Annotated in this window: 53 protein-coding genes, 1 tRNA gene and 1 riboswitch (1 of these 55 running past the window's edge); of the genes, 40 read left to right on the top strand and 14 right to left on the bottom strand. The window is 71.5% G+C overall.

All coding sequences use genetic code 11. From position 1 onward, the window contains the following. The 21 genes from ACFV9W_RS32275 to ACFV9W_RS32175 form a co-directional block, all read left to right on the top strand. Positions 1-412: the 3' portion of a sugar phosphate nucleotidyltransferase gene (locus ACFV9W_RS32275; protein WP_385768178.1), read on the top strand. The gene continues 341 nt to the left of window position 1, outside the view; 412 of the gene's 753 nt are visible here — the last part of the coding sequence; the start codon falls outside the window, past its left edge; it ends in the stop codon at positions 410-412. Next, positions 400-1,467, top strand: a complete 1,068-nt coding sequence (locus ACFV9W_RS32270) for an iron-containing alcohol dehydrogenase family protein (protein WP_385768175.1) — start codon at positions 400-402, stop codon at positions 1,465-1,467. The genes ACFV9W_RS32275 and ACFV9W_RS32270 overlap by 13 nt, the downstream gene beginning before the upstream one ends. Then, positions 1,445-2,224, top strand: a complete 780-nt coding sequence (locus ACFV9W_RS32265) for a CDP-alcohol phosphatidyltransferase family protein (protein ID WP_385768172.1) — start codon at positions 1,445-1,447, stop codon at positions 2,222-2,224. Before ACFV9W_RS32270 ends, ACFV9W_RS32265 begins: the two co-directional genes overlap by 23 nt. 44 nt (positions 2,225-2,268) lie before the next feature. Then, on the top strand, positions 2,269-3,114 hold the full coding sequence (locus ACFV9W_RS32260; RefSeq protein WP_385768223.1) for a glycosyltransferase family 2 protein: 846 nt from the start codon (positions 2,269-2,271) through the stop codon (positions 3,112-3,114). Between the two features lie 51 nt (positions 3,115-3,165). Then, entirely contained in the window at positions 3,166-4,095 is a 930-nt protein-coding gene (locus ACFV9W_RS32255; RefSeq protein WP_385768169.1) for an ABC transporter permease, read from the top strand. After that, a complete protein-coding gene (locus ACFV9W_RS32250; RefSeq protein ID WP_385768166.1) occupies positions 4,088-4,873 on the top strand; it encodes an ABC transporter ATP-binding protein in 786 nt (261 codons plus the stop codon). The genes ACFV9W_RS32255 and ACFV9W_RS32250 overlap by 8 nt, the downstream gene beginning before the upstream one ends. Positions 4,874-5,307: 434 nt before the next feature. After that, positions 5,308-6,219, top strand: a complete 912-nt coding sequence (gene hpnC / locus ACFV9W_RS32245) for a squalene synthase HpnC (protein WP_385768220.1) — start codon at positions 5,308-5,310, stop codon at positions 6,217-6,219. Beyond that, a complete protein-coding gene (hpnD, locus tag ACFV9W_RS32240) occupies positions 6,216-7,178 on the top strand; it encodes a presqualene diphosphate synthase HpnD (RefSeq protein WP_385768163.1) in 963 nt (320 codons plus the stop codon). Before hpnC ends, hpnD begins: the two co-directional genes overlap by 4 nt. Beyond that, complete coding sequence (locus ACFV9W_RS32235; RefSeq protein ID WP_385768160.1) at positions 7,178-7,351, top strand: DUF6380 family protein; 174 nt, start codon at positions 7,178-7,180, stop codon at positions 7,349-7,351. Before hpnD ends, ACFV9W_RS32235 begins: the two co-directional genes overlap by 1 nt. Next, the gene (hpnE, locus tag ACFV9W_RS32230) at positions 7,348-8,802 is read left to right on the top strand and encodes a hydroxysqualene dehydroxylase HpnE (protein WP_385768157.1); all 1,455 of its coding nucleotides are present in this window, start codon (positions 7,348-7,350) and stop codon (positions 8,800-8,802) included. Before ACFV9W_RS32235 ends, hpnE begins: the two co-directional genes overlap by 4 nt. Positions 8,803-8,864: 62 nt before the next feature. Beyond that, positions 8,865-9,959, top strand: a complete 1,095-nt coding sequence (locus tag ACFV9W_RS32225; protein ID WP_385768154.1) for a polyprenyl synthetase family protein — start codon at positions 8,865-8,867, stop codon at positions 9,957-9,959. 100 nt (positions 9,960-10,059) lie between these two features. Further along, entirely contained in the window at positions 10,060-12,066 is a 2,007-nt protein-coding gene (shc, locus tag ACFV9W_RS32220) for a squalene--hopene cyclase (protein ID WP_385768151.1), read from the top strand. After that, positions 12,066-12,722 (top strand): 1-hydroxy-2-methyl-2-butenyl 4-diphosphate reductase, encoded by a 657-nt coding sequence (locus tag ACFV9W_RS32215; RefSeq protein WP_385768148.1) that lies wholly within the window; start codon positions 12,066-12,068, stop codon positions 12,720-12,722. Before shc ends, ACFV9W_RS32215 begins: the two co-directional genes overlap by 1 nt. A 6-nt stretch (positions 12,723-12,728) precedes the next feature. Then, positions 12,729-13,751, top strand: coding sequence for an adenosyl-hopene transferase HpnH (hpnH, locus tag ACFV9W_RS32210; protein ID WP_385768145.1), 1,023 nt, complete (start codon positions 12,729-12,731; stop codon positions 13,749-13,751). 7 nt (positions 13,752-13,758) lie between these two features. Next, on the top strand, positions 13,759-14,922 hold the full coding sequence (ispG, locus tag ACFV9W_RS32205) for a flavodoxin-dependent (E)-4-hydroxy-3-methylbut-2-enyl-diphosphate synthase (RefSeq protein ID WP_385768141.1): 1,164 nt from the start codon (positions 13,759-13,761) through the stop codon (positions 14,920-14,922). 37 nt (positions 14,923-14,959) lie between these two features. Further along, positions 14,960-16,918 (top strand): 1-deoxy-D-xylulose-5-phosphate synthase, encoded by a 1,959-nt coding sequence (gene dxs, locus ACFV9W_RS32200; protein WP_385768138.1) that lies wholly within the window; start codon positions 14,960-14,962, stop codon positions 16,916-16,918. Continuing rightward, complete coding sequence (locus ACFV9W_RS32195) at positions 16,915-18,300, top strand: aspartate aminotransferase family protein (RefSeq protein WP_385768135.1); 1,386 nt, start codon at positions 16,915-16,917, stop codon at positions 18,298-18,300. Before dxs ends, ACFV9W_RS32195 begins: the two co-directional genes overlap by 4 nt. An 82-nt stretch (positions 18,301-18,382) precedes the next feature. Beyond that, entirely contained in the window at positions 18,383-19,036 is a 654-nt protein-coding gene (locus ACFV9W_RS32190; protein WP_385768132.1) for a helix-turn-helix domain-containing protein, read from the top strand. Beyond that, positions 19,029-19,208: a DUF6126 family protein gene (locus ACFV9W_RS32185; protein ID WP_385768129.1), complete on the top strand. Its 180-nt coding sequence runs from the start codon at positions 19,029-19,031 to the stop codon at positions 19,206-19,208. The genes ACFV9W_RS32190 and ACFV9W_RS32185 overlap by 8 nt, the downstream gene beginning before the upstream one ends. Before the next feature lie 143 nt (positions 19,209-19,351). Then, on the top strand, positions 19,352-20,182 hold the full coding sequence (locus ACFV9W_RS32180) for an ABC transporter ATP-binding protein (RefSeq protein WP_385768125.1): 831 nt from the start codon (positions 19,352-19,354) through the stop codon (positions 20,180-20,182). Then, the gene (locus ACFV9W_RS32175; protein ID WP_385768122.1) at positions 20,179-22,698 is read left to right on the top strand and encodes an FtsX-like permease family protein; all 2,520 of its coding nucleotides are present in this window, start codon (positions 20,179-20,181) and stop codon (positions 22,696-22,698) included. Before ACFV9W_RS32180 ends, ACFV9W_RS32175 begins: the two co-directional genes overlap by 4 nt. A gap of 67 nt (positions 22,699-22,765) precedes the next feature. Here the strand turns inward: ACFV9W_RS32175 and ACFV9W_RS32170 are convergent, their stop codons facing one another. After that, entirely contained in the window at positions 22,766-23,563 is a 798-nt protein-coding gene (locus tag ACFV9W_RS32170; RefSeq protein WP_385768119.1) for a tyrosine-protein phosphatase, read from the bottom strand. Positions 23,564-23,946: 383 nt separating this feature from the next. After that, positions 23,947-24,119: riboswitch (cyclic di-AMP (ydaO/yuaA leader) on the top strand. Positions 24,120-24,122: 3 nt separating this feature from the next. On the opposite strand from ACFV9W_RS32170, the gene ACFV9W_RS32165 reads away from it, so the two are divergent. Both ACFV9W_RS32165 and ACFV9W_RS32160 read left to right on the top strand, forming a co-directional pair. Then, the gene (locus tag ACFV9W_RS32165) at positions 24,123-24,899 is read left to right on the top strand and encodes a M23 family metallopeptidase (protein WP_385768116.1); all 777 of its coding nucleotides are present in this window, start codon (positions 24,123-24,125) and stop codon (positions 24,897-24,899) included. Positions 24,900-25,121: 222 nt separating this feature from the next. After that, positions 25,122-25,904 carry an SGNH/GDSL hydrolase family protein gene (locus tag ACFV9W_RS32160; RefSeq protein WP_385768217.1) on the top strand — a complete coding sequence of 261 codons (783 nt, stop codon included), beginning with the start codon at positions 25,122-25,124 and terminating at the stop codon, positions 25,902-25,904. 42 nt (positions 25,905-25,946) lie between these two features. Here ACFV9W_RS32160 and ACFV9W_RS32155 read toward each other — a convergent pair whose 3' ends face one another. Next, on the bottom strand, positions 25,947-26,585 hold the full coding sequence (locus tag ACFV9W_RS32155) for a TetR/AcrR family transcriptional regulator (RefSeq protein ID WP_385768113.1): 639 nt from the start codon (positions 26,583-26,585) through the stop codon (positions 25,947-25,949). A gap of 205 nt (positions 26,586-26,790) precedes the next feature. Between ACFV9W_RS32155 and ACFV9W_RS32150 the strand changes: the two genes are divergently transcribed. Next, positions 26,791-28,353 (top strand): APC family permease, encoded by a 1,563-nt coding sequence (locus ACFV9W_RS32150; protein WP_385768110.1) that lies wholly within the window; start codon positions 26,791-26,793, stop codon positions 28,351-28,353. A gap of 60 nt (positions 28,354-28,413) precedes the next feature. Here ACFV9W_RS32150 and ACFV9W_RS32145 read toward each other — a convergent pair whose 3' ends face one another. From ACFV9W_RS32145 to ACFV9W_RS32130, 4 genes are read right to left on the bottom strand one after another with little or no spacing between them, the layout of a single operon-like run. Continuing rightward, positions 28,414-30,534: an acetate--CoA ligase family protein gene (locus ACFV9W_RS32145; RefSeq protein WP_385768107.1), complete on the bottom strand. Its 2,121-nt coding sequence runs from the start codon at positions 30,532-30,534 to the stop codon at positions 28,414-28,416. Then, positions 30,531-31,757, bottom strand: coding sequence for a Glu/Leu/Phe/Val dehydrogenase dimerization domain-containing protein (locus ACFV9W_RS32140; RefSeq protein ID WP_385768103.1), 1,227 nt, complete (start codon positions 31,755-31,757; stop codon positions 30,531-30,533). The genes ACFV9W_RS32145 and ACFV9W_RS32140 overlap by 4 nt, the downstream gene beginning before the upstream one ends. Beyond that, on the bottom strand, positions 31,754-33,448 hold the full coding sequence (locus ACFV9W_RS32135) for a thiamine pyrophosphate-dependent enzyme (protein WP_385768100.1): 1,695 nt from the start codon (positions 33,446-33,448) through the stop codon (positions 31,754-31,756). The genes ACFV9W_RS32140 and ACFV9W_RS32135 overlap by 4 nt, the downstream gene beginning before the upstream one ends. Further along, positions 33,445-34,602, bottom strand: coding sequence for an acyl-CoA dehydrogenase family protein (locus ACFV9W_RS32130; RefSeq protein WP_385768097.1), 1,158 nt, complete (start codon positions 34,600-34,602; stop codon positions 33,445-33,447). The genes ACFV9W_RS32135 and ACFV9W_RS32130 overlap by 4 nt, the downstream gene beginning before the upstream one ends. Positions 34,603-34,828: 226 nt before the next feature. On the opposite strand from ACFV9W_RS32130, the gene ACFV9W_RS32125 reads away from it, so the two are divergent. Beyond that, positions 34,829-36,013: an MBL fold metallo-hydrolase gene (locus ACFV9W_RS32125; RefSeq protein ID WP_385768095.1), complete on the top strand. Its 1,185-nt coding sequence runs from the start codon at positions 34,829-34,831 to the stop codon at positions 36,011-36,013. Between the two features lie 83 nt (positions 36,014-36,096). Here the strand turns inward: ACFV9W_RS32125 and ACFV9W_RS32120 are convergent, their stop codons facing one another. Next, positions 36,097-36,813 (bottom strand): class I SAM-dependent methyltransferase, encoded by a 717-nt coding sequence (locus ACFV9W_RS32120; protein WP_385768092.1) that lies wholly within the window; start codon positions 36,811-36,813, stop codon positions 36,097-36,099. 230 nt (positions 36,814-37,043) lie between these two features. On the opposite strand from ACFV9W_RS32120, the gene ACFV9W_RS32115 reads away from it, so the two are divergent. From ACFV9W_RS32115 to ACFV9W_RS32090, 6 genes are all read left to right on the top strand, one after another. After that, a complete protein-coding gene (locus ACFV9W_RS32115) occupies positions 37,044-37,313 on the top strand; it encodes a DUF1905 domain-containing protein (protein WP_385768089.1) in 270 nt (89 codons plus the stop codon). Positions 37,314-37,640: 327 nt separating this feature from the next. Continuing rightward, positions 37,641-39,644 carry an ATP-binding protein gene (locus tag ACFV9W_RS32110; RefSeq protein ID WP_385768087.1) on the top strand — a complete coding sequence of 668 codons (2,004 nt, stop codon included), beginning with the start codon at positions 37,641-37,643 and terminating at the stop codon, positions 39,642-39,644. A 171-nt stretch (positions 39,645-39,815) separates the two neighbouring features. Next, complete coding sequence (locus ACFV9W_RS32105; RefSeq protein ID WP_385768084.1) at positions 39,816-40,250, top strand: roadblock/LC7 domain-containing protein; 435 nt, start codon at positions 39,816-39,818, stop codon at positions 40,248-40,250. Between the two features lie 2 nt (positions 40,251-40,252). Next, positions 40,253-40,624 (top strand): DUF742 domain-containing protein, encoded by a 372-nt coding sequence (locus ACFV9W_RS32100; protein ID WP_326017958.1) that lies wholly within the window; start codon positions 40,253-40,255, stop codon positions 40,622-40,624. Further along, the gene (locus ACFV9W_RS32095) at positions 40,602-41,201 is read left to right on the top strand and encodes an ATP/GTP-binding protein (RefSeq protein ID WP_385768081.1); all 600 of its coding nucleotides are present in this window, start codon (positions 40,602-40,604) and stop codon (positions 41,199-41,201) included. The genes ACFV9W_RS32100 and ACFV9W_RS32095 overlap by 23 nt, the downstream gene beginning before the upstream one ends. Then, positions 41,198-41,794 (top strand): GAF domain-containing protein, encoded by a 597-nt coding sequence (locus ACFV9W_RS32090; protein WP_385768078.1) that lies wholly within the window; start codon positions 41,198-41,200, stop codon positions 41,792-41,794. Before ACFV9W_RS32095 ends, ACFV9W_RS32090 begins: the two co-directional genes overlap by 4 nt. Positions 41,795-41,824: 30 nt before the next feature. Here ACFV9W_RS32090 and ACFV9W_RS32085 read toward each other — a convergent pair whose 3' ends face one another. After that, on the bottom strand, positions 41,825-43,270 hold the full coding sequence (locus ACFV9W_RS32085) for an amino acid permease (RefSeq protein WP_385768075.1): 1,446 nt from the start codon (positions 43,268-43,270) through the stop codon (positions 41,825-41,827). A gap of 387 nt (positions 43,271-43,657) precedes the next feature. Here ACFV9W_RS32085 and tdh point away from each other — a divergent pair, with 387 nt between their 5' ends. The 3 genes from tdh (at position 43,658) to ACFV9W_RS32070 (ending at position 47,071) form a co-directional block, all read left to right on the top strand. Continuing rightward, the gene (tdh, locus tag ACFV9W_RS32080; RefSeq protein WP_385768072.1) at positions 43,658-44,686 is read left to right on the top strand and encodes an L-threonine 3-dehydrogenase; all 1,029 of its coding nucleotides are present in this window, start codon (positions 43,658-43,660) and stop codon (positions 44,684-44,686) included. 182 nt (positions 44,687-44,868) lie between these two features. After that, complete coding sequence (locus ACFV9W_RS32075) at positions 44,869-46,059, top strand: glycine C-acetyltransferase (protein ID WP_385768069.1); 1,191 nt, start codon at positions 44,869-44,871, stop codon at positions 46,057-46,059. Between the two features lie 109 nt (positions 46,060-46,168). Then, a complete protein-coding gene (locus ACFV9W_RS32070; RefSeq protein WP_385768066.1) occupies positions 46,169-47,071 on the top strand; it encodes a LysR substrate-binding domain-containing protein in 903 nt (300 codons plus the stop codon). Positions 47,072-47,143: 72 nt separating this feature from the next. Here ACFV9W_RS32070 and ACFV9W_RS32065 read toward each other — a convergent pair whose 3' ends face one another. Next, positions 47,144-47,878 (bottom strand): SDR family NAD(P)-dependent oxidoreductase, encoded by a 735-nt coding sequence (locus ACFV9W_RS32065; RefSeq protein WP_385768063.1) that lies wholly within the window; start codon positions 47,876-47,878, stop codon positions 47,144-47,146. Positions 47,879-48,029: 151 nt separating this feature from the next. Further along, positions 48,030-48,626 (bottom strand): TetR/AcrR family transcriptional regulator, encoded by a 597-nt coding sequence (locus ACFV9W_RS32060; protein WP_385768060.1) that lies wholly within the window; start codon positions 48,624-48,626, stop codon positions 48,030-48,032. 133 nt (positions 48,627-48,759) lie between these two features. Here ACFV9W_RS32060 and ACFV9W_RS32055 point away from each other — a divergent pair, with 133 nt between their 5' ends. The 5 genes from ACFV9W_RS32055 to ACFV9W_RS32035 all read left to right on the top strand — a co-directional run bounded on the left by ACFV9W_RS32055 (position 48,760) and on the right by ACFV9W_RS32035 (position 52,876). Continuing rightward, positions 48,760-49,365 (top strand): helix-turn-helix domain-containing protein, encoded by a 606-nt coding sequence (locus ACFV9W_RS32055; protein ID WP_385768057.1) that lies wholly within the window; start codon positions 48,760-48,762, stop codon positions 49,363-49,365. Positions 49,366-49,367: 2 nt separating this feature from the next. After that, the gene (locus ACFV9W_RS32050) at positions 49,368-49,955 is read left to right on the top strand and encodes a GNAT family N-acetyltransferase (protein WP_385768214.1); all 588 of its coding nucleotides are present in this window, start codon (positions 49,368-49,370) and stop codon (positions 49,953-49,955) included. A 103-nt stretch (positions 49,956-50,058) separates the two neighbouring features. Beyond that, complete coding sequence (locus ACFV9W_RS32045; protein ID WP_385768053.1) at positions 50,059-51,015, top strand: alpha/beta fold hydrolase; 957 nt, start codon at positions 50,059-50,061, stop codon at positions 51,013-51,015. A gap of 64 nt (positions 51,016-51,079) precedes the next feature. Further along, positions 51,080-51,439, top strand: a complete 360-nt coding sequence (locus tag ACFV9W_RS32040; RefSeq protein WP_385768050.1) for an MmcQ/YjbR family DNA-binding protein — start codon at positions 51,080-51,082, stop codon at positions 51,437-51,439. Between the two features lie 99 nt (positions 51,440-51,538). Beyond that, positions 51,539-52,876 carry an MFS transporter gene (locus ACFV9W_RS32035; RefSeq protein WP_385768047.1) on the top strand — a complete coding sequence of 446 codons (1,338 nt, stop codon included), beginning with the start codon at positions 51,539-51,541 and terminating at the stop codon, positions 52,874-52,876. Here the strand turns inward: ACFV9W_RS32035 and ACFV9W_RS32030 are convergent. Together ACFV9W_RS32030 and ACFV9W_RS32025 are read right to left on the bottom strand one after the other, a co-directional pair. Beyond that, positions 52,824-53,771, bottom strand: coding sequence for a transketolase family protein (locus ACFV9W_RS32030; RefSeq protein WP_385768044.1), 948 nt, complete (start codon positions 53,769-53,771; stop codon positions 52,824-52,826). The two genes, ACFV9W_RS32035 and ACFV9W_RS32030, sit on opposite strands and share 53 nt — an antisense overlap. Positions 53,772-53,813: 42 nt before the next feature. Next, positions 53,814-54,464, bottom strand: a complete 651-nt coding sequence (locus ACFV9W_RS32025; protein WP_385768211.1) for a thiamine pyrophosphate-dependent enzyme — start codon at positions 54,462-54,464, stop codon at positions 53,814-53,816. 253 nt (positions 54,465-54,717) lie between these two features. Between ACFV9W_RS32025 and ACFV9W_RS32020 the strand changes: the two genes are divergently transcribed. After that, positions 54,718-54,791 (top strand) — tRNA-Pro (locus tag ACFV9W_RS32020). A gap of 419 nt (positions 54,792-55,210) precedes the next feature. Here the strand turns inward: ACFV9W_RS32020 and ACFV9W_RS32015 are convergent. Continuing rightward, the gene (locus ACFV9W_RS32015; RefSeq protein ID WP_385768041.1) at positions 55,211-55,549 is read right to left on the bottom strand and encodes a tyrosine-type recombinase/integrase; all 339 of its coding nucleotides are present in this window, start codon (positions 55,547-55,549) and stop codon (positions 55,211-55,213) included. A 17-nt stretch (positions 55,550-55,566) separates the two neighbouring features. Next, entirely contained in the window at positions 55,567-56,163 is a 597-nt protein-coding gene (locus tag ACFV9W_RS32010) for a hypothetical protein (protein WP_385768038.1), read from the bottom strand. Positions 56,164-56,405 lie beyond the last annotated feature (242 nt).

The following is a 56,405-nucleotide window of genomic DNA, read 5'->3' as shown; positions in this document are numbered from 1 at the left end:
CGACACCGTGCACCCGGTCTCCGTCGAGAAGACGCTGCTGGCCGCCCGCGGCGACGGCAAGAAGATCATCCTCGCGCTCGACACGGTCAAGGACCTGGGCGACGAGGAGATGAAGGTCGTCGTCGACCCCGACAAGGGCGTCCAGAAGATCACGAAGCTGATGGACCCGTCCGAGGCCACCGGCGAGTACATCGGTGTCACCCTCATCGAGGGCGAGGCCGCCGACCAGCTGGCCGACGCCCTGAAGGCCACCTACGAGCGTGACCCGCAGCTGTACTACGAGGACGGCTACCAGGAGCTCGTGAACCGCGGCTTCCAGGTCGACGTGGCCCCGATCGGCGACGTCACGTGGGTCGAGATCGACAACCACGACGACCTCGCCAAGGCAAGGGAGATCGCGTGCCAGTACTGACGAGGCTCATTCCCTCGCCGGTCGTCGTCGACATTCGGCCGGGGGCGCTCGACGACCTGGCCAAGGTCCTCGCCGACCAGAGGATCTCGTCGTCCACGGGCCGCCTGGCCATCGCGATCAGCGGTGGTTCGGGCGCCGCCCTGCGGGCCCGCCTGGAGCCCTCGCTGCCCCGCGCCGACTGGTTCGAGGTCGGCGGCGGCACGCTGGACGACGCGATCAAGCTGGCGGACGACGTCAAGAAGTCGAACCGCTACGACGCGATCGTCGGCCTCGGCGGCGGCAAGATCATCGACTGCGCCAAGTTCGCGGCGTCCCGTGTGGGCGTGCCGCTGGTCGCCGTCGCGACGAACCTGTCGCACGACGGCCTGTGCTCGCCCGTCGCGACCCTCGACAACGACGCGGGCCGCGGCTCCTACGGTGTGCCGAACCCGATCGGCGTCGTGATCGACCTCGACATCATCCGCGAGGCCCCGGTCCGCTTCGTGCGCTCCGGCATCGGTGACGCCCTCTCCAACATCTCCGCGGTCGCGGACTGGGAGCTGGGCGCCCGCGAGCGCGGCGAGGACATCGACGGACTGGCCGCCGCCATGGCACGCCAGGCGGGCGAGGCGGTCCTGCGGCACCCGGGCGGCGTCGGCGACGACGACTTCCTGCAGGTGCTCGCGGAGGGCCTGGTCCTCACCGGTATCGCCATGTCGGTCTCCGGCGACTCGCGGCCCGCCTCCGGCGCCTGCCACGAGATCAACCACGCCTTCGACCTCCTCTTCCCCAAGCGCGCGGCCAGCCACGGCGAGCAGTGCGGCCTGGGCGCGGCGTTCGCGATGCACCTGCGCGGTGCCCACGACCAGTCCGCGTACATGGTCGAGGTGCTGCGCCGCCACGGGCTGCCCGTGACGCCCGAGGAGATCGGCTTCACCGTGGACGAGTTCGTGAAGGTGGTCGAGTTCGCGCCGCAGACCCGCCCGGGTCGCTTCACGATCCTCGAACACCTCGACCTCTCCACCGATCAGATCAGGGACGCTTACGCCGACTATGCAAAAGCCATCGGTAGCTGAACTCCGCCCGGTCGTTCACCCCGCCGGGGTGAAGGACCGCAGGAGCGGTGAGCACTGGATGGGCCGGCTCTACATGCGCGAGGTCTCGCTGCGTGTGGACCGCCACCTGGTGAACACCAAGGTCTCGCCCAACCAGCTGACCTACCTGATGACCGTCTGCGGCGTCCTCGCGGCCCCGGCGCTGATGGTGCCGGGCATCTGGGGCGCGGTCCTCGGCGTCGTCGCCGTGCAGCTGTACCTGCTGCTCGACTGCGTCGACGGCGAGATCGCGCGCTGGCGCAAGCAGTACTCGCTGACCGGTGTGTGGATGGACCGGGTCGGCGCGTACCTGACCGACGCCGCCGTCCTGGTCGGCTTCGGGCTGCGCGCCGCCGACCTGTTCGGCAGCGGGCGGATCGACTGGCTGTGGGCCTTCCTCGGCACGCTCGCCGCGCTCGGCGCCATCCTGATCAAGGCCGAGACCGACCTCGTGGGCCTGGCCCGCGCGGCCGGCGGCAAGGAGCAGGTCAAGGAGTCCGCGTCCGAGATGCGCTCCTCCGGCATGGCCCTGGCCCGCAAGGCCGCGGCCATGCTCAAGTTCCACCGGCTCATCCTGGGCATCGAGGCGACGCTCCTCATCCTGGTCCTCTCGGTCGTGGACCAGATCAGGGGAGACCTGTTCTTCTCGCGCCTCGGTGTGGCCGTCCTGGCGGGCATCGCGCTCCTCCAGACCCTGCTCCACCTCGTGTCCATCCTCGCTTCGAGCAGGCTCAAGTGAGCGGCGGCACACAGCAGTTGAAGGTCGGCGCGGTTGTCATCACCATGGGCAACCGGCCGGCCGAGCTGCGCGCGCTCCTCGACTCGGTCGCCAAGCAGGACGGCGACCCGGTCGAGGTGGTCGTGGTCGGCAACGGCTCGCCGGTCCCGGACGTCCCCGAGGGCGTACGCACCATCGAGCTGCCCGAGAACCTCGGTATCCCCGGCGGACGCAACGTAGGCATCGAGGCCTTCGGGCCGTCCGGCTCCGACGTCGACATCCTGATGTTCCTGGACGACGACGGGCTGCTGCCGCTGACGGACACGGCCGAGAAGTGCCGCGCGGCCTTCGACGCCGACCCGAAGCTCGGCATCGTCAGCTTCCGCATCGCGGACCCGGACACCGGCGAGACGCAGCGCCGGCACGTGCCGCGCCTGCGCGCCGCCGACCCGATGCGCTCCTCGCGCGTGACCACGTTCCTCGGCGGCGCCAACGCCGTGCGTACGCGGGTCATCGCCGAGGCCGGACCGCTGCCGGCGGAGTTCTTCTACGCCCACGAGGAGACCGACCTCGCCTGGCGTGCCCTCGACGCGGGCTGGATGATCGACTACCGCGCCGACATGGTGCTGCACCACCCCACCACGGCTCCCTCCAGGCACGCGGTCTACCACCGCATGGTGGCCCGCAACCGGGTCTGGCTGGCCCGCCGCAATCTGCCGGCGCCCCTGGTGCCCGTGTACCTCGGCGTCTGGCTGCTCCTGACCCTGGCCCGCCGGCCCTCGGGACCGGCACTGAAGGCCTGGCTCGGCGGCTTCAAGGAAGGCTGGACGACCCCCTGCGGGCCCAGGCGTCCCATGAAGTGGCGTACCGTGTGGCGGCTGACCCGACTGGGCCGACCCCCTGTCATCTGACAAGCTCGTGCCTGACGGCAGGCCGTGCATTTGAAGACGAAAGTTCCTCTTGTGAGTGAGACAACGCATGACGCCGGAGTCGCGGTGAGCGCGACCCCGTCGCCCGATGACGGGCTCTCCCGGCGCGAACTCGCCGCCAAGTACGGCTTGACCGTCAGCGGGGCCCGACCGGGCCTTTTCGAGTACGCACGGCAGCTGTGGGGCCGGCGCCACTTCATCCTCGCCTTCTCGCAGGCGAAGCTGACCGCGCAGTACAGCCAGGCCAAGCTCGGCCAGCTGTGGCAGGTCGTGACGCCGCTGCTGAACGCCCTCGTCTACTACTTGATCTTCGGCCTGATCCTGGGCGCGAACCGGGGCATGTCGCACGACGTGTACATCCCGTTCCTGGTGACGGGCGTGTTCGTCTTCCACTTCACGCAGAACTCGGTGATGTCGGGCGTCCGCGCGATCTCGGGCAACCTGGGCCTCGTGCGCGCGCTGCACTTCCCGCGCGCCTCGCTGCCCATCTCCTTCGCCCTCCAGCAGCTCCAGCAGCTGCTGTTCTCGATGATCGTGCTGTTCATCGTGGCGTGCGCCTTCGGCAGCTACCCGAGCCTGTCGTGGCTGCTGATCGTCCCGGCCCTCGCGCTGCAGTTCCTGTTCAACATGGGCCTCGCGCTCATCATGGCCAGGGCCGGCTCGAAGACCCCGGACCTCGCGCAGCTGATGCCGTTCGTCATGCGTACGTGGATGTACGCGTCCGGCGTCATGTTCTCCATCCCGATCATGCTGGAGGGCAAGCCGGCGTGGATCGCGGACGTGCTCCAGTGGAACCCGGCGGCGGTCTACATGGACCTGATGCGCTACGCGCTCATCGACGGCTACGGCGGCGAGAACCTGCCGCCGCACGTGTGGGCCCTGGCGCTGGGCTGGGCCGTGGTCGTCGCGGTGCTCGGCTTCGTCTACTTCTGGAAGGCAGAGGAGCGGTACGGCCGTGGCTGATCTCGACAACCCCACCGACGCGCACGTCCCGACGGTCATCGCCGACGAGCTGCACATCGTGTACCGCGTCAACGGCGCGAAGACCGGCAAGGGCAGCGCCACCTCCGCGCTGAGCCGGATCGTCAAGCGCGGCGACGAGCGCGGCGTGCGCAAGGTGCACGCCGTCAAGGGCGTCTCCTTCACCTCGTACCGCGGCGAGGCCATCGGCCTCATCGGGTCGAACGGCTCCGGCAAGTCGACCCTGCTGCGCGCCATCGCGGGCCTGCTGCCGGCCGAGAAGGGCAAGGTCTACACGAACGGCCAGCCCTCGCTGCTCGGCGTGAACGCGGCCCTGATGAACGACCTCACGGGCGAGCGCAACGTGATCCTCGGCGGTCTCGCCATGGGCATGTCCCGCGAGGAGATCAAGGAGCGCTACCAGGACATCGTCGACTTCTCCGGCATCAACGAGAAGGGCGACTTCATCACGCTGCCGATGCGGACGTACTCGTCCGGCATGGCCGCGCGCCTGCGCTTCTCGATCGCGGCCGCCAAGGACCACGACGTGCTGATGATCGACGAGGCGCTGGCCACCGGAGACCGCAAGTTCCAGAAGCGCTCCGAGGCCCGCATCCGCGAGCTGCGCAAGGAGGCCGGCACGGTCTTCCTGGTGAGTCACAACAACAAGTCCATTCGCGACACCTGCGAGCGCGTCCTGTGGCTCGAGCGCGGGGAACTGCGTATGGACGGTCCGACGGCAGAGGTACTCAAGGAGTACGAGAAGTTCACGGGCAAGTAACCGCCCGCCTCTGGACCACGTCATATGAGGCCCTACCGGCTTCCGTCCGGTGGGGCCTCCGATGTGCCTGTAAACACCAAGTAATTGGCGATCACGGTCAAGGGCGGGTCAACTTCCTTGCCCTGAAGGAATCTTGGCGTCAATCGGTGTGTTGTTGTGATGTGCAGAACACCCCGACGCGAGAGCGGGCGTTGTACAACGTAAGCTGTACCGGCCTCAATCGCGGCATGTGGGGCGATAAGGCGCGACATCCCGACCCCTGCGGGGCTGGGCGGCCGCGCGGACGGCCGGGCGGCGTGTCCGAAATGGGATGCATTGGGTCCGCAGTGTAGAACGGGAGTCGTGACGGCAATGGCTATGGAAACTCTCCAGCTCCGTGGGGCTTTCGCCGTCCTCGGGGAAGCGGGCCGCATCCGGTGAGCGCGCGCCCCCGAATGCGCCCCGAGAGCCCTGACGCAACAGTGAGCCCGGTGAGCGCCACCCTCGACAAGGCCGCCGAGGAGAACTTCCCGGTGGCCCCCTTCTTCCTGCCGCGCGCCTGGCGCGACGACCTGATGGCCGTGTACGGCTTCGCGCGCCTCGTCGACGACATCGGCGACGGCGACCTCGCCCCCGGCGGCGCGGACGCCCGCTTCCTCGGCGTGTCACCCGACCGGGCGCACGACCGCCTCGCGATGCTGGACGCCTTCGAGGCCGACCTGCGCCGCGTCTTCGGCGGCTCCGACGGCCCGCCGCACCACCCCCTCCTCAAGGCGCTGCAGCCCACCGTCCGGCACCGCTCGCTGACCCCCGAGCCCTTCCTCGGCCTCATCGCCGCGAACCGCCAGGATCAGCTGGTCACGCGCTACGAGACCTGGGACGACCTGCTGGCCTACTGCGAGCTGTCCGCCAACCCCGTCGGCCGCCTCGTCCTCGCGATCACCGGCACCGCGACCCCCGAGCGCATCCGCCTCTCGGACGCGGTCTGCACCGGGCTCCAGATCGTCGAGCACCTCCAGGACGTGGCCGAGGACCTGGGCCGCGACCGGATCTACCTGCCGTCCGAAGACCTGAAGAAGTTCCACGTCGACGAGGCCGATCTCGCCGCGCCGAGCGCGGGCGCATCGGTGCGCGCGCTGGTCGCGTACGAGGCCGAACGCGCCCGCACGCTGCTGAATGAAGGCACCCCCCTGGTGGGTAGCGTCCACGGCAGGCTGAAGCTGCTGCTGGCAGGGTTCGTCGCAGGGGGGAAGGCGGCGGTCCACGCGATCTCCGCCGTTTCGTACGACGTGCTTCCGGGACCACCCAAACCCACCAAAGCGCGGTTGCTGCGCGAGGTGGGAGCGACTCTGCGAGGAGAGGGGTGAGCAAGACCGTGGAGTCTGACCAGACCGTGTCGGCGCCGGTGCTCGCCGCATACAGCTACTGCGAGACCGTCACCGGGCAGCAGGCCCGCAACTTCGCCTACGGGATCCGGCTGCTGCCGACCGCGAAGCGGCGCGCCATGTCGGCCCTGTACGCGTTCTCGCGCCGCGTCGACGACATCGGCGACGGGGGCCTGGAGCCCGACATCAAGGCGCACCGGCTCGACGAGACCAGGGCGCTGCTCGGCCGCGTGCGCGACGGCAAGGTCGAGGAGGACGACACCGACCCGGTGGCCGTCGCCCTCGCCCACACGGCGGAACGCTTCCCGGTCCCGCTGGACGCGCTCGACGAGCTGATCGACGGTGTCCTGATGGACCTGCGCGGCGAGACCTACGAGACCTGGGACGACCTCAAGGTCTACTGCCGGTGCGTTGCGGGCGCCATCGGCCGGGTCTCGCTCGGCGTGTTCGGCACCGAGCCGGGGGCGCGCGGCGTCGAGCGGGCGCCGGAGCTCGCCGACACGCTCGGCCTCGCGCTGCAGCTCACCAACATCCTGCGCGACGTGCGCGAGGACGCCGGGGACGGGCGCACGTATCTGCCCGCCGACGACCTCGCGAAGTTCGGCTGCTCCGCCGGGTTCCATGGTTCCGTGCCGCCGGCCGGATCGGACTTCGCCGGGCTCGTGCACTTCGAGGTGCGCCGGGCCCGCGCCCTGTTCGCCGAGGGCTACCGCCTGCTCCCCATGCTCGACCGGCGCTCCGGCGCCTGCGTCGCCGCCATGGCCGGCATCTACCGCCGCCTCCTCGACCGCATCGAGCGCGACCCCGAGGCCGTGCTGCGCGGCCGCGTCTCGCTGCCCGGGCACGAGAAGGCGTACGTCGCCGTGCGCGGCCTGTCGGGCCTCGACACCCGCACCGTCGTGCGCGGCGCCCCCCGCAGCACCACCAGGAGGCGCGCCTGATGGACACCGCGGGCCAGGGTGACATGGCGAGAACCAAGCGGCGGGCAACCCTCCGCCGCGGCGCCGCGTCCCTGCATGCAACGGTCGGTCGCGTGTTCGCCACACCCGTAGAACCCGGCCCCACACAGGCCGTACGCACCACCGAAGGCACCACCCAGGGGGAGGGCGCATGAGCGACGGGACCACGCCGGACGGGGCGCCCGAGGCATCCGAGGCGGACGCCGCCGCGGACCGCGCCCGGCCCACCGCGGTGGTCGTCGGCGGTGGGCTCGCGGGCATCACGTCCGCGCTCGCCCTCGCCGACGGCGGCATGGACGTCACCCTCCTCGAAGGGCGGCCCCGGCTCGGCGGCCTCGCGTTCTCCTTCAAGCGCGGCGACCTCACCGTCGACAACGGCCAGCACGTGTACCTGCGCTGCTGCACCGCCTACCGCTGGTTCCTCGACCGCGTCGACGGAGCCGCGCTCGCGCCCCTGCAGGACCGGCTCGACGTGCCCGTGCTCGACGCCGACAGGAACCGCCTCGGCCGGCTGCGGCGCACCGCGCTGCCCGTGCCGCTGCACCTGGCCAAGAGCCTCGCCACGTACCCGCACCTGTCGCTCGCCGAGCGGGCCGCCGTCGGCCGCGCCGCGCTCGCCCTCAAGGGCCTGGACCCCGCGGACCCGGCGCTCGACGCCAAGGATTTCGGCTCCTGGCTGGCCGAGCACGGTCAGACACCGCGGGCCATCGAGGCGCTGTGGGATCTCGTAGGCGTCGCGACCCTGAACGCGGTGGCGGGCGAGTCCTCGCTGGGCCTCGCTGCCATGGTGTTCAAGACCGGGCTGCTGTCCGAGCCCGGGGCCGCCGACATCGGGTGGGCCAAGGTGCCCCTCGGTGAACTCCACGACACTCTCGCCCGCAAGGCGCTCGACTCCGCGGGCGTACGCACCGAACTCCGTACACGCGTCACCTCCATCTCCCGTACGGACAACGGACGTTGGGCCGTCGAGGTTCCCGAGAGCCCGGACGGCCGCGGCGAGGTGCTGACCGCCGACAGCGTCGTGCTCGCCGTGCCGCAGCGCGAGGCGCACGACCTGCTGCCCGCGGGCGCCCTCGACGACGCGGACCGGCTGCTCGACATCGGCACCGCGCCGATCCTCAACCTGCACGTCGTCTACGGCCGCAAGGTCCTCAAGCAGCCCTTCTTCACAGCGCTCGGCTCGCCCGTCCAGTGGGTCTTCGACCGCACCGACGCCTCCGGCCTCGCCCGTACGCTGCCCGGCGCCCAGTACCTCGCCGTCTCCCAGTCGGCCGCCCAGGACGAGATCGACGCGCCGGTCGCCGCGCTGCGCGAGCGCTACCTGCCCGAACTGGAGCGGCTGCTGCCCGCCGCGCGCGGCGCCACCGTCCACGACTTCTTCGTCACCCGCGAGCGGACGGCGACCTTCGCGCCGACCCCCGGCGTCGGCGCCCTGCGGCCCACCGCCCGCACCAATGCCCCCGGCCTGTACCTGGCCGGCGCGTGGACCGCCACCGGGTGGCCCGCGACCATGGAAGGCGCTGTCCGCAGCGGCACCAGCGCCGCCGACGCGGCGCTCGCCGCGCTCGGCCGCCCCCGCGGCCATCTGTACCGGGAGGCGGCGTGACAAGCGAACTTCCCACGGTGGAAACGCCGACAACGGTGAATCCGGTAAATCAAGGAGAGACTGTGCCACCTGTGCCCTCGGCCCCAGAGGCTGCCGACGCGGTGGACGTGACCGCGCTTTTGGAGCGCGGCCGAACCCTGGCCACCCCCGTGCTCAAGGCGGCGGTGGACCGCCTGGCACCCCCGATGGACACCGTCGCCGCCTACCACTTCGGCTGGATCGACGCCGAGGGCAACCCGGCCGACGGTGACGGCGGCAAGGCCGTGCGCCCCGCCCTGGCCGTACTGTCCGCGCAGGCCGCGGGCGCGGACCCCGAGGTCGGCGTGCCGGGCGCCGTCGCGGTCGAGCTCGTCCACAACTTCTCGCTGCTGCACGACGACCTGATGGACGGCGACGAGCAGCGCCGGCACCGCGACACGGTGTGGAAGGTGCACGGACCCGCCCAGGCGATCCTCGTCGGCGACGCCCTCTTCGCGCTCGCCAACGAGATCATCCTGGAGCTGGAGACCGTCGACGCGGGCCGCGCCACGCGCCGCCTCACCACCGCGAGCCGCGCCCTCATCGACGGCCAGGCGCAGGACATCGGCTTCGAGCACCGCGAGCGCGTCAGCGTCGTGGAGTGCCTGGAGATGGAGGGCAACAAGACGGGCGCCCTGCTCGCCTGCGCCTCCTCCATCGGCGCGGTCCTCGGCGGCGCCGACGACGCGACCGCCGACGCCCTGGAGAAGTACGGCTACCACCTGGGCCTCGCCTTCCAGGCCGTCGACGACCTGCTCGGCATCTGGGGCGACCCCGAGTCGACCGGCAAGCAGACCTGGAGCGACCTGCGCCAGCGCAAGAAGTCCCTCCCGGTCGTCGCCGCGCTCGGCGCCGGAGGACCGGCCTCCGAGCGGCTCGGCGAACTGCTCGCCGCGGACGCCAAGATTGATTTTGACGAGCGGACTCCGTCCGCGGGCGACTCCGACCCCTTCACCGAGGCGGACTTCGCCGCCCGCGCCGCCCTCATCGAGGAGGCCGGCGGGCGCGAGTGGACCGCCGAGGAAGCGCGGCGCCAGTACGACGTCGCCCTCGAAGCCCTGGACTCCGTCCAGATGCCAGCCTCGGTGCGCGCCCAGTTCGTGGCGCTCGCCGACTTCGTCGTCGTCCGAAAGAGATGATCACTATCGGCCGTATATGACTCGCGTCGCCGGCCGGTGCCTCGCCAGGGCATCGGCCGACGGTTACCCAGCATCAGAACCACTGCATGAAGGGATAGCCATGACAGCGACGACCGACGGAAGCTCCGGAGCCACTGCCCCGCAGCCGACCTCGGCCACCACTGCCCAACCGACCGACACGACCCCCGGGACGGCCGGGACCGAAGCCGCCGCCGGACGAGCCATACAGCGCGCCACGGACTTCCTGCTCGCGCGGCAGGACGACCGGGGCTGGTGGAAGGGCGACCTCGACACCAACGTGACGATGGACGCCGAAGACCTGCTGCTGCGCCAGTTCCTCGGCATCAGGGACCGGGCCACCACCGAAGCCGCCGCGCTGTTCATCCGCGGCGAGCAGCGCGAGGACGGCACCTGGGCCACCTTCCACGGCGGCCCCGGCGAACTGTCCACCACCATCGAGGCCTACGTCGCGCTGCGCCTGGCCGGTGACGCCCCGGACGACGCGCACATGGCCAGGGCCTCCGCGTGGATCCGCGAGCGCGGCGGCATCGCCGAGAGCCGCGTGTTCACCCGCATCTGGCTGGCCCTGTTCGGCTGGTGGAAGTGGGACGACCTCCCCGAACTCCCGCCGGAGCTCATCTACTTCCCCAAGTGGATGCCGCTCAACATCTACGACTTCGGCTGCTGGGCCCGACAGACCATCGTGCCGCTCACCGTGGTGTCCGCGAAGCGACCGGTGCGGCCCGCGCCGTTCCCGCTGGACGAGCTGCACACCGACCCGAGCGATCCGAACCCCGCCAAGCCCCTTGCCCCGGCGGCGAGTTGGGACGGCGCGTTCCAGCGCCTCGACAAGATCATGCACGGCTACCGCAAGGTGGCTCTGCGGAGTCTGCGCAAGGCCGCGATGAACTCCGCGGCCCGCTGGATCGTCGAGCGCCAGGAGAACGACGGCTGCTGGGGCGGCATCCAGCCACCCGCCGTCTACTCCGTCATCGCGCTCCATCTGCTCGGCTACGACCTCGAACACCCGGTCCTCAAGGCCGGGTTGGCGTCCCTGGACCGGTTCGCCGTGTGGCGCGAGGACGGCGCCCGGATGATCGAGGCCTGCCAGTCGCCGGTGTGGGACACGTGCCTGGCGACCATCGCGCTCGCCGACGCGGGTCTGCCCGCCGACCACCCGGCGCTCGTCAGGGCCGCCGAATGGATGATCGCCGAGCAGATCGACAGGCCGGGCGACTGGTCCGTGCGCAAGCCCCAACTGGAGCCGGGCGGCTGGGCGTTCGAGTTCGACAACGACAACTACCCCGACATCGACGACACCGCCGAGGTCGTGCTCGCGCTGCGCCGGGTGGACCACCCCGACAAGGCGCGCGTCGAGCGGGCCATCGAGCGCGGTGTGCGCTGGAACCTCGGGATGCAGTCAAAGAACGGCGCGTGGGGCGCCTTCGACGTCGACAACACCAGCCCGTTCCCCAACCGGCTGCCGTTCTGCGACTTCGGCGAGGTCATCGACCCGCCGTCCGCGGACGTCACCGGGCACGTCGTCGAGATGCTCGCCGTCGAGGGCCACACCCGCGACCCGCGCACCCGGCGCGGCATCGAGTGGCTGCTCGCCGAACAGGAGGTGAACGGAGCCTGGTTCGGCCGCTGGGGCGTCAACTACGTCTACGGAACCGGCTCTGTGGTGCCCGCCCTGACCGCCGCGGGCCTGCCCGCCTCGCACCCCGCGATCAGACGGGCCGTCACCTGGCTGGAGTCCGTGCAGAACGAGGACGGCGGCTGGGGCGAGGACCTGCGCTCGTACCGCTACGAGGACTGGAAAGGGCACGGCGCCTCGACCGCCTCGCAAACCGGCTGGGCGCTGCTCGCGCTGCTCGCGGCCGGAGAGCGGGACTCGAAGGCCGTCGAACGCGGCGTCACCTATCTCGCCGAGACCCAGACCGAGGACGGCACCTGGGACGAGCCGTACTTCACCGGCACCGGCTTCCCCTGGGACTTCTCGATCAACTACCACCTGTACCGGCAGGTGTTCCCGCTGACCGCGCTCGGCCGGTACGTCAACGGCGAGCCGTTCAGCGACAAGGGCGCCGCCACCAAGGGGAGCTGATGACCGCATCGCCGGTGGCCCGCCCACCGGAGACCGCGCCGCTGCTGATCGCCTGCGCGCTCGGCATCGAGCACTTCGCGCTGCGCAGCGGCAGCCGGGCCGGGGCCGCGAGCCCTGTGACCGTGCTGCGTACGGGCATGGGGCCCACGGCCGCCGAGCGCGCCGTGACCGAGGCCCTGGGCGAGCCCGTGCTGCGCGACGCCGCCGTGCTGGCCACCGGGTTCTGCGCCGGGCTCGCGCCCGGCATGCACCCCGGCGACCTGGTCGTCGCCGAGGAGACCCGCGACACGCACGGCGCCACGCCGTGCGCGGGCACGGACCTCCTCGTCAAGGAGCTGGTGCGGGCCGTGCCCGGCAGGACCGTGCACACCGGCCCGCTGACCGGCTCGGACCATGTGGTGCGCGGTCACGAGCGCGCCGATCTGCTCGCGACCGGCGCGATCGCCGTCGACATGGAGTCGGCCGCGACCCTGCGGGCGGCCGGGGGCGCCGGGAGGCGTCCGGTTGCCGCCGTCCGGGTGGTCGTGGACGCTCCAGAACATGAACTCGTCAGGATCGGCACGGTTCGCGGTGGACTATCGGCTTTCCGTGTCCTTCGTGCCGTCCTGCCCGCTTTTTTTGAATGGCACCGTTCTTTGCCGCTCCCTCGGAGGTGAGCCCAGATGGCCATGCCGCTTCGTCAATCCATCAAGGTCGCGACCTATCTCGCTGAACAGAAGATCCGCCGGCGGGACAAGTTTCCGCTCATCGTCGAATTGGAGCCGCTCTTCGCCTGCAACCTGAAGTGCGAGGGCTGCGGAAAGATCCAGCACCCGGCCGGGGTGCTCAAGCAGCGCATGCCGGTCGCCCAGGCCGTCGGCGCCGTCCTCGAATCGGGCGCCCCGATGGTGTCCATCGCGGGCGGCGAACCACTGATGCACCCTCAGATCGATGAGATCGTGCGGCAGTTGGTGGCCAAGAAGAAGTACGTCTTCCTGTGCACCAACGCGATGCTGCTGCGCAAGAAGATGGACAAGTTCACGCCCTCGCCGTACTTCGCCTTCACGGTGCACATCGACGGCATGCGCGAGCGGCACGACGAGTCCGTCGCCAAGGAAGGTGTCTTCGACGAGGCGGTCGAGGCGATCAAGGAGGCCAAGCGGCGCGGCTTCCGGGTCACCACGAACTCGACCTTCTTCAACACCGACACCCCGCAGAACATCATCGAGGTGCTCAACTACCTCAACGACGACCTCCAGGTCGACGAGATGATGATCTCGCCCGCGTACGCCTACGAGAAGGCGCCCGACCAGGACCACTTCCTGGGTGTCACGCAGACCCGTGAGCTGTTCAAGAAGGCGTTCACGGGTGGCAACAGGCGGCGCTGGCGGCTCAACCACTCGCCGCTGTTCCTCGACTTCCTCGAGGGCAAGGTCGACTTCCCGTGCACCGCGTGGGCCATCCCCAACTACTCGCTGTTCGGCTGGCAGAAGCCCTGCTACCTGATGGCGGACGGGTACGTGCCCACGTACAAGGAGCTCATCGAGAAGACCGACTGGGACGCGTACGGCCGCGGCAAGGACCCGCGCTGCGACAACTGCATGGCGCACTGCGGCTACGAGCCGACCGCCGTGCTCGCCACGATGGGATCGCTGAAGGAGTCCATTCGCGCCATGTCCGAGACCGTCGCCGGGAACCGTGGGTGAGCGGGTCATGAACGGAGAGCCTGTCTCACTGGGCCTCCCCGAGGTACCGGTCCGACCCATCGCTGAACGGCGAGTCAGCCGTCAGATCCAGGTCGGACCGGTGGCCGTGGGAGGCGGGGCGCCCGTGTCCGTGCAGTCGATGACCACGACCCGCACGTCCGACATCGGCGCGACGCTCCAGCAGATCGCCGAACTGACCGCCTCCGGCTGCCAGATCGTGCGCGTGGCCTGCCCGACGCAGGACGACGCGGACGCGCTCGCGACCATCGCGCGCAAGTCGCAGATCCCCGTGATCGCGGACATCCACTTCCAGCCGAAGTACGTGTTCGCGGCCATCGACGCGGGGTGTGCGGCGGTGCGTGTGAACCCGGGAAACATCAAGCAGTTCGACGACAAGGTGAAACAGATCGCGCGGGCCGCGTCCGACGCCGGCACGCCGATCCGGATCGGTGTCAACGCCGGATCGCTGGACAAGCGGCTGCTCCAGAAGTACGGGAAGGCGACCCCGGAGGCCCTCGTCGAGTCGGCGCTGTGGGAGGCCTCGCTCTTCGAGGAGCACGGCTTCCGGGACATCAAGATCTCGGTGAAGCACAACGACCCGGTGGTGATGGTCAACGCGTACCGGCAGCTCGCCGCCGCCTGCGACTATCCGCTGCATCTTGGTGTCACCGAGGCGGGTCCCGCCTTCCAGGGCACCATCAAGTCCGCCGTGGCCTTCGGGGCGCTGCTGAGCGAGGGCATCGGTGACACCATCCGGGTCTCGCTGTCCGCGCCGCCCGCCGAGGAGTGCAAGGTCGGCATCCAGATCCTGGAGTCGCTGGGCCTGCGGCAGCGCCGCCTGGAGATCGTGTCGTGCCCGTCCTGCGGGCGGGCGCAGGTGGACGTCTACAAGCTCGCCGACGAGGTGACCGCGGGCCTCGACGGCATGGAGGTGCCGCTGCGGGTCGCCGTCATGGGGTGCGTGGTCAACGGCCCCGGCGAGGCGCGCGAGGCGGACCTGGGGGTCGCGTCCGGCAACGGCAAGGGCCAGATCTTCGTCAAGGGCGAGGTCATCAAGACCGTCCCCGAGTCGAAGATCGTCGAGACGCTGATCGACGAGGCGATGAAGATCGCCGAACAGATGGAGAAGGACGGCGCAGCGTCGGGAGCACCCGACGTCACCGTGAGCTGATTTCTTACGTACGTACGGACGGGAAGGGGGCTCGAGCGTGACGATTCTGGAAAGCATCCGGGGGCCGCGCGACCTGAAGGCACTGAGCGAGGAGGAACTCGACGAACTGGCCACGGAGGTCAGGGAGTTCCTCATTCACGCGGTCGCGAGGACGGGGGGACACCTCGGACCGAACCTGGGCGTGGTGGAACTGTCCATCGCGCTGCACCGGGTCTTCGAATCACCGGTGGACCGCCTCGTATGGGACACCGGGCACCAGAGCTATGTGCACAAACTCCTGACGGGCCGCCAGGACTTCTCCAAGCTGCGCGGCAAGGGCGGCCTGTCCGGCTACCCCTCGCGCGAGGAGTCCGAGCACGACATCGTGGAGAACTCGCACGCCTCCACCGCGCTCGGCTGGGCCGACGGCCTCGCCAAGGCACGCCAGGTGCAGGGCGAGCGCGGCCACACCGTCGCCGTCATCGGCGACGGCGCGCTGACCGGCGGCATGGCCTGGGAGGCGCTGAACAACATCGCGGCCGCCAAGGACCGGCCGCTGATCATCGTCGTCAACGACAACGAACGCTCGTACGCGCCCACGATCGGCGGCCTCGCCAACCATCTGGCGACGCTCCGGACGACCGACGGCTACGAGAAGGTGCTGGCCTGGGGCAAGGACGTCCTGCTCAGGACTCCCGTCGTCGGGCACACCGTCTACGAGTCGCTGCACGGCGCGAAGAAGGGCTTCAAGGACGCGTTCGCGCCGCAGGGCATGTTCGAGGACCTGGGCCTGAAGTACGTGGGCCCCATCGACGGCCACGACGTGGGTGCGATGGAATCCGCGCTGCGACGCGCAAAACGCTTCCACGGACCGGTACTTGTGCACTGCCTGACCGAGAAGGGCCGCGGCTACGAGCCCGCGCTCGCCGACGAGGCCGACCGCTTCCACACCGTCGGCGTCATGGACCCGCTCACCTGCGAGCCGCTCGCGCCGTCCAACGGTCCTTCCTGGACCTCGGTGTTCGGCGACGAGATCGCGGCCATCGGGCGCGAGCGCGAGGACGTCGTCGCGATCACCGCGGCGATGCTGCACCCGGTGGGCCTCACCAAGTTCGCGGAGGAGTTCCCGGAGCGGGTGTGGGACGTCGGGATCGCGGAACAGCACGCCGCGGTGTCGGCGGCCGGGCTCGCAACCGGCGGACTGCATCCGGTGGTTGCCGTGTACGCGACCTTCCTGAACCGGGCCTTCGACCAACTGCTGATGGACGTCGCGCTGCACAAATGCGGGGTCACCTTCGTACTCGACCGGGCCGGCGTCACCGGCGCCGACGGGGCCTCCCACAACGGCATGTGGGACATGTCCGTGCTCCAGGTCGTGCCCGGTCTGCGGATCGCCGCGCCGCGCGATGCCGACCAGCTCCGCGCCCAGCTGCGCGAGGCGGTCGCCGTCGACGATGCGCCGACCATGCTGCGGTTCCCCAAGGAATCCGTGGGCGCGCCGATCGCGGCGGTCGACCGGATCGGCGGCATGGACGTACTGCACCGGACCGAGGGCGCGCGGGTGCTCCTTGTCTCGGTCGGCGTCATGGCGCCGGTGTGCCTCCAGGCCGCCGGGCTCCTGAAGGAACGCGGCATCAACTGCACGGTCGTGGACCCCCGTTGGGTCAAACCCGTCGACCCCGACCTCGCGCCGCTGGCCGCCGCGCACGAACTGGTCGCCGTCGTCGAGGACAACAGCAAGGCGGCGGGCGTCGGCTCGGCGGTCGCGCTCGCCCTCGGCGAGGCCGAAGTCGACGTCCCCGTAAGGCGGTTCGGCATCCCCGAGCAGTTCCTGGCGCACGCCAAGCGGGGCGAGGTGCTGGCCGACATCGGCCTGACACCGGTGGAGATCGCGGGCCGGATCGCGACGAGCCTGAGCCCGGCAGGGGGCACCCCGAATCCGGCCGGGGGCGGGGGCACCACGAATCCGGCCGCGGACACCGTGAACCAGCCCGCGGACAAGGAGATCAACGCATGAGCAAGGAGTTCGACCTCGGCACGCTGCTCGCCGAGCGCGGCGCCGAACGGTACGAGCTGCACACCAAGTACCTCAACCACCAGCTGCCGAAGATGCTGCACACCATCGGCTTCGACAAGGTCTACGAGCGGGCCGAGGGCGCGCACTTCTGGGACGCCGACGGCAACGACTACCTGGACATGCTCGCCGGATTCGGCGTCATGGGCCTCGGCCGGCACCACCCCGTCGTACGCAAGGCGCTGCACGACGTCCTCGACGCCTCGCTCGCCGACCTGACCCGCTTCGACTGCCAGCCGCTGCCGGGGCTGCTCGCCGAGAAGCTGGTGGCGCACAGCCCGCACCTGGACCGGGTGTTCTTCGGCAACAGCGGTACGGAGGCGGTCGAGACGGCGCTGAAGTTCGCGCGGTACGCCACCGGCAAGCCGCGCGTCCTGTACTGCGCGCACGCCTTCCACGGACTGACGACCGGCTCGCTGTCGGTGAACGGGGAGGACGGCTTCCGCGACGGCTTCGCCCCGCTGTTGCCCGACACTCCGGTCCCGCTCGGCGATCTCGACGCGCTGGCAAGGGAGTTGAAGAAGGGCGACGTCGCCGGGCTGATCGTCGAACCGATCCAGGGCAAGGGCGTGTACACGGCGCCGCCCGGCTATCTGCGGGGCGCGCAGGAGCTGCTGCGCAAGCACAAGGCGCTGCTGATCGCCGACGAGGTGCAGACGGGCCTCGGAAGGACGGGTGACTTCTACGCCTACCAGCACGAGGAGGGCGTCGAGCCGGACCTGGTGTGCGTCGCGAAGGCGCTGTCGGGAGGGTACGTACCGGTCGGCGCGACGCTCGGCAAGGACTGGATCTTCAAGAAGGTCTACTCGTCCATGGACCGGGTCCTCGTCCACTCGGCGAGCTTCGGCTCCAACGCGCAGGCGATGGCGGCGGGCCTCGCGGTCCTGTCGGTCATGGAGGACGAGCAGACGGTCGCCAACGCGCGCGTCATGGGGGAGCTGCTGAAGGCGCGGCTCACCGAACTTGTCGACCGCTACGAGCTGTTGAGCGACGTACGCGGTCGTGGCCTGATGATCGGTATCGAGTTCGGACGGCCCAAGTCCCTGAAACTGCGCAGCCGTTGGACGATGCTGCAGGCCGCGCGCAAGGGCCTGTTCGCGCAGATGGTCGTGGTGCCGCTGCTCCAGAAGCACCGGATCCTGACCCAGGTCTCCGGCGACCACCTCGAAGTCATCAAGCTGATCCCGCCGCTGGTCGTGAACGAGGACGACGTCGAGCGGTTCGTCGCGGCGTTCACGGAGGTCATGGACGACGCGCACAGTGGGGGCGGGCTGATGTGGGACTTCAGTAAGACGCTGATCAAGCAGGCGGTGGCGAACCGCTGAGCGCTCGGCCGGCTGGTTGTGGGCTTTTGCCTCTGAGGCAAGAAAGTTGCCGCTGAGGCAAGGTTCTGGCTGAATCGAGAGCATGAGCCCTGCCCTCTCGCCGGACGAGGCGGACGGTGCGGAGGTTCCGGAATCCCCGGAACTTCCCGCCGTCGCGCCCCAGCTCCGCGAACTGCGCCGCCGCGCCGCCCTCACCCTGGAGACGGCCGCCGGATCCGCCGGCCTGTCCCCGGCGCACCTGTCCCGCCTGGAGACCGGACAGCGTCAGCCTTCGCTCCCGATGCTGCTCTCACTGGCCCGTATCTACGGTACGACGGTATCCGAACTCCTCGGCGAGACCCCCGCCGACCGGGACGCGGTCGTACGCGGCGGCACGATGGAGGCCACCGAGGCCGGCGGCTGGACGTACCGGCAGGCCGGATCCCCGGGGCGCGGCATGCAGGCCTTGCAGGTCCACGCGCCGTACGGGTCCCAGGGCGATGTCGTGCGCGTGCACCCCGGGGAGGAGTGGCTGTACGTCCTGTCGGGGCGGCTGCGCCTGCGCCTCGGGGACACCTCCTACCGGCTCGACCCGGGGGACAGCTCCCACTTCGACTCGCTCACACCGCACCGGATCGCCGCCGTCGACCCGGGCGGCGTCGACTTCCTGTTCGTCCACACCCTGCTGCAGAGCCCGACGGCCGCGCTGTGCCTCGGCCCGTCGTCGGGACCGGTAAAGGAGACCCGCCATGGCTGACACGGCCGACACGACCGAGCCCACCCCCGCCGCCGCCCCTGCCCCGGCCCGCCGCCAGATCGAGGACAAGCTGCCGCGCGGCATCCTGATCCGGGTCCTGGTGTACGTCTTCGCGGGGCATGCGCTGGCGGCGTTCATCTATCTGCTGTTCACGCTGGGCGGGAATCAGTGAGGGAGTCGCTGGTGGCGGGGGCGGACCCCCTACTGCGGTAGCACCTGCATCTTGGCTCCTGGGTATGACGCCAGGCGCCCGTTCGTCCTCGCACACTCCTCTCCGTCAGAACGCGGATGAGTCGGAGAGGGCGGGACAGGGCCATGGGGCTACGCAGGAACAAGCGGCGGACGGTGGCGGACGGCCGGCCGGAGGCGGCGGCCGGGACGCCGGGGCTCGCTGTCGAACTGCGCGGTGTGCGGCGGCAGTACGGGCGCGGGGCCGGGGCGGTGCACGCCCTCGCGGGTGTCGATCTCGCGCTGCCGCGCGGCACGTTCACGGCCGTCATGGGGCCGTCCGGGTCCGGCAAGTCCACCTTCCTGCAGTGTGCCGCCGGGCTCGACCGGCCGACGGAGGGATCCGTGCGCCTGGGTGGCACGGAGATCACGGGAATGAGCGAGAACCGGCTCACCGAGCTGCGCCGCAGCCGTCTCGGCTTCGTCTTCCAGGCGTTCAACCTGCTGCCGTCGTTGACCGTGGAGCAGAACGTGCTGCTGCCGTTGCGTCTCGCGGGGCAGCGTCAGGACCGCCGTCGCGCGGCCGCGGTGCTCGCGCAGGTCGGGCTCGCCGACAAGGCGCGGCGCCGGCCCGGTGAGCTCTCCGGTGGCCAGCAGCAGCGCGTGGCGGTCGCCCGCGCCCTGGTGACGAGCCCCGACGTGGTGTTCGCCGACGAGCCGACCGGCGCCCTCGACACCGGCACCGCCGCCGAGGTCCTCGGCCTGCTCCGGCACGCGGTCGACACCCTCGGGGCCACGGTGGTCATGGTCACCCACGACCCGGCCGCGGCCGCCTGGGCCGACCGTGTGCTGTTCCTCGCCGACGGCGCCTTCGCCGACAGCCTGGAGCGCGGTTCGGCGGAGCGGATAGCGGCGCGGATGGCGTCCCTCGCCTCCCGCACCTCCCGCCCGGGCGCGATGGCGGGGGCGGCGGCATGAGGCGCCTCGCCCCGAATGGTCTCGCGCGGGCGGCCGTCCGCTTCAAACCCGCCTCGTTCGCGGGGACGTTCGTCGCGCTGCTGATGTCCGCGCTGATCGTCGCGGCCTGCGGCAGCCTGCTGGAGACGGGGGTACGTGCCTCGGTTCCGGCCGAGCGGTACGCGAAGGCGCCGGTCGTGGCGGCGGCCGACCAGTCCGCCCGTGTCGTCGCCGACACCGTCGACGGCCCCGAGGAGACGGCCTACCCGCTGCCGGACACCGCGCGCGTGGACGCGGCGCTCGCAGCGAAGGCCGCCCGCGCACCGGGCGCCGAGGCGGCGGTGCCGGACTTCACCTTCCCGGTGCGGCAGGGCAGCGGCGCGCTCACCGGCCACGGCTGGGGCTCGCACGCCTTCACCGGCACCACGCTGTCCGGAGGAGCCGGGCCGCGCGCGGGCGAGGTGGTGCTCGACGCCGCGGCGGCCCGCACCGCGAAGGCCCACGTCGGCGACACGGTCGCGCTCGAAACGGCCGCCGGGCGGGGGCAGTTCCGGGTGTCCGGTCTGGCCGAGGCCGGGGCGGGCGACACCGCGGGTGCGGCGGGCGCGGCGTCCGGCGGCGGGGCCACGGCCTGGTTCGCGGACACCGAGGTCCCGGCGCTGTCCGGGCACCCCGGCAAGGCCGACGCCGTCGCCGTCCTGGCCAAGGACGGAGCGGACACCGGAGCCCTCGCCGTCGCCGTCGACAAGGCCCTGGCCGGGTCGGGCGCGCAGGTGCTCACCGGCGACGACCGCGGCGAGGTCGAGGACCACGGCCTGGCCTACGCCAAGGAGATGCTCACCGCGCTCGGCGGTTCCTTCGGCGGGATCGCCACGCTGGTCGCCGTGTTCACCGCGGCGGGCACGGTCGCCCTCTCGGTCGGCCAGCGCACGCGGGAGTTCGCGCTGCTGCGAGCCGTGGGCGCCACCCCGCGGCAGATCCGCCGGGCGGTCGCCGCCGAGGCGCTGCTCGTCGCGCCGCTCGCCGGGGTCCTCGGGTGCCTGCCGGGCATCGGGCTCGCCCACTGGTGGTTCGGGCAGTTGCAGGACCGTGGGGCCGTCCCGCAGGCGGTCGAGCTGCACGTGTCGTGGATCCCGCTGGCCGCCGCCGTCGGAACGGGGCTGCTCACGGCTCTCGGTGCGGGCTGGATTGCCGGGCGCAGGCCCGCGAGGATCAAGCCGGGGCAGGCGCTGGCAGAGGCCTCCGTCGAGCGGCTGCGCCCGGGCGCCATCCGTACCGTGCTCGGCCTCGCGGCCCTCGGTGGCGGCTCGGCGCTCGCGGGCGTCGCGGCCACGACCGGCGGTGCCGACGCGGCCAACGCCTCCCTCGGCGTCGTGATGCTCTTCATGCTCGCCGTGGCCCTGCTCGGCCCGCTGGTGGCCCGGCTGTGCGCGGCGATCTTCGGCCTGCTGCTGCGCGGCGGTGGCGCCTCGGCCTCGCTGGCGGCGGCCAACTCCCGTACGAACTCACGCCGGTTGGCCTCCGCGATCACGCCGATCGTGCTGGCGATGGCCTTCGCCTCGACGCTGGTGTTCATGCACACGAGCGAGAGCAGGGTCTCCGCGGACCAGCTGCGCGCGGGCCTCACGGCGGACCACGTCGTCACCAACCCGGCGGGCCTGCCCGCGGGCGCCGCCGACCGGGCCGCCCGTGCACCTGGCGTCGACGCGGCGGTGAGCCTGCTCCACACGCAGGTGCTCGTCCCGGTCGACTCGGGCGGCGAGACCTCGCTGCAGGCGACCGCGACGCAGGGCATCTCCGGCTCCGGCGCCGAGCTCGCCAAGGTGCAGGACCTGGATGTGCGCGGCGGCAGCCTGGACCGGGTGGGCTCGGGCCGCATCGCCATCGACCGGACCCTCGCCACGGCGGCGAAGGTGAAGGTCGGCGACAGGCTGCCGCTCCACCTCCCCGACGGCACGAAGGCCCGCCCTGAGGTTGCCGCGGTCTACGGCCGGGGCCTTGGCCTGCCGGCGGTGACCATGGACCGCGCGTCCCTCGCCGGACACGTCACGTCGGGCTTCGACGGCACGCTGCTCGTGCGCGGCGGCGACGCCGGGCCGCTCACCGCGCTCGGCCAGGTCACCGACACCTCGGGTTACGCCGTCGCGCGGAGCGTGGACGACGAACTGGGCGCCTGGTCCAACTACATGATGGCCGCGGTCCTGGGCGGCTTCGCCGCCGTCGCGGCGGTCAACACGCTGGTGATGACGGTCCTGGACCGCCGTCGCGAACTGACCGTGCTCCGCCTCGTCGGGTCCACGCGCCGCCAGGTGCTGCGGATGCTGCGCTGGGAGAGCCTGCTGGTGTCGGCGGCGGGGGTGGCGCTGGGCACCACCATCGCGATGATCACGCTGACCCCGATGATGCGCGGCTTGACGGGGGAGTCCCCGTACATACCGCCGCTGCTGTACGGCATGTTCGCCGGGGGCGCGGTGTGCCTCGGCCTGCTCGCCGTGACCCTCCCCGCCCGCGCGGCGCTCCGCGAGGGGGAGGGGTGAGGTCGGACACCCGGCACCGAGTGGCCCCGGCATGGTGTGACCTCCGGCACCGTACGGTGTCCGGCGGTCAGTCGAGCAGACGCTCGCGCAGCCGCTCGCGCGTGGCCGCGGTGACCTTCAGACCCTCTTCGAGGTAGCGGTCCGTGCTGCCCCACTCCTCGTCGATGGTCTCGAGGCCGGCGTTGAGGTACTCGATGCGGGCGTCGAAGAGCGGGCTGAGCAGCTCCATGACCTCGGGGGAGTAGGCGTCCTTCGCGGTGGCGGTGCGGCGGACGTTGTAGCGGCGGTGCTTCTCGTTCGACTTGAGGTAGTCCGCCTCGATGGCGTCGCGCTCCACGCCCACCGCGAGCAACGTCACCGCGATCGACAGGCCCGCGCGGTCCTTGCCGGCCGCGCAGTGCATCAGCGCGGGGAGGCTGTCCTCGGCGAGGGAGTGCAGCACGCGGCTGTGCTCGGCGGTGCGCTCCTTGATCATCGTGCGGTAGGACTCGACGAGGCGGTTCGCCGCGCGGCCCCCGGAGAGGATCTGGCGCAGCTGCTCGATGTCGCCGTCGCGGACCATGGCCCAGAATTCGGCGCCGTCGGCCGGATCGTTGAGCGGCAGGTTGAGATTGCGCACACCGGGCAGCTCGACGTCGGCGCCCTCCAGCTTCTGGTCCGCGGAGTTACGGAAGTCGAAGACCGTGTGCAGGTTGAGGGAGGAGAGGAAGGCCGAGTCCTCGGCGGTGGCGTGGGCGAGGTGACCGCTGCGGAACAGCACGCCCGGGCGCACGCGCCGGCCGTCCACGGTGGGCAGGCCGCCGACGTCTCGGAAGTTGCGCACTCCGGTCAGCTCGGGCTCGGTGGACGGTGCGTGCTGCGTCACAGGGGCTCCTCCCAATCGGTGCACCGGCGTTGGGTCGCCGGCGGGCGCGCTCCTGACGATACGACATCGGTTCCACAGGCAACCATCTGTCCGATTCGCACCGTTCTGTGTCAACTGTGCATGAATCGGAGGGGCTTGTGGGCCTGTGCGTGACCGGCCTCATGTTCGTGACGCTGTGTGGTGGGCGGCCCTGATTGCCTCCCCAGTAATCCCCGAAGGTATGGCGTTGGTAAAGCGGGGAATGTCGACGCAGGGTTACACGGGGGAGCCTCGGAAACCCAAGGAATTGCCGCCTCAAGTGAATTCGGCAGTTGTCGCCGCCATTGCGGTTCGCCTACGGTCACCAATCAATCCGGTCGGAACGCCTAGTCCTGCCGCCGCCCGGATTCCTTTCGACTACCCGTCACGGCAGGAGCGGGGGACCCACACGCAAGATGCCGCGTAGGGGGATTTCCCGAAGCGGCTAGGGGTGAAGCCGTGCCCGTACTCCGGGCGCGGCCGGGCATCTCCAGCCCGAACCCGACAGCTCACCTCGTAGGCGACGGAGAGGAAATTCAGCATGCCCGCAAAGGGAAAGCACCGCCTTTCGACCTCCCGCCGCATCGCCCGTGTCGCCGCCGTCGCCTCCGCCGGTGGAGTCGCCGTGGCGCTGCCGCTGATGGGCGCCACCGGCGCGCAGGCCGCGTCGTCCGGCGGTGCCGCCGACGCCACGACGTACACCGTCAAGGCCGGTGACACGCTCTCGAAGATCGCCAAGGCGCAGGACGTCGACGGCGGCTGGAAGAAGCTGTACGCGGACAACAAGGACGCCGTCGGCTCCAACGCCGACCACCTCAAGATCGGCGTGAAGCTCAACCTCGGCGGCGCCGCCGAGGGCGGCTCCGCGGACGAGGCCGCCGCCACGCAGACGAGCGCCAAGACCACCGCCTCCGGCGACTACGTGGCTCCGGTCGACGGTGCCAAGGGCACGGGCTACGGCAACTCCGGCTCCATGTGGTCCAGCGGCAGCCACACCGGCGCCGACTACTCGATCTCGACCGGCACCTCCGTGAAGTCGATCGCCGACGGCACCGTCGTGTCGACCGGCTCGGGCGGCTCGTACGGCAACGAGGTCGTCATCGAGCACGCCGACGGCCACTTCTCCCAGTACGGCCACCTGTCCTCGATCGGCGTCGCCCAGGGCGACACCGTGACGGCCGGCCAGGAGATCGCCAAGTCCGGCGCGACGGGCAACGTCACCGGACCGCACCTGCACTTCGAGATCCGCACCACCGCGGACTACGGCTCGGACATCGACCCGATCGCCTACCTGAGCGAGCACGGCGTCGACGCCTGAGACCTCTCGTAGCGGACGCGACGACCCGCTCTCTTCGGCGCCCGGGGTGGTTCCCCGGGCGCCGAAGTGCGTTCGTGCGCTTATTCCCCAGGTGGCGAGTGGGCTATCTCACCACGCGTCAACCCCTACCTACGATGGCGTAGGTCACTTTTCGCGAGCAAAAATACGTGAGTGGCACACGAATCGAGAGCACTCACGGACTCACTCAACCTCAACGGCACGATCCGGTCCTTCGCGGCCGTGGGCGACAGCTTCACCGAAGGCGTCGGCGACCCCGGACCCGACGGAAAGTTCGCGGGCTGGGCCGACCGGCTCGCCGTCCTCCTGGACGACCGCGTCCCCGAGGACACCTTCAAGTACGCGAACCTGGCGGTGCGCGGCAAGCTCCTCGACCAGATCGTCGCGGACCAGGTCCCCAAGGCGGTCGAGCTGGCCCCCGACCTGGTGACGCTGGTCGCCGGCGGCAACGACATCATCCGCCCGGGCACCGACCCCGACGACGTGGCCGAACGCTTCGAGAAGGCCGTCGCCCGGCTCGCCGACGCGGCCGGCACCGTCATGGTGGCCACGGGCTTCGACACCCGTGACGTGGCCGTGCTCAAGCACCTGCGCGGCAAGATCGCCACGTACAACATGCATGTGCGGGCGATCGCCGACCGCCACGGCTGCCTGATGCTCGACCTGTGGTCCCTGAAGTCCATCCAGGACCGCAGGGCCTGGGACGGCGACCGCCTCCACCTGTCGCCCGAGGGGCACACCCGCGTGGCGCTGCGCGCCGCCCAGGCGCTCGGCGTCGAGGTCCCCGCCGACCCCGAGCAGGCGTGGCCGCTGCTGCCGCCGCGCGGCACGTTCGAGGTGCGGCGCGACGACATCCACTGGGCGCGGGAGTTCCTGGTGCCGTGGATCGGGCGCCGGCTGCGCGGCGAGTCCTCCGGCGACCGGGTGCAGGCCAAGGGCTTCATCGACCCGCACGCGGTGAAGGCACACCTGGAGGCGGCATCCTGACGCCTGCCCCCGTGGCGGTACGGCGGCGCTGACGGGATTCCGTCAGCGCCCCACCGCCGTCAACTCCGCGCGCTCGAGCCCCAGTTCGCGGGCGAGCGCCTCGTCCACCCACTCCAGCATGCGGGCCCGCGACACCGCGGCGGGCCTGGCGCGCCCGCCGTCGTACGAAGTCAGCTGCACGGCGAGCCCGTCGAGCAGCGCCGTGATCCGCAGCGCCGCCCCCATCGGGTCAGAGCAGGTGAACTCGCCCGCCGCCACGCCCTCGGCGACCACCTCCGCGAGCGCCGCCTTCCACTGCCGGTCGAGGTCCCGCGTGACCTCCCGCAGTGCGGGCTCGCGCAGCGCCGCGGCCCAGCCCTCGATCCACAGCCGCCACCCCTTGGCCTGCCCCGTCGGCGCGTACCAGCGCACCGCGGCGCGCAGCCGCTTCAGGGCCGTCGTGCGGCGGCCGAGCAGCTTGCGCAGATGCGCCAGGTCGCTCTCGGCGGCGTGCGCGAACGCGGCCGCGACGAGCTTCTCCTTCGTCGAGAAGTGGTACAGCACCAGCGCGTTGCTCACGCCGAGCGCCGATGCCACGTCGGCGATGCGCACGGCGGCGACCCCGCGCGCCTCGATCTGCTCGATGGCGGCCGTCAGCAGCTCTTCGCGCCGCTCGGCCACGCTCAACCGGACTCTGGTCACGTCGCAAGCCTAGTTGTTTTTGTGTGCGGACTTGTTGCGTGCAGGACTCTTGACGCCCCGACGTCGTACAGGTCACAGTCACGTCACGTTCCACTACTGACTGTCTGTTCAGTCAATAAGTCGCTTGGACGGGGGTAGGCGCGGCCCCAGCAGGATCCCAAGAGCTGTCCGTGCCGCCCTCGTTCTGTTCTCGCCAGGAGCAATCGTGACCCAAGCGCCAACCCTCTCGCCGACCCCGCCCGCCGGGGACGAGCCCGACCTCTCCGAAGGCTGGGGCGAGCAGCGCTCACGGCTGCGCAAGGATCTGCGCCGGCTGGACGTGCTGTTCTTCCTCATCTGCACGCTCGTCGGCCTGGACACCATCGGTTCCGTCGCGGCCCAGGGCCCGCAGGGCCTGACCTGGATGGTCATCCTCGCCGTCGTCTTCTTCCTCCCCTACGGCCTGCTCGTGGCCGAACTCGGCTCGGCCTTCCCCGTGCAGGGCGGCCCGTACGTATGGACCCGCCTGGCCTTCGGCCGGCTCGTCGCGGGCGTCAACCAGCTCCTGTACTGGATATCCAATCCCGTCTGGGTCGGCGGCAGCCTCTGCATCATCGCGCTGACCACCTGGGAGGAGTTCTTCACGCCGCTGCCGGGCGTGTGGAAGTACGTCGCCGGGTTCGTGTTCATCTGGGGCGGCGCGCTCGCCGTCGTGCAGTCCGTGCGCATCGGCAAGTGGGTGCCCATCGCGGGCGCCGTCGCACGCGTCGTACTGCTCGGCTTCTTCCTCGTGTCCGTCGTCGTCTACGCCGCCGAACATGGCGTGCACGCCCTACCGGCGGGCGAGTTCACGCCTACGTATGCGGGCTTCGTGGCGCTCGTCCCGGTGCTCATCTTCAACTACGTGGGCTTCGAACTGCCCAGCTCCGCCGCCGAGGAGATGAAGAACCCGCGCCGCGACATCCCCCTGTCGATCCTGCGCTCCGGGCTCGCCGCCGTGCTCCTCTACGGAGGCCCCATCCTCGGCATCCTGTTCGTGCTGCCCAGCGAGGACATCGGCAGCCTCGGCGGCTTCATCGACGCCTGCAAGGCCGTCTTCACCGTCTACGGCGGCTCCATCGCGGCCGACGGCACGGTGACGCTGACCGGTATGGGCGCGGTGTTCGGCGGCGTCGCCGCGGCCGGCCTCATCGTCGGCCTGCTCACCTCCGGCGTCACCTGGGCGATGGGCGCCCACCGCGCGCAGGCGGTGGCGTGTGCGGACGGCGCGGGCCCGGCCTGGCTGGGCCGCATCTCCGAGAAGCACGGCACCCCGGTGCGGGTCAACATCCTGTCCGCCGTGCTCGGTTCGATCCTCTTCGTCGTCGCCCTCAACCTCACCGGCGGCGACGGCGAGAAATACTTCGCCGCGGGCCTCGGCCTGACCATCAGCACGACGTTCATCTCCTACGTCATCACCTTCCCGAGCCTCGCGGTGCTGCGCCGCAAGTACCCCGACCAGGAGCGGCCCTACGCCGTGCCCGGCGGCCGGCTGGGCGCCTGGATCGTGACCGCGCTCTCCACCGGCTTCGTGGCCTTCACCGTGATCGTCCTCGTCTGGCCCGGCTTCGGGGTGGGCTGGTTCGGCACGGCCGGCAACGCGGCGGACTCCCTGCCCGAATCCTTCGCGGACCAGCGCCTGCCGTACACGCTCAGCCAGGTGCTGCCGCTGCTGCTGTTCGTCGTGATCGGATTGGTGTTCTACGCGTGCGGGGCACCCGCGCGGCGGCGGGCGCGTGCCAACGAGTGACCGTGACGGAACAGCCCGAAGGGGCTCCCACCTGCGAGGTGGGAGCCCCTTCGGGCTGTGTCAGTGCCCGAGGACCGCGTGCGCGTCCAGCGCGATCGCCCCACCGGGATGCACAAGGAGCGGATTGACCTCCAGGTCCGTCAGTTCCGGGTGGTCCGCCGCGGCCTGCGCCACCGCGCACACCGCCGCGACCGCCGCCTCCAGGTGGACGGCGGGCGCGCCCCGCCAGCCGGTCAGCAGTGGCGCGTGCCGCAGTTCGAGGAGCAGGGCACGCGCGCGTGCCGGGGTGAGCGGGGCCAGGGCCAGCGCCGTGTCGGCGTGCAGCTCGGCGGTGACACCCCCTGCGCCGACCATGACGACCGGGCCGAACGACGGGTCCCTGCGCACGCCCACGATGAGTTCGCGCGCGTACGGAGGCGTCGCCATCGCCTCGACCGCGTACCGGTCCGCGCCCGTGGCCTCCCGCATCCGCGCGAACGCGGTCCGCAGGGCGACCGCGTCGGCGATGTGCAGCGCGACGCCCCCGGCCTCGGTCTTGTGGGCGAGCCCCATCGCCTTGAGCACCAGGGGGTAGCCCGTGCGGTAGGCGGCCTCCACCGCCGCGTCCGCGTCCGTCACGAACTCGGCCGTGGGGAACGCGACTCCGTAGGAGGCGAGCAGCTCGCGCACCCGCTCGTAGCCGCCGTCCTCGACCTCGTACGCCGCCGGGGGAGCGGTCCGCTCCTGCGGCAGGCGCGGCGTGGCGGAGGCCAGGTGCACGGCGCCCGCGAGCGCCGTCGCGGCCTGTTCGACTCGTTCGTGCACCGGGACGCCGCGTTCCTTGAGGACGGCGAGGGCCGCCGTGTCGCGGGCCATCGTGTGCACGAGCAGGGCTCGCCCGGCGGTGCGGGCGGCGTCGGCGAGGGCGTGCGCGATCTCGCACTCGCGTTCCTCCTGGGCCGGGTTCGCGCTCGCGTAGTCGCCGAAGTAGCCGGTGAGCACGACCGTGTCCGCGTCGCCGCTGTCCAGCAGGGTGGCCGCCACGCGCGCGTAGGTGGCCATGTCCCGTTCGCCCGCCCCGGCCAGGTCGACCGGGTTGGCGCGCCCCGCGCCCGGCGGCAGGTGCGCGCCGAGCGCTTCGACGGTGGCGGGGGAGAGCGCGGGCACGTCGAAGCCGCACGCGGCGAACGAGTCGGCGGCCAGTGCGCCCTGTCCGCCGCTGTCCCCGATCACGGCGATCCGGTGCGGTGGGGGCGGGGCGGCGCCGGCTGGGGCTGGGGTGGGAGCAGGGGGCGTTTCGTGGCGTGGGGGATGGGGGCGGGAACGTACGAGAGAAGGGGTGGGGGACATCAAGTGGAGGGCCGTGTCGACGAGTTCGCCCGCCGAGTCGAGGAGGAGGGCGCCGGCGTCGCGGCAGACCGCGGCGACCGTGGCGTGCGGGCTCACCAGGGCGCCGGTGTGGGAGGCGGCCGCGCGGCCCGATGCCGCGCTGCGGCCCACAGTGAGCAGCAGGACCGGCTTTCCGGCCGCGTGGGCGGCCGCGAGGACGTCCGCGAGGCGGCGGCCGTCCCGGAAGTCCTCCACGTACGCCGCGATCGCTCTCGTGGGCTCGTGGGCGATCAGGGACTCCAGGGCGTCGGCGGCGTCGATGTCGCGCTGGTTGCCGAGCGAGACGAAGCGCGAGAAGCCCGCGCCCGCGCGCTGCAGGTGGCGGCCGATCTCCAGGGCCAGGTTGCCGCTCTGCGAGACCAGGCCGAGACCGCCGGTCGGGAAGTCGCCCCAACTGAGCCGGAGTTGACTCGTCGTGTCGACGATGCCCATGCAGTTCGGGCCCAGCAGGCGGGCGCCGCGCGCGGTCACCAGGTCCGCGAGGGTGTTCTCCTCCGTGGTGCCGGAAGTGATCACCGTGAAGCAGCGGGCGCCCGCGTCCAGGCCCTCCTGGACCACCGGGCGCACCTGCTGGGGCGGGACGGCGACCACCACGTGCTCGGGCGGCGCGTCCAGGGCGGACAGCGCGGGACGGAACGGTTCGCCCTGAAGGTGGCCGCCCCGGTGGTTGACCAGGTGGACCGCGCGGCGGGCGCGGCCGGTGAGGGCGCCCGCCGCGAGCCAGTAGCCCCACTTCTCCGGGTTGTCGGACGCGCCGACGACCGCGACCGAGGCCGGGTCGTACAGCGCGTCCAGGCTCGTTGTCGTCGTCACCTGTACCACCCGAACCTCTCCGCGAGGATCGGCAGGCGGTCGGCGACGATGGCGTGCGCCGCGGCCCTGGGGGTCGTGCCGTCGCCCTCCGCGCGCGCGAGCATCTGGTCGATCAGGGAGCGCATGGAGCGCCGCGTGTAGGCGAAGGCCTCGTCCGCGTCCGCGCCGATGTCGCCGAACAGGGTCCACCACCACCAGGCGTTCGTACCGGAGTTGACGACCACGTCCGGCAGGACCGTGATGCCGCGCCCGGTCAGCAGCTCCTCGGCCTCCGCGAGCACCGGCATGTTCGCCGCCTCGACGACCCAGCGGGCCGTGATCCGCTCCTGGTTCGCCGCGTCGATCGCGTACGAGACCGCGGCAGGGACCAGCACGTCCGCGTCCGCCGACAGCCAGGCGTCGCCCGGCAGTTCACGGTCCCCGGCGCGCAGCCGCTCGCGGTCCACCGTGCCGTAGGCGTCGCGCGCCGCGAGCAGCGCCTCCACGTCGAGACCGGCGTCGTTGGCGATGGTCCCCTTCAGGTCGGCGACCGCCACGATCGTGAGCCCCGCGCGCGCGAGGAAGCGCGCGGTGGCGCCGCCCATGGTGCCGAGCCCCTGGAGGGACACACGGGTGCCCTCGTAGGAGCGGCCGGCCCGGTCGAGCGCGACCAGCACCGCCTCGGCGACGCCGCAGCCGCCCACCAGCTCGTCCAGGCCGATGCCGTCGACGTCCACCGCGAAGGCGTCCGCGAGCCGCTGACGGGCCGTCTCCTCGTCGTCCAGAAGCGGGTACACGGCCTGGATCGACGACACGAGACCCGCCTCGGCCGCCGCCTTGTCGACCAGGTCCTGCGTGAGCCCGAGGTCCTCACCGGTCGTCCAGAAGGACTCGATGTAGGGGCGCATCGCCTGCAAGTAGCGCACCAGGACGCCGTACGCCTCCGGGTCCTGCGGGTCGCAGTCGATGCCGCCCTTGGCGCCGCCCAGCGGGATGTAGCGGCCCTGCGGGTTGTAGTGCAGCGCCTCCTTCATCGTCATGCCGCGCGCGAGTCCGGCGACCTCTTCCAGGGTGCAGCCGGCCCGCATCCGCAGGCCGCCGCTGGAGACGCCGCGCACCAGGCGGTCGATGACCAGGTAGCCGTGGCGGCCGGTGACGTGGTCGGTCCAGGTGAGCTGGGTGAGGGGCGCCGTGGGAGCCGTCGGGGGCGTGGCGGTAGTGGCGGGCGTGGGGGCGGTGGTCATGCGGACTCCTCAGGGACGACGATCAGGGTGGGGGCGGGCGTGGTCAGGGCGGTGGTCAGCAGCCTGGCGAGCTCCTCGGGGGAGTGGGCGGTCGCGCCGTGGCCCCCGTAGGCGCGCGCGAGGGCGGGCAGGTCCACGCGCGCGTGGTCGACCGCGAGCGGCGCGTCGCCGCGGGCCTTCATCTCGTCGCGGATCTCGCCGTAGCCGGAGTTGTCGAACACCACGACGGCCAGCGGCTGTTGGAGGCTCGCGGCCGTGGCCAGCTCCTGGATCGAGAACTGCAGGCCGCCGTCGCCGCTGAGCGCCACCACCTGGCGGTCCGGACAGGCGGCCTTCGCGCCGATCGCGGCGGGCAGCGCGTAGCCGAGCGTGCCGAAGCCGGTGGGGTGCAGATAGCGGGCGTCCGGGCCCAGGGTGAGGTGCGGCAGCGCCCCGTAGTAGCAGCACTGGGCGCTGTCCGAGGTGACGACGGCATCCGGGTCGAGGACGCCGCCGATCGCCTCCAGGTAGGGCAGCCAGTGGGCGTCACGGGGGCGGGACTCGTCGTCGCGGGCCGCCTTGAGGGCGGCGGTTTCGGCGTGGGCGGGTATGGGGTCCGGGGTGGCGGGGACGGGGTCCGGGGGCGCGGCCGCGGTGTCGAGGGTGAGCGCGTCGAGGGCGAGCGCGTCGAGCGTGGCGGCCGCGTCGCCGACCAGCGGGACATCCGCCGGGACGCCCGCGTACATCTGCGCCGGATCGAGATCGATGCGGATCAACTGCCCCTGGAAAGGCAGTGGTTCGGCGGTCCAGATGTCGGACTCGGCCAGTTCCGTGCCGACCGCGAGGATCACGTCGCGGGTCGTGAGCCACTCCTGCACGGCCGGGCTGTGCAGGGACACGCCGAGGGAGAGCGGGTGCTCTTCGTCGACGATCGCCTTGCCGTTCGCCGTGGTGGCCACCGGGGCCGCCAACTGCTCGGCCAGGGCCAGGCATTGGGGCGCCGCGCCGCGGGCGCCGCCGCCGAGGATCAGGGCCGGGCGCTCCGCGCGGGCGAGGAGGGCGGCGGCCTGTGCGATGTGTGCGGCGTCGGGTACGCGCGGCGCGGCCGGGGGAGCGGTGCGGGCCGGACCCGCCGGCTCCGTCGCCTCCAGGAGGTCGAGCGGGATCTCGATGTGCGCGGGACGCGGCCGCTCCGAGCGGAACAGCGTGAACGCGCGCGCCACCGCCACCCCGATCTCCGCGACCGAGGAGACCCGGTGGCTGAAGGCGGCCACGTTGCGCAACGCCTCGCTCTGGCTGCGCATTTCGTGCAGCAGACCGGTCGACTGGCGCGGGTGGCGCAGCGGCATGCCCGGCGAGATCACCAGCAGCGGCACGCTGTCCGAGTACGCCTGCCCGACGGCCGCCGCGATGTTCAGGAGCGCGGGGCCCGTGGTCGTGATCGCCACGCCGGGCGTGCCGGTCACGCGCGCGTAGGCGTCTGCCGCGTATCCGGCTCCCTGTTCGTGGCGGGGTGCCACGTGCGCGACACCGTAGGCCGTCAAGTGGCGGTAGATCTCCAGGTTGTGGGTGCCCGGGATGCCGAAGGCCCGGGTGACGTCGTGGGCGGCCAGGGCGCGGACGAGGGCCTCGCCGCCGGTGAGGTGGGTGGGGTCCGCCGCGGGGGTGGGACTGTGACGGGCAATGACGGCAGGTGCGTGCTGGGACGTCACAGTGACCTCGCAATGATCAGGCGCATGATGTCGGAGGTGCCCTCTTCGATCTCCTCCAACTTGGCGTCGCGCATCCACTGTTCGACCGGGAACTCGCGCGAGTAGCCCCAGCCGCCCAGCGTCTGCACGGCGGCCCACGTGCAGTACGCGGCCGTCTCCGACGCGGTGAGCTTGGCCATGGCGGCCTCGGTGGTGGCGCTCAGGCCCGCGTCCAGGCGGCGGGCCGCGCGCCACGTCATCAGGCGCGACTGCTCGATGCGGGTACGCATGTCGGCGAGGCGGAACGCGACCGCCTGGTGCTCGATGATCGGCTTGCCGAACTGCTCGCGCGTACGCGCGTAGTCGCGTGCGTACTCGTAGGCGGCGCGGGCGACACCGGTGGCGGCGGCACCAAGGACGGCGCGCGAGATGTCGAAGGTGCGCATCAGGCCGACGAAGCCCTGCCCTTCGTCGCCGAGCCGGTTCTCCTCGGGGACGAACGCGTCGGAGAAGAAGATCTCCCGGCAGACGATGGCGCGTTGGCCCATCTTGCGCATCGGTTCGCCGAAGGTGACACCTTCGGTGTCCTTGTGCAGCAGGAAGGCGCTGACGCCGCGCGAGCGCTGGGTCGGGTCCGTCTTGGCGAACACTACGTAGCGGTCGGCCTCGCCCGCGTTCGAGATCCACGCCTTCTGGCCGTTGAGCAGGTAACCGCCCTCGGTGCGGCGGGCCGTGGTGCTGATCGACGCGGCGTCCGAACCCGCGCCCGGCTCGGTGGTCGCCAGCGACGTCATCGGGGTGTCGGGCCCTGCGAGCGGGGTGAGCCAGGTGCGCTGCTGCTCCTCGGTGCCGAGGGCGAGCACGGGGTCGGCGAAGAATCCGTTCGAGCAGAGCAGGTTGCCGATGCCCAGGTCGCCGACGCACAGCTCCTCCTGCACGAGGACCTGCGTGAACACATCGGTGAAGCCACCTCCGCCGAACTCCTCGGGGAGCATGAATCCGGTGATGCCGACCTTGGCCGCCTTGCGCCACAGGTCCCAGGGCGTCTCGATGTCCGCCTCGTCGACGGCACGCGCGCGTGGCCGGATCTCCTCGGCCGCGAAGGTCCGGGCGAGCTCGACGACGGCGTGTTGTTCGGGAGTGAGCGGGACCAGTTCGGTGGGGAGTTCCGACACGGTGCCTCCAGATGTTTTTACTGAATCGTCGGTCAGTATCCGGAGTCGTCGAGAGTGCTGTCAATCGAACTGTTACTGAATGATGGATCAGTTTCTGGGAGACGGTGGCGCGCGCCGCGATTCCGCGGCGGAGGGAGGCCGGTCACATGCGCGGGGATTCGGGCACACGGAGGACGCCCAGCGCGTTGTCAGTGGTGCCGCACATAATGGGAAACCTGATCGATCAATGGGAGGCGCCGTGTCACGTTCTCTGACTTCCGGGCTGCGCTCGCTCCAGCCCGATGCCTTCGGCGCCGAGCCCGCGGGGGCCCGCCTCGACCGCATCCGCCGGTCCCCGAACTTCGCGGACGGGTCCTTCCAGAACCCGGAGGGCGCCCGCGTCCGGCCCGACGGCTCGATGGTCGAGTTCGCGAAGAACTACTTCCGGAAGGACGAGCGCGCCCGCCGGGCCCCCACCGGGACCGTGCCCGTGCATGCCACGACGCTCGCCGATCTCTCGAAACCGCCGGTGAGCGGCCTGCGGATCACCTGGATGGGGCACTCCAGCGTCCTCGCCGAGATAGACGGGGTGCGGGTGCTGTTCGACCCGGTGTGGGGCGAGCGCTGTTCACCGTTCGCCTTCGCGGGGCCCAAGCGGCTGCACCCGGTGCCGCTGCCGCTCGCCGCGCTGGGCCCGGTCGACGTGGTGGTGATCTCGCACGATCACTACGACCACCTGGACATGCCCACCATCAAGGCGCTCGCCCACACGGACACCGTGTTCGCGGTGCCGCTCGGCGTCGGCGCCCACCTGGAGCACTGGGGCGTGCCCGCGGACCGGCTGCGCGAGCTGGACTGGCACGAGTCGACGAAGGTCGCCGGGGTGACGCTGACCGCCACCCCCGCCCGCCACTTCTGCGGCCGCGGCCTGCGCAACGCGCAGCACACCCTGTGGGCGTCCTGGGTCGTCGCCGGGCCCGAGCACAGCGTCTTCCACAGCGGTGACACCGGCTACTTCTCCGGGTTCAAGGAGATCGGCGCCGAGCACGGGCCGTTCGACGTCACGATGATCCAGATCGGCGCCTACTCGGAGTACTGGCCGGACATCCACATGACCCCGGAGGAGGGCATGCGCGCCCACCTCGACCTGCAGGGCGGGCCCGCTGCCGGGCCGATGCTGCCGATCCACTGGGGGACGTTCAACCTGGCGCCGCACGCCTGGACCGAGCCCGGTGAGGGGACCGTCACCGCGGCCCGCCGCGCCGCCGCGCGCCTCGCGCTGCCGCGCCCCGGCGAGCCCTTCGAGCCCGGCGCCGAGGCGCTGCCCACGGAGCAGTGGTGGCGGGCGGTCGCGGCGGTGCCGCAGGGCGGGTGGCCGGTGGCGGGGCCCGCGGCGGGGGCGGACGAGACGGAGATCGTGGTGGCCGGGTAGGCGGGAGGCGGCCTTTCCGGAGGGGGCGGACGCCGGTCGGCTTCCGCCCCCTTGAGACACGCCACTCCGATCACGCCCTCCGGTCACGCCACGCGGCGCGCTCGCAGGACCGTGTCGCGGTGGTGGTGGGTGCCGGGCGGGGCCGGGGCGGTGCGCCCGCGCGTCTCGTCGACCTGGATCTCCCAGGCGCCCGCACCGTCGGCGTCGAGGAGCTTGATGACGTCGTCGGCCCAGTAGTAGTCGGCGGGGTCGAATTCGGCGGTCACCGCGGCGTCGTGCGCCAGGTCCGCCAGCGCGTGCGTGACGAAGAGCAGCGTGCCGCCGGGCGCGACCGCGTCGACGAGGCCGCGCGCCGTCGCCGGGCCCGTGCTGCGCAGCAGCGGGAAGTACTGGATGCTCACCAGGTCGAAGGCGCCCGCCGGCGGCGGGGTCACCGCCAGGTCCGCCCGTGCCCAGGACACCCGGCCCGCCACGTCGGTACCGGCCGCGGCGGCGCGGCGCAGGGCCACCTCCGAGACGTCGACCGCCGTCACCTGCCAGCCGCGCCGGGCCAGCCAGAGCGCGTCGCCGCCCTCGCCGCAGCCGACGTCGAGGGCCTGGCCGGGCGGCATCCCGTCGACCTCGGTGACCAGCACACCGTTCGGGTTGCCGCTGAAGAGCTGCTCGCTGCCGCTGTACCGCTCGTCCCACTCCCGGGCGGTGGCGGAGTGCGTGGTGTCGGAGCGGATGGCGTCGGACTGAGCGGCGTCCGACTGCGGGCTGTCGTCCTGGGCGATGCCGCTGTTCATGTCGTCAGGCATGGCGTCCGGTCCTGTCTCTCGGCGGTGCGACGGTGACCCCCGTCGACGCCAAGGTCGCTCCACACCCGCGTACGGGCAAACTTCTTTGCGGAAAACGCAAAACGTGGGCCCGGCGGCCTCCAGGCGCGGAAAACGAGGGTCTGTCGGCGCGGCGCGATGACTTTCCTCGCCGGCCTCCGTCCTACCTGGTGACAGCACCTCCCTCTGATCCCGGACAGGCGGTACCCGTCATGGACAAGCAATTCATCGCGACCCTGCGGAAGAGCCCGAATAAGGGCGGCTGGACGTACGTCGTGTGGCCCGAGTCGGCGGAGTTCTTCGGAACCCGCGGCCTGGTGAAGGTGCGCGGCACGATCGACGGCCATCCGTTCCAGAGTTCGTTCATGGCCCTGGGCGACGGAACGCACAAGCTGCCGGTGAAGGCGGACGTGCGCAAGGCGATCGGCAAGGAGGAGGGGGACACCGTGACCGTCCGCCTCGAGGAACGCCTGAGCGCCTGAACGCCTGACGGCGGGTGCCGGGTGCCGGGTGCCGGGTGCCGGGTGCCGGCCGGAAACCCCCAGGCGAACGCGTGTATGAGTGAATCGCGGGCGCGTATTCGGGCATGGGTGCGAAGCCTCATACCAGAGCGGGACCTCAGTCGCCGGAGTTTGTCAACTGCCCCTCGCGTATATGCCGTTGGCGACTACCGTGTGTGCTCGCCGTGCGACGCCCGGTCGCGCTGCCTGCTGTCCCTCCCTGCTGTCTCCCCATCTGCCGAGCCACCCCACCTGAACGCACAGACCACCCCCCACTTGAACTCACAGAACCGAGGACGAGGTCGCCGTATGTCCCAGCCCCGCCAGCCGGCCGCCCGCGCAGACCGCCGCGAAGGCGGTCGGCACGGCAGGCCGGCCGGACGGGCCGCGCCGCAGCCGACCGAGACGCACATACGTTCCCAACTCCTGCGCATCGCCGTCCTCCCGCCGCTCGCGGTGGCCCTCGGCGCGAGCGCGGCCGTGCTGTTCGTCCTCCAGCACACGGGAGTGCGGCCCAGCCCGACGCTGTGGGCGGTGCTCGGCGGAGCCTGTCTGGTGACGCTCGCGGGCATCGTGATCGCCGCCGTCGCCGCGCGGCGCACCGCGGCCGTCGTACGCGACCGGGTGCTCGCGCTGCGCCAGAGCGCCGCGCACCGGCAGTCCGAACTGCGCGACCTGGTCGAGCAGTTGCGCAAGGGCGAGGCCCCGCCGCCGCGCCGCGCGCCCGCCGTCGGCGCGCCCGGCGGTGACGACTTCGACCGGCTCGCCGTCGACCTCGCGCGCGGTCACGACGTCGCGGTGACCGCCGTCGTCCAGGCCACCCAGCTGTCCAGCCAGGCGGGCAGCCGGCAGAAGGTCGAGGTGTTCGTGAACCTCGCCCGGCGCCTGCAGTCGCTCGTGCACCGCGAGATCAGCCTGCTCGACGAGCTGGAGAACCAGGTCGAGGACCCCGACCTGCTCAAGGGCCTGTTCCACGTCGACCACATGGCCACCCGCACCCGTCGGCACGCGGAGAACCTCGCCGTGCTCGGGGGCGCCGTCTCGCGCCGCCAGTGGAGCCACCCCGTGTCCATGACCGAGGTGATGCGCTCCGCGATCGCCGAGGTCGAGCAGTACTCGCGGGTCAAGCTCGTGCCGCCGATCGACGGCACCCTGCGCGGACACGCCGTCGCCGACTGCATCCACCTGCTCGCCGAACTCGTCGAGAACGCCACGGTGTTCTCCGCCCCGCACACCCAGGTCCTGCTCCGCGCCAATCAGGTGACCTCCGGGCTCGCCATCGAGGTGGAGGACCGCGGCCTGGGCATGCCGGTCACCGAGCAGAACAAGATGAACACCCTGCTCACCGACCCCGACCAGGTCAACGTGGCCAGCCTCCTCGCGGACGGCCGCATCGGCCTGTTCGTGGTCTCGCAGCTCGCACGGCGGCACGGCATCACGGTGCGGCTGCAGACGAACATCTACGGGGGAGTGCAGGCGGTCCTCGTACTGCCCCAGGACCTGCTCGGCGGCGACGGCGACACCGACGGCGCGGGCGTGCGCATCCCGCACGTGCGCAAGGCCGCCGCCGCGGCGACCGCCGACAGCGTGCTCGGCGGCGACCCCGCGGCGCCGTCGGCGAACGGCCACCGGGCGGGCGGCCCGCCGCCGCAGCCCGGCCGCCCGGACACCAACGGCACCCGCCCCGCCCCGCCCAACGCCCCCGCCCCGGCGCCCCCTTCACCCGCCCCGCTCCACGGAGCCGTCTCCGTGGTGCCCCGGCAAACGCAGATGGGCACGCCCCCTGCGGGCACGCCGGTGGTCACGCCTCCCGCGGGTACGCCCACGGTCACGCCTCCCGCCGCCACGCCGACCGGCACACCCGACCCCGCCACGGGACCGCCCCCCAACGGTGCGGCGCCCCGCCCCGCACCCCACGGCGGCGCCCCCCTCCCGCAGCGCATCGCCGGCGACCCCCGCCCCACCCCCGCCGACGCCCTCCCCGGCATCCGCCCGGAGGCCCGTGAGGCCGCGGCCCACGCCGAGCCCCCGGCCGCCGCCCGCCCCGAGGGCGTGGTGCGCGGCACCATGAGCGGCCGCCCCCAACTGCCGCGCCGCAGGGCCCAGGAGCACATCGCCCCGCAACTGCGCGGCGGCCCCGCCCCGCGCCACGACGACCCGGCCCCGTCCGTGCACGACCCCGGTCTCATGGCCGCCTTCCAGCGCGGCATCACGCTCGCCGAGTCGGCCGAACCGCGGGCCCCCGGCGGCCCGGGGCCGGACGCCCAGCAGTGGGAGCCGGGCCCCGACGAGCAAGGCGGCGCCCCCGCATGACCACCACGACGCCGCACACACGACCGCCCCCGCTCCCACCCCCGTACAGGCACGCGCACGCCACCACGCGCGCGTACCCGCCCGGAAGCCCGAACCGCACCCGCACCCGCCCCCGCCGATCCCCCACCTCCCCGCACCACACCCAGCAGTCCACCAAGGAGTCGATCCCCCATGGCGAGCGATGTGCCGACGGGTCATGTGTCCGATCTCGACTGGCTGATGAGCGGCCTCGTCCAGCGCGTTCCCCACACCAGCAGCGCCGTGCTGCTGTCCTCCGACGGGCTCGTCAAGTCCGTGCACGGGCTCGACGCCGACAGCGCCGACCACATGGCGGCCCTCGCCTCGGGCCTCTATTCGCTGGGCCGCAGCGCGGGCATCCGGTTCGCGGACGGCGGCGACGTACGGCAGGTGGTGGTGGAGCTCGACTCGGCGCTGCTGTTCGTGTCGACCGCGGGCTCCGGCACCTGCCTCGCGGTCCTCGCCGGGCGCGACGCGGACGCGGCCGTGCTCGGCTATGAGATGGCCATGCTCGTCAAGAGCGTGCGGCCCTACCTGGTGACCGCACCCCGGCAGCCCGCCGCCGAGCCCACGGCGATGAGGAATTGACGGTGGCGGCCCCGCAGGACGGGCCTTGGCTGGATGGCGCCGCGGGCCGGCTCGTGCGTCCGTACACGATCAGCAACGGACGCACCCGGCCCAGCACGTCGATGGATCTGCTCACCCATGTGATGGCCACCGGGGCGACCCCCCTCGGCTACCTGGGTCCGGAACACAGCCAGGCGCTCGACCTGTGTGCGCAGCCCACATCGGTCGCGGAGATCGCCGGTCATCTGAAGCTCCCGGCGGGCGTCACCAAGGTGCTCCTCTCCGACCTCGTCGACTGCCAAGCGATCACTACGAAGCCCCCCACGTTCCACGACAACCCCACTGACCGGTCCCTACTGGAGGCAGTGCTCGATGGACTACGACGCCAGCTCTGACCCTTTCCCCACCGCACTGAAGATCTTGGTCGCTGGCGGGTTCGGGGTCGGCAAGACGACCTTCGTCGGGGCAGTCAGCGAGATCGCGCCGCTCAGCACGGAAGAGTTGCTCACCACGGTCAGCGAGGACACCGACAATCTCGACGGCATCGAGAACAAGGTCGAGACGACGGTCGCGATGGACTTCGGGCGGATCACCCTGGACCCGGAACACGTGCTCTATCTGTTCGGCACGCCGGGCCAGGAGCGCTTCTGGTTCATGTGGGACGAGCTGTCCGAGGGCGCCCTCGGGGCGGTCATCCTCGCGGACACGCGCCGCCTGGAGGACTGCTTCGCCGCCGTCGACTTCTTCGAGGAGCGCGGCATGGGCTTCATCGTGGCGGTCAACGAGTTCGACGGCTCCTACCGTTACGAGGCCGAGGAGGTCCGCGCCGCCATCGACCTGGACCCGGCGGTCCCCGTCGTGCGCTGCGACGCGCGGATCTCGAGCTCCGGCATCCAGACACTGCTCACCCTCGTACGGCATCTGCTGGCGCACGCGCCCGCGACCGCCACGGGATTCGGAGCCCACACGTGACGTACGACGCCGCCAGGAGGCTGCTGCTGACGCCGCAGGACCAGGAGGGCGCCGAGCGGGCCGGCCGGTTGCGCAGGCTCGACCTGGGGCAGCGGGCCGAGCCGGTGTTCGACCGCTTCGCGGACCGGCTCGCCGAGGTGACCGGGGCGCCGTACGCGATGGTCAACTTCATCGACGAGAACCGGCAGTTCTTCGCGGGGCTGCACACTCCCGGGGGCGACCACCGGGGCGGCGAACTGGGCGCGGTGGCGGCCTCGGCCGCGACCTCCACGTCCACGGAGGGTGAAGTGGCGCGCTACATGGCGCGCGATCACGGCTACTGCCCGCATGTGGTCGTGCGGCGCAAGGCGCTCGTCCTTGAGGACGTGTGCGACTACCCGCGCTTCGCGGGCAACCCCGTGGTCGACGAGATCGGCATCCGCTCCTACCTGGGCGCGCCGTTGATCGACGAGCGCACGGGGCTCGCCCTCGGCACGGTGTGCGCGGTCGCGACGGAGCCCCGCCCGTGGGGACAGGCGGGGCTCGTGACCATCAAGGCGATGGCGGCCGATCTGATGGAGCTTGTACGCGGGCGGGGCGACCTGCTCGGTTAGGACGCCGGGGCCTGTCGTTCGGATCAGGCCCTAGGCGGTGACGGCGCGGGCGTCCCTGCGCTGCTTGGCGTAGCCGCCGGCGGCCAGGGCGACGACCAGGATCGCGGAGACGAAGAGCTGGTCGCGGCCGTCCGCGGTGCTGGCCATGACCACGAAGACGCCCGCGATGGCCGCCAGGGCGAGCCAGGTCAGATACGGGAAGGCCCACATCTTCACGGTGAGCAGCTCGGGCGACTCGCGCTCCAGGCGGCGCCGCATCTTCAGCTGCGCGAGGCAGATGAAGACCCAGCCGACGAGGATGGCGACACCGGTCGTGTTCATCAGCCAGGTGAAGACGGTGTCGGGCCACCAGACGCCGGCGAACACCGCGAAGAAGCCGAAGAGGCAGGACGCCACCACCGCGGCCACGGGCACGCGGCGGCGCACCCGGCCCAGGAAGCGCGGGCCGAGGCCGCGCGAGACGAGGGAGTAGGCCATGCGGGACGAGCCGTAGATGTTGGCGTTCATCGCCGACAGCAGGGCGACGAGGATGACGGCCTGCATGATGGTGCCGGCGGCCGGGATGCCGAACTCGTTCAGCACGGTGACGTACGGGCCGTCGGCGGCGACGTTCGGGTCGTTCCACGGCACCAGGGCGACGACCAGCGCCATCGACCCCACGTAGAAGAGCGCGATGCGCCACACGGCGGTGCGCACGGCGCGCGCCACGTTCTCGCGCGGCTTGTCGGACTCGGCGGCGGCGATGGACACCGTCTCCAGGCCGCCGTACGCGAAGACGGCGGTGAGCAGTCCGGCGATCAGGCCGGAGGTGCCGGTGGGGAAGAAGCCGCCGTGGCCGGTGAGGTTGGAGGCGCCGGGGGCGTCGCCGAAGACGCCGCAGATGCCGAGGACGCCCAGGACGAGGAACGCGCAGATCGCGGTGACCTTCAGGGCGGAGAAGAAGAACTCGAACTCGCCGAAGTTGCGCACGGCGGCCAGGTTGCTCAGGCAGAAGAACACCATGAAGACGGCGACCCAGCCGTAGGCGGGCAGGAACGGCACCCAGCCGTGCATGATCTGCCCGGCCGCGGTCGCCTCCGCGGCGACGCCGCAGGTGAGCATCACCCAGTACATCCAGCCCGAGGTCGCACCCGCCCAGGCGCCGAGTTCGCGCTCGGCGTGCACGGAGAACGAGCCGGTGGCAGGGCGGGCCGCGGACATCTCGCCGAGCATCCGCATCAGCAGCATGACGACGAATCCGGCGCCCGCGAAGAGCAGCACGACCGCGGGTCCCGCGGCGGCGATCCCGGCGCCCGAGCCTACGAAGAGGCCCGCGCCGATGACGCCGCCGAGGGCGATCATCGAGAGGTGCCGCTGCTTGAGGCCGTGGCCGAGTTCCGTGCCGGTGGAGGCGTCGGGGGCGTCCTCGACGTCGCCGGGCGTGGCGCCGACGTCGGATCCGGCCTGCGGCGGGTCCGTGACGGAGGTGCGTGTCATGGTCGTGCCTGTTCGCTGTCTGAGACGGGTTGAAGTGCGGCGACAGTATGCGCTGGTGGGACGTGGTGCATCGGCTGTCCGTTATTCGGACACTCTGTTCGCTGGACGGATTCTGGAAGGATTTTGGACGGATTAACGGGGCGTCAGGGAGTCCTGGGGGAGGGGTCCTTCGGATCGGCCGCCTGGCCGGGCCTGTAGGAAACCTGGGGCGCCGCTTAAGAAAACCTCGATGGACCGAACGCCCCGTGTACGGAAGAGTCTGCGGTGTCGGCGGACCGCATACGGGATGTATCCGGACGACTGCCGCAGCGCACCCCTCATCACCCACTCTCCCCGCACACGGGTCGGTTCGCCCTGCCCGCGTGCGCGACGACAGGAGTCGAACCCTTGAAGGCACTGGTCAAGGAGAAGGCCGAACCGGGTCTGTGGCTGACGGACGTCCCCGAGCCCGGCGTCGGCCACGGGGACGTACTGATCAAGGTCCTGCGCACCGGGATCTGCGGCACCGACCTGCACATCCGCAGCTGGGACGGCTGGGCGCAGTCGACCATCAGCGCGCCGCTGGTCGTGGGACACGAGTTCGTCGGCGAGGTCGTCGAGACCGGCCGCGACGTGAGCGACATCGCGGTGGGCGACACGGTCAGCGGCGAGGGCCACCTGGTGTGCGGCAAGTGCCGCAACTGCCTCGCCGGGCGCCGCCACTTGTGCCGCGCGACGGTCGGCCTCGGCGTCGGCCGGGACGGCGCGTTCGCCGAGTACGTGGCGCTGCCCGCCTCGAACGTGTGGGTGCACCGCGTCCCCGTCGACCTCGACGTCGCCGCGATCTTCGACCCGTTCGGCAACGCCGTGCACACCGCGCTGTCCTTCCCGCTCGTCGGCGAGGACGTACTGATCACAGGGGCGGGCCCCATCGGCCTGATGGCGGCGGCCGTCGCCAAGCACGCCGGCGCCCGCAACGTCGTCATGACCGACGTCAGCGAGGATCGCCTCGAACTGGCGCGGAAGGTGGGCGTGAGCCGCGCCCTGAACGTGGCCTCCTCGACCATCGCGGACGGCCAGCGCGAACTCGGCCTGCGCGAGGGCTTCGACGTGGGCCTGGAGATGTCCGGCAACCCCGTCGCCATGCGCGACATGCTCGCGAACATGACCCACGGCGGCAAGATCGCCATGCTCGGCCTGCCGTCCGAGGAGTTCGCCGTCGACTGGGCCCAGATCGTCACCTCGATGATCACCATCAAGGGCATCTACGGCCGCGAGATGTTCGAGACCTGGTACGCGATGTCGGTCCTCCTGGAGGGCGGCCTCGACCTCTCCCCGGTGATCACCGGCCGCTACGCCCACACCGACTTCGACGCGGCGTTCGAGGACGCGGCGAGCGGCAAGGGCGGCAAGGTCATCCTCGACTGGACCGCCTGATTTTTGGGCTCGGTTCGCCTCCGGGGCGACAAAGCCGGTGTCGAGACCCCGACCGTGCTCGACCCTCCTTCGTCGGGCCTCCGCGCGCTCGGCATCTCGACACCGGCGCGCCCCTTCGGCTCACTCGCCGCCGCTGCACCGTGGAACGCCGCCAACGCCCCCGTACCCGTAAGGAAGACCCCATGTTCGACAACGTACGCGCCGACTTCCAGACGACCCTCGACGAGATCGCCGCCGCGGGCCTGCACAAGCCCGAGCGGGTCATCGGCACCCCGCAGTCCGCCACGGTCGACGTCACGGCCGGAGGCCGCCCCGGTGAGGTGCTCAACTTCTGCGCCAACAATTACCTGGGCCTCGCCGACCACCCCGAGGTGATCGCGGCGGGCCACGCGGCCCTCGACCGCTGGGGCTACGGCATGGCGTCCGTCCGCTTCATCTGCGGCACCCAGGAGGTCCACAAGGAGCTGGAGGCGCGCCTGTCGGCCTTCCTCGGCCAGGAGGACACGATCCTGTACTCCTCCTGCTTCGACGCCAACGGCGGCGTCTTCGAGACCGTGCTCGGCCCCGAGGACGCGGTGATCTCCGACGCCCTCAACCATGCCTCGATCATCGACGGCATCCGGCTGTCCAAGGCCAAGCGCTTCCGCTACGCCAACCGCGACATGGCCGACCTGGAAGCGCAGTTGAAGGCGGCCTCCGGATCCCGCAGGAAGCTGATCGTCACGGACGGCGTCTTCTCCATGGACGGCTACGTCGCGCCGCTCACGGACATCTGCGACCTCGCCGATCGCTACGACGCCATGGTCATGGTCGACGACTCGCACGCGGTCGGCTTCGTCGGCCCCGGCGGCCGCGGCACCCCCGAACTGCACGGCGTCATGGACCGCGTCGACATCATCACCGGCACCCTCGGCAAGGCCCTGGGCGGGGCGTCCGGCGGCTACGTCGCGGCGCGTGCGGAGATCGTCGCGCTGCTGCGCCAGCGTTCGCGCCCGTACCTGTTCTCGAACAGCCTCGCCCCCGTGATCGCGGCGGCGTCCCTCAAGGTCCTGGACCTCCTGGAGTCGGCGGGCGACCTGCGCGAGCGCCTCGCGGCGAACACCAAGCTGTTCCGCACGCGGATGACGGAGGAGGGCTTCGACATCCTCCCCGGCGACCACGCCATCGCCCCCGTGATGATCGGCGACGCCTCCGTCGCGGGCCGCATGGCCGAACTCCTCCTGGAGCGCGGCGTCTACGTGATCGGCTTCTCGTACCCGGTGGTGCCGCAGGGCCAGGCGCGGATCCGCGTGCAGCTGTCGGCGGCGCACTCCACGGAGGATGTGAACCGGGCGGTGGACGCGTTCGTGGCGGCGCGCGCCGAGCTGGGCTGAGACCGGCGGTGCGGGGGCTGACGTCGCCGGTGCGTGGGCTGACACCGCCGGAGCGTGGGCTGACGTCGCCGGTGCGGGGGATGTCGGACCCGTTTGGGAGAATCGCCCCATGATCGAAGCGCGGCGGCTGCACATCCTCCGTGCGGTGGCCGACCACCGCACCGTCACGGCTGCGGCCGCCGCGCTGTACCTGACCCCGTCGGCGGTCTCGCAGCAGCTCACGGCGCTTGAGCAGGAGACGGGCCACAAACTGGTCGAGCGCGGTGCGCGCGGCGTCCGCCTGACGTCGGCGGGCGAGATCCTGCTGCGGCACACCAACGCCGTCCTCGCCCAACTGGAGACGGCGGAGGCCGAGCTGGCCGCGTACAGCACGGGCGAGGCGGGCACGGTGACGCTGGCCTCCTTCGCGACGGGCATCGGCCTCGTCGTGGCCCCGGCGCTCGCCCTTCTGTCGCGCTCGGCACCCGGCATCCGCGTCCGCGTCCAGGACGCCGAGGGCGACGCCAGCCTGCCGATGCTGCTCGACCGGCAGATCGATGTGGCGGTCGCCGTCGAGTACCGGGGTGCACCGGGCGCGGACGACGACCGGATCACGCGCGTGCCGCTGTACGCGGAGCCGTTCGACGCGGTCCTGCCGGTCGCGCACCGCCTCGCCGCCGCGGAGCGCGTGCCGGTCGCCGACCTCGCCAAGGACACCTGGATCGGCCCGTACCCCGGGAACCCCTGCCACGACGTGGTGGTCCTGGCCTGCGAACACGCCGGATTCTCCCCGCAGTTCGAGCATTCGTCGGACGACTTCCGCGCCGTCGTCGCCCTCGCCTCCGCGGGCGCGGGCGTGGCGCTGGTCCCGCGCTCGGCCCTGCACGGCGTGGACCTGAGCCAGGTCGTGGTCCGCCCGATCGACGGCGCGGCACCGGCCCGCAAGGTCTTCGCGGCGGTGCGGCACGGGGCGGAGGGGCATCCGCTGATCCGGCCGGTGTTGGAGGCGCTGGGGGAGGCGGCGGAGGGCTGAGACGGGGAGCGCTACTGGGCCTCATCGCTTCCGTCCGGCCCGGCGCACGGAGCGCGGTGCACGTCGGAGTGCTTACACCTGCGCGTAGCCGCCGTCGGCGAAGAACTCGGCGCCGTTGACGAAGCTCGACGCGTCCGAGGCAAGGAATGTCGTCACCGCGGCGATCTCCTCGGGCTCGGCGAGCCGGCCGAGGGGGATGCCATCCCCGGTCTGCTCAAGCATCTCGGGCGGGAGCAGCTCGAGCAGCCCCGGGGTGCGTGTGCCGCCCGGGGACACGACGTTGACCCGGAAGCCATGTGCGCGCGAGCTGTGGGCCCAACCGCGCGCGAGGTTGCGGATCGCGGCCTTGGAGGCCCCGTAGACCTCCAGGCCCTGGTCGGGCCGGGTGCCGGCGGTCGAACCCGTCAGAATCACCGAAGCACCGGCAGTGAGGTGCGGTAGCGCTTGCTGGAACGTGAAGATCGTTCCCTTGACGTTCGTGTCGAATATGGAGTCGATCAGCTCCTCCGTCACCTCGCCCAGCTGAGCCACTGTGCCGACGCCCGCGTTGGCGACCAGCACATCGATGCGTCCGGCCTGTTCGCGCACGTTCTCGTAGAACGCGTCGAGCTGCGAGGGGTCCGAAACATCGCAGACCGCCCCGGTCACGCCGCTGCCTAGTTCGGCGACCGCGGCGTCGAGCGCGCCCTTGCGGCGTCCGGTGATGAATACCTGGGCGCCCTCGTCGCGGAACGCGCGGGCGGTCGCGAAACCGATTCCGCTGCTGCCTCCGGTGATCACGGCGACCTTGTCCGTCAAGACGGGCATGCCGTCCTCCTTCGAGTTATGGACCGTTGCGTCAATAACCATCCTCGATATGGACCGTGCAGTCAAGAACGTCGACAGGGTCGCCCCTGCCGGGGCGTGCGAGGGCCGCGGCGGGGTTCGCCTTACGGAGAGAGGGGGGGGAGAGGTGCTGCTAGTGCGCGTGGACGGGCAGAAGCCGCGCGAGAGTGGACTGGGCCGCCGCAGTGAGCGAGCCGATGTCCATGCCGGTGCGTCCGAGCGCGACGAGGCCGAGCTGGGCGACGAGGACGGTGCGGGCGGTCTCGGCGGGGTCGGCGTCGGCGGCGAGGTCGCCTTCGCGCTGGGCACGCTCCAGCGCCGCGGTGAGGATGGCGGTGATCGCGTCGTAGCTGCGGCGGGCCTCGGCGGCCACGTCCGGAGCGCTGGTCGCGAGTTCGGCGTTGCTGTTGGCCAGCAGGCAGCCCCGACGCGCGACGGCGCCGGTCGGGTCGGTGGTGGGGCCGAGCATGAACTCGCGCACCAGGTCGATGCCTCGCGCCGCGGACTCCAGGCGCTCGCGCAGTGCCAACAGATTCGCGTCGTCGTAGTCGCGCAGCACCCGCAGGAAGAGGCTGTGCTTGTCGCCGAACGCCCCGTACAGGCTGCCCTTGCCCAGGCCGCTCACGCGCAACAGATCGTCCAGTGACGTCGCCGCGTACCCCTTGTCCCAGAACTCGTCGCGGACAGCGAGAACCACGCGGTCTTCGTCGAACTTGCGGGGGCGGGCCATGCCGCCCACGGTACTTGTTCTGGACCGCGTGGGCCGTAATGGGTGGCCGCTTCCGGGTTGGGTCACGGGCGTCCGGGTGTCGATGGTCGACCGCGTAACACGCCTGTTTCATATCTGGGATACCGTGCCGAATATGAGACGCGAGAGTGGTGTGCCGCCGCGCGATGCCAATGACCCGGAACCAGACCCCGTGGACGCCCGACTTGGGTCCCGGCTCGCCGAGCTGCGGGCCGAACACGGCCTGTCCCTGGGGGAGTTGGCGGACCGCAGTGGCGTGAGCCGCTCGACCCTGTCGCGGGCCGAACGCGCCGAGATCAGCCCGACCGCCGCCCTCCTCAACCGCCTCTGCGCGGTCTACGGGCGGACCATGTCGCAGCTCCTGAGCGAGGTCGAGTCGGCCCCCGCGCAGGTCGTACGCGCCGCGGACCAGCCCGTCTGGCGCGACGACTCGACCGGCTTCGCGCGCCGTTCCGTCTCCCCGTCGCAGGCCGGACTGCGCGGCGAGGTGGTGGAGGGCGCCCTCGAGCCGTACGCCGACATCGCGTACGACCGCCCGCCCGTCCCCGGCCTGGAACAGCACATCTGGGTGTTCGACGGCCTCCTCGACCTCACCGTCCAGGGCACGACACACCGCCTGGAGACGGGCGACTGCTTGCGCTTCCGCCTCTGGGGCCCGACCCACTTCCACTGCCCGGGCCCCGACCCGGTGCGCTACGCCCTGGTGGTGGTGCTCCCGTGACGATCACCTGCACGCGTCTTGCGCCCGCGGAATTCCCCGCCTACGTAGACGAGTTGGGCGCCCTACTGGCCGACGTCGTACAAGGAGGCAGCTCACTCGGCTTCCTGCACGGACTGACGCTCGATGAGGCGGCGGCCTGGTGGCGCGACTCCGTGGGCCCGTCCGTGGAGCGCGGCAGCACGGCCGTATGGGTGGCTCTGGACACGGACGAGACCGGCCGGTCCCGCTGCCTCGGAACGATCTCCCTCGCCTTCACTGAGAAGCCCAACGGCCGCCACCGCGCCGAAGTGGTCAAGCTGATGGTGCACGGCGGCACCCGCGGCACCGGCCTCGGACGCGCCCTCCTGGCGTCCGCGGAGCGCGCCGCGGCGGAGGCGGGCGTGACGCTCCTGGTCCTCGACACCGAGACCGGCAGCCCCGCCGAGAACTTCTACCGCAAGGCGGGCTGGGACGAGGTCGGCATCATTCCCGACTACGCGGCCGACCCGGCGGGAGTCCTGCGGCCCACGACCCTGTTCTGCAAGCGCCTCGAACCGCTCGTGCCGGTTCGCCTCGAACCGCTCGTGCCGGTCGGCGATTGCCAGGAATGAGGGCCTACGGTGCGGGGGAGGTGCAGGCCAGCACGCACGCGTACCCGCACCTGCACACCCCCGCCCACAGGGCCGTACGGACTGTCCGAGAGGAAGCCGCCAGATGACCGCCACAGACCCGACGTACACGACGAGCGCGCTCAGCACCGGCGACGGCGCCGCCGTGGCCACGTACACCTGGCTGCCCGAAGGCGGCAGGCCCCGCGCCTTCGTGCAGATCGCGCACGGCGCGGCCGAGCACGGCCAGCGCTACGACCGCTTCGCCCGCCACCTCACCTCCCACGGCTACGGGGTCATCGCCTCCGACCACCGCGGCCACGGCGCCACCGCCCAGTCCACGGGCGGCTACGGGGTGACGGACGACGCCGACCCCGACACCGTCGACGCGTGGGTGTCGATCGTCGAGGACCTCAAGGCGATCGGCGACCAGGCCCGCGCCCTCCACCCGAACGTCCCGTTCGTGCTGCTGGGCCACAGCCTCGGCTCGCTGCTCGCGCGCGACTACGCGCAGCGGTACGCGGACGACCTGGTGGCCCTGATCCTCTCCGGCACCTTCCGCTCCCTGCCCGGCGCCGACAACGAGGGCGACATCGCGGCCCTGGAGGCCCAGGTCGCGGCGGGCGGCCGCGCCGCCGCCTCGTCCTACGTGGGCAACCTCTTCTCCTCCTTCAACGACCCGTACGAGCACCGCACCGGCTTCGAATGGCTCTCGCGGGACGAGGCGGAGGTCGACAAGTACGTCGCCGACGAACGCTGCGGCTTCGACTTCTCGGCGGGCCTGTCCCTGGACTGGGTCCGCGCGGTGCGCCGCGTCAACGACCCGGCGAACCTCGCCCGCATCCCCGCCGACCTGCCGATCCACATCGCGGTCGGCACGGAGGATCCGTGCAACCAGCGGATGACGCTGGTCCACGAACTCCTGGAGGACTTCCGCTACTTGGGCGTCGAGGACCTCACCTGGAAGGGCTACGAGGGCGCCCGCCACGAAATCCTCAACGAGACGAACCGCGACGAGGTCCAGGCGGACCTGGTGGCGTGGCTGGACAAGCGGGTGCCGTGACCCCGAGCGGGGCGCCTTACGTGGCTCCCGGCCATTGTCAGTGGCGTTGGCTACGGTTCGTTGCATGCTGGACGCCGAGGATGTACGCACCGTAGCCCTGTCCCTTCCGGACACGACCGAGAAGGTCGCCTGGAGCATGCCCACGTTCCGGGTGGCGGGGAAGATGTTCGCCACGCTGCCCGAGGACGAGACATCGATAGCGGTGCGCTGCCCCAAGGAGGAGCGCGACGAGCTCGTCCTGTCCGAGCCGGACAAGTTCTGGATCGCCGACCACGAGGCGTCCTTCGCCTGGGTCCGGGCCCGCCTCGCGGCCCTGGAGGACACGGCCGAGCTGCGCGACATCCTCGCCGACTCCTGGCGCCAGGCGGCCCCGACCCGACTCCTGGACGCACACCCCGAGTTGGGCGTTCCACGTGCAGGATGAAACCAGATGAGTCGCCGCCCGTCCGCATGGCATCATCCGCTCGCGAGGGCCCACCGCGCGCGTGCGGTGCGCCATGGGGACGACGAACGGGGATGGTGGATGGCCGACCGGGCGGTCGACGGCGAGGACGCCGGGGTCGCGCCCCGGCGCGGCATCTGGACCCGCGACTTCGGCCTCTTCTTCACTGCGAGGGGCGTGGCCAAGCTCGGCGACAGCATGCTGCCGGTGGCCCTCGCGGCGGGCCTGCTGCAGTACGGCTACGGGGCGGGCGCGGTGGGCCTGGCCATGGCCTCCTCGGTGGCCTGCTTCGCCGGTCTGGTCATCTTCGGCGGCGTACTGGCGGACCGTTTCAACACACGGCTGCTGATGACGGGCGCCGACCTCGTCCGCCTGGTGACACAGTCCCTCGCGGCGGTCATGTTCTTCACCGGCCATGTCGTGCTCTGGGAGATCTGCGTCATCGGCGCGATCAACGGTTTGGCGGCGGCGGTCTTCCAGCCCGGCGTCGCCGGCACGGTGCCGCGCCTGGCATCCGACGTCCAGGCGGCGAACGGCGCGATCCGGGTCGCGGAGTCCGGCGCGCAACTGGCGGGCCCGGCGGTGGCGGGCATGCTGGTCGCACTGGCCTCACCGGGCCTGGTCTTCGCGGCGCACGCGGGCACGTACGCGCTGAGCGCCCTGTGCCTGCTCCTCCTGCGCCTGCCACCGCTGCCACGGGACGCGGCCGCCGGCAAGCCCCGCACCCGAGGCGCCTTCCGCTCCGAACTGGTCGAGGGCTGGCGGGAGTTCAGGTCCCGAAGATGGCTCTGGGGAGTCATCTCGGTCTGGTGCGTGCTGATGATAGGAGCGTCGGGCCCGGCCGTCCCCCTGGTCGCCGTACAGGTCACCCAGGAGTACGGGTCGAGCGCATACGGCCTGGTGAACTCGGCGCTCGGCGCGGGCACGGTCGTCGGCGGCGTCCTGGCCCTGCGCCTGCGCCCGCGCCGAATGCTGCGCGCGGGCGCCCTGGCCCTGTTCGGCTTCGCCCTGTTCCCGGCGACGGCGGGCGCGGGCCTTGGTGTGCCGTGGATGATGGCGGGCTGCGCGGTGGCCGGGGCCGGCATGTCGTTCTGGGGCGTGATGTGGGCGACGAGCGTCCAGACCCAGGTCCCGCGCGAGGTCCTCAACCGTATCCACGCCTACGAGGTCGCCGGCTCCATCGCCATGCAGCCGGTGGGCCAGGCCCTGGCGGGCCCGGCGGCAGCCACATTCGGCACGCAGCAGGTCCTGCTGGCGGGCGGCGTGGTCACGCTGCTGGTGGCGACGACGATGATCTCGATCCCGGCGATCAGGGGCTTGGTGAGAGCGGACGCGCCACCGCAGACCTCGCTGGGGCTCCCTCCTGTTACGCCGGAACCCCGACAGCGCCGACGCTCCGGGAAAGCAGAAACCCACTGATCCGCTTCCGCAGAGCCGCCGCGTCGAGCCCATGCCCGACGATGTGCTCCTCGACGCTCCCGTACCGCCGCAGCTCCCGCCGCCCGACACCGAGCCCGAGGACACGGTGCGGAAGATCGGCGAGCGCGTCATTGGCGGCGCCGGTGGAGGTCCCGGCGAGATAGGGCTCGACGACCACGACATCAGCGGTGCCACTCGCGCCTACGGCCCGCCGCAGCCCGGCACCATCGAAGGGCCGCACGGTGGTCGCGTACAGCACACTCACATCGAGCCCTTCGGTGGCGTCCAGCACGTTGTCCAACATGGGCCCAACGGCGACGACGACTCCCCGCCGCCCTTCCCGCACACTCAGGAACCGCTCCCCATCAACAGGCAGCGCCTCCCGATTCCCCTGCACGGAGAGCCGCACGTATTCACGGGAGTCACTAACGGCCTCGCCCCCGGCCCCGACAGCATGGCGCAGCAGGACGTCGGCCTCATCGGGATGCCCGGGCACGTGCACCCGCCACCCATCAACGGTGTCGAGCAGCGCGACATCACCGGGGGACATGTGCGTGAACCCTCCGGAGGACACGTCGTACGACGCCCCGGCACTCACCAGCACACCCCCGACCCCCTGATGCCCGAAGTCCAACTTCACCTGCTCAAAGGGTCGTTCGACGAGGAAGCTGGCGAAGGTGTGCATCACGGGCCGCATCCCGGCGAGCGCAAGCCCCGCCCCGGCCCCGACGAGCAACTGCTCCCGGATCCCGACATTGATCACCCGCTCCGGATGCCGCCGCGCGGCCCCGGCAAAGGGCGCGGCCCCGATCTCGGCGAGAACGACGGCGACGCGCGGATCCTCATCGAGAATCTGGCTGAGGACGGGGGCGAACCGATCACGCATGGTGTCCACGAGAACTTTCCTTCCGAAGGGGGGCTAGAGGGGGAGGGGGGCTCACTCAAACTTGGGATCGACGCGGGCGACGACGGCGTGGGGCCGCCCCGGATGGGGCGCGGTGAACGCCTCGTACAGGGCCTTGTGATCCCGCCCGTCGACGGTCACGGTGGACCACCCGGCGGCCTCGAACCGGGCGGCGATGCCCCCGGCCCGGCCATAGGTGGCGGACAGGTTGTCCACGACAACGGTGTGCAGCCGCTCGAGCCCGAAGGCGCCGGCGAAGGCGATGGCCTCGTGATTGCTGCCCTCGTCGAGCTCGGCGTCCCCGACCAGGGTCCAGACGGCGGGCTCGTCGAGCCCCTGGGCGCGCAGCCCGAGCGCGGTCCCGACGGCGATCGGCAGCCCGTGCCCGAGCGACCCGCTCCCGATCTCCACGCCCGGCACGAGCACGCGGTCGGGGTGGTGCCCGAGCCGCGACTCGTACGCCCCGAAGTCATTCAGCCACGCCTCGGGCACAAACCCCTTGGCGACGAGCACGGCGTAGTACGCCATGGGCCCGTGCCCCTTGGACAACAGAAACCGGTCCCGCCCGGCGTCCTCGACACTCTCCGGCCCGACCCGCAGAACACGGTCGTACAGCACCCACAGCACGTCGAGGGTGGAGGTGGCGGCGGGCCCGTGCTTCTCGTCCCCGGTCATGAGACTCATGAGCCGAGTCAGATCTTCGTAGCGATAGCCGGTGTGCGCGACGGCTCCGGTGGCACGGGTCGCGATGGCGTGGTCATCCGCTGTGGTCGTCATGGAACAAAGCGTGCAACCTCAACTTTGCTTGAGGTCAACCCCCGCCCGTGCGGCGTGCCGGATCCGTCCGCGCGCCGGAAGTGATTCACGACCACCGCCCCGAGTGCGGTATGGTTTCTCTGCGCGTGAGGCCAGGGGGAAACCCCAGGTCAACGAGCACCGGGACGTGGCGCAGCTTGGTAGCGCACTTGACTGGGGGTCAAGGGGTCGCAGGTTCAAATCCTGTCGTCCCGACTTTTTTAGTCGGTTAAATATGCAGGTCAGCGGCCGGTTCGAGGTTACTCGAACCGGCCGTTGGTCGTTTGACCGGCCGAATGCCCCTTAACGGATAGGCGCTCCCAAAATCGAATATCTTCGGCGTGAGGTCGAGGTGGGGCGCGTCGTTTGTGCAGGTCAGCGGGGTGGTGTGGTGTGGGAGCTGTTCGATGGTCACCTTGTCTGGCGGGGAAGGGGTCGCGAGGCAGCGAATGGGTGCTTACGGCTGCGTACGGGCCTGAGCGGCCGGTCGGCTGGGAGCGGGTGGCGCCCTCGAGGCATGGAATTGCCCCATTTCTGGGAGCGAATTCCGACGGGTAAAGGGGTTTCCGGTCTTTCTGCTCGCAGGTGTGCGATTTCCGCTTTCGATTTCGGGGCGTGGTTCGTGGTGCGTGGATCTACCAGTGCTGTGGGATGCCGGGGATGGGCTGGCAGTTTCCGTTGAGGTAGTCGGTGAGGGTCTGTCCGGCGGTGGTGAGGTGGCGGATGCTGGGGTGGAGGTAGCGCTGGGTGGTGGTGATGCTGCGGTGTCCCGCGATTTGCTGGAGGACGTGGAGGGGGACGCCGGCGTCGGCCATCCAGGTCAGGGCGGTGTGGCGGAGGTCGTGGCGGCGCAGGTGGCCGAGGCCGAGGCGGGCGGTGACGTCGTCCCAGTGGGTGGCGCGGCGTAGGCCGGCGGTGGTGATGCGGCCGCTTTGAGGCCCGGTGAACAGGCGGGCATCGGGTGCGCCGTTCACGGCGGTGATGCGGGCCGTCAGGAGCGGACGGAGGGGTTCGATGATGGGGACGAGTCGGTGCGGTGGCCCTTGGTGGGCTTGTCGACGAGGCCTCCGGGTGCCGACGTGGTCTGGCGTCGGGCGTGCCAGAGCCAGTGGCGGGTGTCGATGTCGCGGACCTGGACGCCGGAGATTTCGCCGATGCGGGCGCCGGTGCAGGCGGCAAAGATCACGGCGTGGGCCCAGCCGGGATAGTGCTGATGAGAGGCGCTGGTGAGCGCGTCGGCGAGTTCGCAGAGGGTCGTGAAGTCGGGCAGTGCCAGGCCGCGTGACCCGGCGTCGGTGTCCTGGGTGTCGAGGTAGAGGCGTTGCCAGCCCTTGAGGGGAGCTGGGGGTTGGGGGAGCCAGCCGTCGCGGGTGGCCTGGCGGGTGATGCGGGCGAGCATGGCCAGGGTGTTCTTGATGGCAGATTGGTGGTGTCCGGACTCGGCCCAGGCGTGGACGGCGCGGTCGATCAGCCCTGGGGTGAGGTGGTCGATGGGGAGGGTGCCGAGGGTGGGCAGGATGCGTTGGTGCCAGGCGGCGAGGTAGGCGCCGCGGGTGGTGGGCTGGAGGCCGGCGAGGGCGAGGTCCATGACGCGGGCTCCGTAGCCCGCGAGGGTGGGTGCGTCGGGCAGGTGGGGTGTTGGGCGGTGCGCGAGCTCGGTGAGCGCGGACAGCAGGGCGGATGCGAGATCCGGCAGTGACTGAGCGGGACGCTGTCCGGGAGGCGACGGCTGGGGGCCCCTATGACTTTGGTCAAGGGGCAATCGGGGTTGGTGGTTGGTAGTAGGTGCCGTCGCGGAGCATCGCGAAGAGGACATCGGCTCGGCGGCGG

Origin of the sequence: Streptomyces sp. NPDC059897, assembly GCF_042730865.1 — a bacterium.
In the GTDB taxonomy this organism is placed as follows: domain Bacteria; phylum Actinomycetota; class Actinomycetes; order Streptomycetales; family Streptomycetaceae; genus Streptomyces.
Note: the sequence above shows the minus strand (reverse complement) of the source record. Positions and strands in the feature narration are given on the sequence as shown.

Excerpts from the sequence above, each read along its gene's own strand:
- ACFV9W_RS32265 (WP_385768172.1), top strand. The coding sequence starts at position 1,445 with ATGCAAAAGCCATCGGTAGCTGAACTCCGCCCGGTCGTTCACCCCGCC.
- ACFV9W_RS32260 (WP_385768223.1), top strand. The coding sequence starts at position 2,269 with ATGGGCAACCGGCCGGCCGAGCTGCGCGCGCTCCTCGACTCGGTCGCC.
- hpnC (WP_385768220.1), top strand. The coding sequence starts at position 5,308 with ATGCGCCCCGAGAGCCCTGACGCAACAGTGAGCCCGGTGAGCGCCACC.
- ACFV9W_RS32235 (WP_385768160.1), top strand. The coding sequence starts at position 7,178 with ATGGACACCGCGGGCCAGGGTGACATGGCGAGAACCAAGCGGCGGGCA.
- hpnE (WP_385768157.1), top strand. The coding sequence starts at position 7,348 with ATGAGCGACGGGACCACGCCGGACGGGGCGCCCGAGGCATCCGAGGCG.
- shc (WP_385768151.1), top strand. The coding sequence starts at position 10,060 with ATGACAGCGACGACCGACGGAAGCTCCGGAGCCACTGCCCCGCAGCCG.
- ACFV9W_RS32215 (WP_385768148.1), top strand. The coding sequence starts at position 12,066 with ATGACCGCATCGCCGGTGGCCCGCCCACCGGAGACCGCGCCGCTGCTG.
- hpnH (WP_385768145.1), top strand. The coding sequence starts at position 12,729 with ATGGCCATGCCGCTTCGTCAATCCATCAAGGTCGCGACCTATCTCGCT.
- ispG (WP_385768141.1), top strand. The coding sequence starts at position 13,759 with ATGAACGGAGAGCCTGTCTCACTGGGCCTCCCCGAGGTACCGGTCCGA.
- ACFV9W_RS32195 (WP_385768135.1), top strand. The coding sequence starts at position 16,915 with ATGAGCAAGGAGTTCGACCTCGGCACGCTGCTCGCCGAGCGCGGCGCC.
- ACFV9W_RS32190 (WP_385768132.1), top strand. The coding sequence starts at position 18,383 with ATGAGCCCTGCCCTCTCGCCGGACGAGGCGGACGGTGCGGAGGTTCCG.
- ACFV9W_RS32185 (WP_385768129.1), top strand. The coding sequence starts at position 19,029 with ATGGCTGACACGGCCGACACGACCGAGCCCACCCCCGCCGCCGCCCCT.
- ACFV9W_RS32180 (WP_385768125.1), top strand. The coding sequence starts at position 19,352 with ATGGGGCTACGCAGGAACAAGCGGCGGACGGTGGCGGACGGCCGGCCG.
- ACFV9W_RS32175 (WP_385768122.1), top strand. The coding sequence starts at position 20,179 with ATGAGGCGCCTCGCCCCGAATGGTCTCGCGCGGGCGGCCGTCCGCTTC.
- ACFV9W_RS32165 (WP_385768116.1), top strand. The coding sequence starts at position 24,123 with ATGCCCGCAAAGGGAAAGCACCGCCTTTCGACCTCCCGCCGCATCGCC.
- ACFV9W_RS32140 (WP_385768103.1), bottom strand. The coding sequence starts at position 31,757 with ATGACCACCGCCCCCACGCCCGCCACTACCGCCACGCCCCCGACGGCT.
- ACFV9W_RS32125 (WP_385768095.1), top strand. The coding sequence starts at position 34,829 with ATGGGAGGCGCCGTGTCACGTTCTCTGACTTCCGGGCTGCGCTCGCTC.
- ACFV9W_RS32120 (WP_385768092.1), bottom strand. The coding sequence starts at position 36,813 with ATGCCTGACGACATGAACAGCGGCATCGCCCAGGACGACAGCCCGCAG.
- ACFV9W_RS32115 (WP_385768089.1), top strand. The coding sequence starts at position 37,044 with ATGGACAAGCAATTCATCGCGACCCTGCGGAAGAGCCCGAATAAGGGC.
- ACFV9W_RS32110 (WP_385768087.1), top strand. The coding sequence starts at position 37,641 with ATGTCCCAGCCCCGCCAGCCGGCCGCCCGCGCAGACCGCCGCGAAGGC.
- ACFV9W_RS32105 (WP_385768084.1), top strand. The coding sequence starts at position 39,816 with ATGGCGAGCGATGTGCCGACGGGTCATGTGTCCGATCTCGACTGGCTG.
- ACFV9W_RS32095 (WP_385768081.1), top strand. The coding sequence starts at position 40,602 with ATGGACTACGACGCCAGCTCTGACCCTTTCCCCACCGCACTGAAGATC.
- ACFV9W_RS32085 (WP_385768075.1), bottom strand. The coding sequence starts at position 43,270 with ATGACACGCACCTCCGTCACGGACCCGCCGCAGGCCGGATCCGACGTC.
- ACFV9W_RS32075 (WP_385768069.1), top strand. The coding sequence starts at position 44,869 with ATGTTCGACAACGTACGCGCCGACTTCCAGACGACCCTCGACGAGATC.
- ACFV9W_RS32070 (WP_385768066.1), top strand. The coding sequence starts at position 46,169 with ATGATCGAAGCGCGGCGGCTGCACATCCTCCGTGCGGTGGCCGACCAC.
- ACFV9W_RS32065 (WP_385768063.1), bottom strand. The coding sequence starts at position 47,878 with ATGCCCGTCTTGACGGACAAGGTCGCCGTGATCACCGGAGGCAGCAGC.
- ACFV9W_RS32060 (WP_385768060.1), bottom strand. The coding sequence starts at position 48,626 with ATGGCCCGCCCCCGCAAGTTCGACGAAGACCGCGTGGTTCTCGCTGTC.
- ACFV9W_RS32055 (WP_385768057.1), top strand. The coding sequence starts at position 48,760 with ATGAGACGCGAGAGTGGTGTGCCGCCGCGCGATGCCAATGACCCGGAA.
- ACFV9W_RS32045 (WP_385768053.1), top strand. The coding sequence starts at position 50,059 with ATGACCGCCACAGACCCGACGTACACGACGAGCGCGCTCAGCACCGGC.
- ACFV9W_RS32040 (WP_385768050.1), top strand. The coding sequence starts at position 51,080 with ATGCTGGACGCCGAGGATGTACGCACCGTAGCCCTGTCCCTTCCGGAC.
- ACFV9W_RS32035 (WP_385768047.1), top strand. The coding sequence starts at position 51,539 with ATGGCCGACCGGGCGGTCGACGGCGAGGACGCCGGGGTCGCGCCCCGG.
- ACFV9W_RS32025 (WP_385768211.1), bottom strand. The coding sequence starts at position 54,464 with ATGAGTCTCATGACCGGGGACGAGAAGCACGGGCCCGCCGCCACCTCC.
- ACFV9W_RS32010 (WP_385768038.1), bottom strand. The coding sequence starts at position 56,163 with ATGGACCTCGCCCTCGCCGGCCTCCAGCCCACCACCCGCGGCGCCTAC.